General features: G+C 63.6%; 44 protein-coding genes and 3 pseudogenes (1 of these 47 running past the window's edge). 21 read left to right on the top strand and 26 right to left on the bottom strand.

Translation table 11 applies throughout. From position 1 onward, the window contains the following. Together C8J45_RS16810 and C8J45_RS16805 are read left to right on the top strand one after the other, a co-directional pair. A protein-coding gene (locus C8J45_RS16810) for a TonB-dependent receptor (RefSeq protein WP_107964268.1) crosses the window boundary here: on the top strand, positions 1-575 show its final stretch. It extends 2,419 nt beyond the left edge of the window; 575 of the gene's 2,994 nt are visible here — the last part of the coding sequence; its start codon lies beyond the left edge, outside the window; it ends in the stop codon at positions 573-575. Between the two features lie 76 nt (positions 576-651). After that, entirely contained in the window at positions 652-1,506 is an 855-nt protein-coding gene (locus C8J45_RS16805) for an NPP1 family protein (protein WP_107964267.1), read from the top strand. Between the two features lie 970 nt (positions 1,507-2,476). Here the strand turns inward: C8J45_RS16805 and C8J45_RS16795 are convergent. Continuing rightward, positions 2,477-4,765, bottom strand: coding sequence for a TonB-dependent receptor (locus tag C8J45_RS16795; RefSeq protein ID WP_181321255.1), 2,289 nt, complete (start codon positions 4,763-4,765; stop codon positions 2,477-2,479). A gap of 167 nt (positions 4,766-4,932) precedes the next feature. Between C8J45_RS16795 and C8J45_RS16790 the strand changes: the two genes are divergently transcribed. Together C8J45_RS16790 and C8J45_RS16785 are read left to right on the top strand one after the other, a co-directional pair. Beyond that, positions 4,933-6,456 (top strand): alkaline phosphatase, encoded by a 1,524-nt coding sequence (locus C8J45_RS16790; protein ID WP_181321254.1) that lies wholly within the window; start codon positions 4,933-4,935, stop codon positions 6,454-6,456. Positions 6,457-6,660: 204 nt separating this feature from the next. Beyond that, positions 6,661-8,358: a methyl-accepting chemotaxis protein gene (locus C8J45_RS16785; protein WP_181321253.1), complete on the top strand. Its 1,698-nt coding sequence runs from the start codon at positions 6,661-6,663 to the stop codon at positions 8,356-8,358. A gap of 924 nt (positions 8,359-9,282) precedes the next feature. Here C8J45_RS16785 and C8J45_RS16775 read toward each other — a convergent pair. Both C8J45_RS16775 and C8J45_RS16770 read right to left on the bottom strand, forming a co-directional pair. After that, entirely contained in the window at positions 9,283-10,215 is a 933-nt protein-coding gene (locus C8J45_RS16775) for an IS110 family transposase (RefSeq protein ID WP_258191510.1), read from the bottom strand. A 1,097-nt stretch (positions 10,216-11,312) separates the two neighbouring features. After that, positions 11,313-11,516: pseudogene (locus tag C8J45_RS16770) on the bottom strand (IS110 family transposase); the annotation flags it as partial. A 338-nt stretch (positions 11,517-11,854) separates the two neighbouring features. On the opposite strand from C8J45_RS16770, the gene C8J45_RS16765 reads away from it, so the two are divergent. Next, positions 11,855-12,685 carry a 23S rRNA (adenine(2030)-N(6))-methyltransferase RlmJ gene (locus C8J45_RS16765; RefSeq protein ID WP_107964261.1) on the top strand — a complete coding sequence of 277 codons (831 nt, stop codon included), beginning with the start codon at positions 11,855-11,857 and terminating at the stop codon, positions 12,683-12,685. A 272-nt stretch (positions 12,686-12,957) separates the two neighbouring features. Here the strand turns inward: C8J45_RS16765 and C8J45_RS16760 are convergent, their stop codons facing one another. The 4 genes from C8J45_RS16760 to C8J45_RS16745 all read right to left on the bottom strand — a co-directional run bounded on the left by C8J45_RS16760 (position 12,958) and on the right by C8J45_RS16745 (position 18,780). Further along, complete coding sequence (locus tag C8J45_RS16760; protein WP_107964260.1) at positions 12,958-15,630, bottom strand: TonB-dependent siderophore receptor; 2,673 nt, start codon at positions 15,628-15,630, stop codon at positions 12,958-12,960. A 410-nt stretch (positions 15,631-16,040) separates the two neighbouring features. Then, positions 16,041-17,192: an epoxide hydrolase family protein gene (locus C8J45_RS16755; protein ID WP_107964259.1), complete on the bottom strand. Its 1,152-nt coding sequence runs from the start codon at positions 17,190-17,192 to the stop codon at positions 16,041-16,043. Between the two features lie 207 nt (positions 17,193-17,399). After that, on the bottom strand, positions 17,400-18,182 hold the full coding sequence (locus C8J45_RS16750; RefSeq protein WP_107964258.1) for a ferredoxin reductase: 783 nt from the start codon (positions 18,180-18,182) through the stop codon (positions 17,400-17,402). Continuing rightward, complete coding sequence (locus tag C8J45_RS16745; protein ID WP_107964257.1) at positions 18,175-18,780, bottom strand: sulfite oxidase-like oxidoreductase; 606 nt, start codon at positions 18,778-18,780, stop codon at positions 18,175-18,177. Before C8J45_RS16745 ends, C8J45_RS16750 begins: the two co-directional genes overlap by 8 nt. 746 nt (positions 18,781-19,526) lie before the next feature. On the opposite strand from C8J45_RS16745, the gene C8J45_RS16740 reads away from it, so the two are divergent. The 3 genes from C8J45_RS16740 to C8J45_RS16730 are packed head-to-tail and all read left to right on the top strand — an operon-like array spanning position 19,527 to position 21,533. After that, positions 19,527-20,540, top strand: coding sequence for a zinc-binding alcohol dehydrogenase family protein (locus C8J45_RS16740; protein ID WP_107964256.1), 1,014 nt, complete (start codon positions 19,527-19,529; stop codon positions 20,538-20,540). A gap of 48 nt (positions 20,541-20,588) precedes the next feature. Beyond that, positions 20,589-21,020 (top strand): heme-binding protein, encoded by a 432-nt coding sequence (locus C8J45_RS16735; RefSeq protein WP_107964255.1) that lies wholly within the window; start codon positions 20,589-20,591, stop codon positions 21,018-21,020. Positions 21,021-21,062: 42 nt separating this feature from the next. After that, entirely contained in the window at positions 21,063-21,533 is a 471-nt protein-coding gene (locus C8J45_RS16730) for a peroxiredoxin (protein ID WP_107964254.1), read from the top strand. Positions 21,534-21,595: 62 nt separating this feature from the next. Here the strand turns inward: C8J45_RS16730 and C8J45_RS16725 are convergent, their stop codons facing one another. From C8J45_RS16725 to msrB, 8 genes are all read right to left on the bottom strand, one after another. Then, positions 21,596-21,886: a DUF2218 domain-containing protein gene (locus C8J45_RS16725; RefSeq protein ID WP_107964253.1), complete on the bottom strand. Its 291-nt coding sequence runs from the start codon at positions 21,884-21,886 to the stop codon at positions 21,596-21,598. A gap of 82 nt (positions 21,887-21,968) precedes the next feature. Beyond that, complete coding sequence (locus C8J45_RS16720; protein ID WP_107964252.1) at positions 21,969-22,370, bottom strand: RidA family protein; 402 nt, start codon at positions 22,368-22,370, stop codon at positions 21,969-21,971. Positions 22,371-22,431: 61 nt separating this feature from the next. After that, positions 22,432-22,881, bottom strand: coding sequence for a hypothetical protein (locus tag C8J45_RS16715; RefSeq protein WP_107964251.1), 450 nt, complete (start codon positions 22,879-22,881; stop codon positions 22,432-22,434). A gap of 61 nt (positions 22,882-22,942) precedes the next feature. Further along, positions 22,943-23,515 carry a hypothetical protein gene (locus C8J45_RS16710; protein WP_107964250.1) on the bottom strand — a complete coding sequence of 191 codons (573 nt, stop codon included), beginning with the start codon at positions 23,513-23,515 and terminating at the stop codon, positions 22,943-22,945. Further along, a complete protein-coding gene (locus tag C8J45_RS16705; protein ID WP_107964249.1) occupies positions 23,512-24,480 on the bottom strand; it encodes a magnesium and cobalt transport protein CorA in 969 nt (322 codons plus the stop codon). The genes C8J45_RS16710 and C8J45_RS16705 overlap by 4 nt, the downstream gene beginning before the upstream one ends. Then, positions 24,477-25,181, bottom strand: coding sequence for a glutathione S-transferase N-terminal domain-containing protein (locus tag C8J45_RS16700; protein ID WP_107964248.1), 705 nt, complete (start codon positions 25,179-25,181; stop codon positions 24,477-24,479). The genes C8J45_RS16705 and C8J45_RS16700 overlap by 4 nt, the downstream gene beginning before the upstream one ends. 23 nt (positions 25,182-25,204) lie before the next feature. Next, on the bottom strand, positions 25,205-25,786 hold the full coding sequence (gene msrA / locus C8J45_RS16695; RefSeq protein ID WP_258191509.1) for a peptide-methionine (S)-S-oxide reductase MsrA: 582 nt from the start codon (positions 25,784-25,786) through the stop codon (positions 25,205-25,207). Between the two features lies 1 nt (position 25,787). Further along, positions 25,788-26,231: a peptide-methionine (R)-S-oxide reductase MsrB gene (gene msrB, locus C8J45_RS16690; RefSeq protein WP_107964247.1), complete on the bottom strand. Its 444-nt coding sequence runs from the start codon at positions 26,229-26,231 to the stop codon at positions 25,788-25,790. Between the two features lie 256 nt (positions 26,232-26,487). Between msrB and C8J45_RS16685 the strand changes: the two genes are divergently transcribed. Then, a complete protein-coding gene (locus C8J45_RS16685) occupies positions 26,488-27,132 on the top strand; it encodes a peroxiredoxin-like family protein (RefSeq protein ID WP_181321252.1) in 645 nt (214 codons plus the stop codon). Between the two features lie 47 nt (positions 27,133-27,179). Here the strand turns inward: C8J45_RS16685 and C8J45_RS16680 are convergent, their stop codons facing one another. The 4 genes and pseudogenes from C8J45_RS16680 to C8J45_RS16665 all read right to left on the bottom strand — a co-directional run bounded on the left by C8J45_RS16680 (position 27,180) and on the right by C8J45_RS16665 (position 29,591). Continuing rightward, on the bottom strand, positions 27,180-28,061 hold the full coding sequence (locus tag C8J45_RS16680) for a LysR family transcriptional regulator (RefSeq protein ID WP_107964245.1): 882 nt from the start codon (positions 28,059-28,061) through the stop codon (positions 27,180-27,182). Between the two features lie 190 nt (positions 28,062-28,251). Then, positions 28,252-28,427: pseudogene (locus tag C8J45_RS19670) on the bottom strand (DUF417 family protein); the annotation flags it as partial. A gap of 51 nt (positions 28,428-28,478) precedes the next feature. After that, a pseudogene (locus C8J45_RS19665) lies at positions 28,479-28,550 on the bottom strand (hypothetical protein); the annotation flags it as partial. 828 nt (positions 28,551-29,378) lie between these two features. After that, complete coding sequence (locus tag C8J45_RS16665) at positions 29,379-29,591, bottom strand: hypothetical protein (RefSeq protein ID WP_107964244.1); 213 nt, start codon at positions 29,589-29,591, stop codon at positions 29,379-29,381. Between the two features lie 403 nt (positions 29,592-29,994). Between C8J45_RS16665 and C8J45_RS16660 the strand changes: the two genes are divergently transcribed. From C8J45_RS16660 to C8J45_RS19655, 3 genes are all read left to right on the top strand, one after another. Then, positions 29,995-31,617, top strand: coding sequence for a TonB-dependent receptor domain-containing protein (locus C8J45_RS16660; RefSeq protein WP_258191508.1), 1,623 nt, complete (start codon positions 29,995-29,997; stop codon positions 31,615-31,617). A 316-nt stretch (positions 31,618-31,933) separates the two neighbouring features. Then, entirely contained in the window at positions 31,934-32,641 is a 708-nt protein-coding gene (locus C8J45_RS16655) for an acetamidase/formamidase family protein (RefSeq protein WP_258191507.1), read from the top strand. A 57-nt stretch (positions 32,642-32,698) separates the two neighbouring features. Further along, entirely contained in the window at positions 32,699-32,821 is a 123-nt protein-coding gene (locus C8J45_RS19655; protein ID WP_258191506.1) for a hypothetical protein, read from the top strand. A 46-nt stretch (positions 32,822-32,867) separates the two neighbouring features. Here the strand turns inward: C8J45_RS19655 and C8J45_RS16650 are convergent, their stop codons facing one another. The 4 genes from C8J45_RS16650 to C8J45_RS16635 form a co-directional block, all read right to left on the bottom strand. After that, the gene (locus tag C8J45_RS16650) at positions 32,868-34,226 is read right to left on the bottom strand and encodes a serine hydrolase (protein ID WP_107964242.1); all 1,359 of its coding nucleotides are present in this window, start codon (positions 34,224-34,226) and stop codon (positions 32,868-32,870) included. A 160-nt stretch (positions 34,227-34,386) separates the two neighbouring features. Next, positions 34,387-35,220, bottom strand: a complete 834-nt coding sequence (locus tag C8J45_RS16645; RefSeq protein WP_107964241.1) for an SDR family NAD(P)-dependent oxidoreductase — start codon at positions 35,218-35,220, stop codon at positions 34,387-34,389. Next, positions 35,217-36,203, bottom strand: a complete 987-nt coding sequence (locus tag C8J45_RS16640) for an aldo/keto reductase (protein ID WP_107964240.1) — start codon at positions 36,201-36,203, stop codon at positions 35,217-35,219. The genes C8J45_RS16645 and C8J45_RS16640 overlap by 4 nt, the downstream gene beginning before the upstream one ends. Before the next feature lie 226 nt (positions 36,204-36,429). Then, a complete protein-coding gene (locus C8J45_RS16635; RefSeq protein WP_258191505.1) occupies positions 36,430-38,712 on the bottom strand; it encodes a TonB-dependent receptor in 2,283 nt (760 codons plus the stop codon). Between the two features lie 540 nt (positions 38,713-39,252). Between C8J45_RS16635 and C8J45_RS16630 the strand changes: the two genes are divergently transcribed. Beyond that, complete coding sequence (locus tag C8J45_RS16630) at positions 39,253-40,470, top strand: DUF5690 family protein (protein WP_107964239.1); 1,218 nt, start codon at positions 39,253-39,255, stop codon at positions 40,468-40,470. Positions 40,471-40,476: 6 nt separating this feature from the next. Here the strand turns inward: C8J45_RS16630 and C8J45_RS16625 are convergent, their stop codons facing one another. Next, positions 40,477-41,235, bottom strand: a complete 759-nt coding sequence (locus tag C8J45_RS16625; protein WP_258191504.1) for a DeoR/GlpR family DNA-binding transcription regulator — start codon at positions 41,233-41,235, stop codon at positions 40,477-40,479. A gap of 163 nt (positions 41,236-41,398) precedes the next feature. Here C8J45_RS16625 and C8J45_RS16620 point away from each other — a divergent pair, with 163 nt between their 5' ends. Together C8J45_RS16620 and C8J45_RS16615 are read left to right on the top strand one after the other, a co-directional pair. After that, positions 41,399-43,762: a TonB-dependent receptor domain-containing protein gene (locus tag C8J45_RS16620; RefSeq protein WP_107964279.1), complete on the top strand. Its 2,364-nt coding sequence runs from the start codon at positions 41,399-41,401 to the stop codon at positions 43,760-43,762. A 62-nt stretch (positions 43,763-43,824) separates the two neighbouring features. Further along, positions 43,825-45,921, top strand: a complete 2,097-nt coding sequence (locus tag C8J45_RS16615) for a phosphocholine-specific phospholipase C (protein ID WP_107964237.1) — start codon at positions 43,825-43,827, stop codon at positions 45,919-45,921. Between the two features lie 128 nt (positions 45,922-46,049). On the opposite strand, the gene C8J45_RS16610 is transcribed toward C8J45_RS16615, so the two are convergent. Both C8J45_RS16610 and C8J45_RS16605 read right to left on the bottom strand, forming a co-directional pair. Further along, a complete protein-coding gene (locus tag C8J45_RS16610; RefSeq protein WP_107964278.1) occupies positions 46,050-47,270 on the bottom strand; it encodes a multidrug effflux MFS transporter in 1,221 nt (406 codons plus the stop codon). Positions 47,271-47,473: 203 nt separating this feature from the next. After that, positions 47,474-49,921 carry a prolyl oligopeptidase family serine peptidase gene (locus C8J45_RS16605; RefSeq protein WP_107964236.1) on the bottom strand — a complete coding sequence of 816 codons (2,448 nt, stop codon included), beginning with the start codon at positions 49,919-49,921 and terminating at the stop codon, positions 47,474-47,476. Between the two features lie 270 nt (positions 49,922-50,191). Here C8J45_RS16605 and C8J45_RS16600 point away from each other — a divergent pair, with 270 nt between their 5' ends. The 6 genes from C8J45_RS16600 to C8J45_RS16575 all read left to right on the top strand — a co-directional run bounded on the left by C8J45_RS16600 (position 50,192) and on the right by C8J45_RS16575 (position 57,324). Next, complete coding sequence (locus tag C8J45_RS16600) at positions 50,192-50,521, top strand: multidrug efflux SMR transporter (RefSeq protein ID WP_107964235.1); 330 nt, start codon at positions 50,192-50,194, stop codon at positions 50,519-50,521. Positions 50,522-50,624: 103 nt separating this feature from the next. Next, complete coding sequence (locus C8J45_RS16595; RefSeq protein ID WP_107964234.1) at positions 50,625-52,085, top strand: CHAD domain-containing protein; 1,461 nt, start codon at positions 50,625-50,627, stop codon at positions 52,083-52,085. Between the two features lie 243 nt (positions 52,086-52,328). Further along, positions 52,329-52,859: an RNA polymerase sigma factor gene (locus C8J45_RS16590; protein WP_181321251.1), complete on the top strand. Its 531-nt coding sequence runs from the start codon at positions 52,329-52,331 to the stop codon at positions 52,857-52,859. After that, positions 52,817-53,764, top strand: a complete 948-nt coding sequence (locus C8J45_RS16585; protein WP_107964232.1) for a FecR domain-containing protein — start codon at positions 52,817-52,819, stop codon at positions 53,762-53,764. Before C8J45_RS16590 ends, C8J45_RS16585 begins: the two co-directional genes overlap by 43 nt. Before the next feature lie 79 nt (positions 53,765-53,843). After that, positions 53,844-56,339 carry a TonB-dependent receptor gene (locus C8J45_RS16580; RefSeq protein ID WP_107964231.1) on the top strand — a complete coding sequence of 832 codons (2,496 nt, stop codon included), beginning with the start codon at positions 53,844-53,846 and terminating at the stop codon, positions 56,337-56,339. Positions 56,340-56,391: 52 nt separating this feature from the next. After that, entirely contained in the window at positions 56,392-57,324 is a 933-nt protein-coding gene (locus C8J45_RS16575; RefSeq protein ID WP_107964230.1) for a metallophosphoesterase, read from the top strand. Positions 57,325-57,671 lie beyond the last annotated feature (347 nt).

Genomic DNA, 57,671 nt, shown 5'->3' with positions numbered 1-57,671 from the left:
CGCAGGTTCCCTATAGCGCGACGGGCTTCCCGGTCTCGCTGCTGTTGCCGGGTCAGGACGGTACGACGCCGTACAACTACACGCGCCCGATCAACGGGGACGGGGCCAGCATCAAGGGTATCGAGGCGGCATTCCAGCACGACTTCACCTTCCTGCCCGCGCCGTTCGACGGGTTCGGCATCGTCGCGAACGGCACCTGGATCGATGGTGACCAGACCGCGGTCTACAACGGTGTCGTCAAAAGCATCCCGCTCTACAATCTGTCGAAATGGGCGGCCAACGCGACGCTCTATTTCGAGACCGAACGCTTCGGCGCGCGTGTCTCGACCGCCTATCGCAGCCGGTATCTGACGGGCGCAGGCGGCAACGCGAATGTCGGTGACGGCATCCGCCCAACCAACAACGTCGATTTCCAGGTCCGCTACAGCCCGGTCAAGAACCTGCGCTTCGTCGTCGAGGGGATCAACGTCACCAACCGGCCAATCGAGCAGTTTACCGACCTCTCCACCGACCGGACGCTCGTCTACACCCGGAGCGGCCGCATCTTCACCTTCGGCGTGACGACCAGTTTTTGAACTCCACGTCCGCGGCGTTCCCGCCGCGGACGAGAGCGTACGGCGTACCTCACGACATCCTGCAACGGGAGTTTGTATGACAAGCCATGTCTCGACGAACCGGCTATCCTTGATGATCGGCACCGCCGCCGCCATGCTGGTGGCACAAGCGACGCCCGCATTTGCACAGGGTTGGCCCGCGCCGGTCGTGCCACTGCCCGAACGCGCCACGGCGCTCGACAAACGTTTCCAGCCTGCGATCGACTTCGACACCGACGTCTGCTTCAACGTGCCCGCCGTCGACGCGGCAGGCGCCATCAGCCCGGCGGCATCCACCTACGCCACCCGGCCCCCGGCGACGTGCCGCAGCGCCAGCTACCGGACGCAGAGCAACGTCTATGCACGCAGCCGCTGCAACAACGGCTATTGCGGTCGGGTCTACAGCTATTTCTGGCAGTCCGATTTCTCGCACGCCTATGACTGGGAATCGATCATCGTCTGGACGACCGACCAGGGCACCGGCAGCCGCGTCGTCGGCGTCACGCGCGGCGACCATGGCAAGTGGGATACCCGCGCCACGAGTGGCGGCCAGCTCCGCTTCGTCAGCGATTCGAGCGGCGAGCACGCGAAGCTCGTCTTCCATTACGAGACCTGGGGTTTTTCCCATCTGTGGCGCTTCTCCAAGACCGACGGCGGCGACGAGCCCGCCGAGAATGGCACCGGGCAGTGGCTCATCCAGCCGCTGGTAAGCTGGAACGGCTACCCGTCGGTGGCAGTCAGAAACGCGGTATCCAACTATGATTTCAAGGGTGCGAACTTCGACAACAAGGAGGCGCGGTTCGCAAGCACCCTCGCGGCGGCCAACGCGAGCGGCATAGCCCCCGGGTTCGACGCGAACGTCGATGCGGGGAGCGATTCACCGGGCTGTCCGTCGGGCTCCACCACCTGCTGATCGTTACCCTGCGTCGCCGCTATGTCGGCGGCGCAGGGTGCCCGCGTTACGGAGGTCGCATGCCAAGCGTTCGTTCCCGATCGATCCTCATCTCGCCTGGCAGCTTGACCTTGGTCGTCATGGCAATTGCCATCGTCATAGCGATGTTTGCCGGATGGACTCGACGCCCTCGACAAGCCTCGGCGGCAGGTATCACCGTGGTTCGTGGGTCAGCCGCTAGCCCAGCCAGGGCCGTACCGCTTACCCCCGTCGCCCCTGCACGCGTGGCCTCCACCGCCTCGCCCGTCGAGACGGTCGTTGCAGACATTCGAGGCGCATACCCGGTACCGTCCGACGTCGCGATGGTGTGCGAGGCTGGGCGGTGTTCGCTGACCGGAACGATCCGCCCTTTAGCGACGCAAGCCGATCTCGATCAGCGACAGGAGATGTTGCTCGGAGGCCTCGCAGCCGCTCTCGCCACGAACGGATACCGGATGGCGATTCCGTTCCAGTTTGACGAAGTGGCGGACAACACTTTCCAAATCCGCGCAAATGTGGCCCCTGACGCTCGCCCGTAGCGAACGCCTGCTGAGCTCTCTGCGTCTACTATGCTGCTCCCGCTTCGATTTGCGTTGCGCCGCGCATCACGTTCGCTGCCAGCACAAGTTTCGAGCGTGCCGTGTCCCTGTCGCGTCGGGAATCGGCTGAGGTATGCAGCACCGGGACCAGCACCATCTTGCCATATAATCCGTCTCTACCATGCTATTGGTCGCTTATCCGCGCAAAGCTGAGAATGGGGAAAATGGGCGTGAACGTCCAGGTTTGCGTCACCGCGACCGCGGGCTTGCGATACGATTACGATATCCGGCCCCCCATTACGTCCCTAGTCGGGCAGCGCCCTTGGCATACCGCGTACTGGCATTGTTCCTGAACGCCGATACCTTTGTAGTCGGTCGGGTTGCCCACCGTATCGCGGTAGTTGATCCCCTACTCAGAACCGCCGACGTATCGTTCCGAATACCTGACGTGGTGAACCCGCCTGCATCGTGTTGTTGAGCGATGTTGCGGTGTTGAAGAACTGTCCCGAACCGAGCGCGGCGATGTATTTCTCGTCCGTCAGGTTCACGCCGTTGACCTGGATCTCGACGCCGGCCAGCGCGCTGCTCGACGGAAAGCGATAGCCGACCGCGGCGTCGAACAGCGTGTAGCCTTTCACCGATACATCGCCGGTATAGGTGACGTTACGCCGCGAGGTGAAAGCGCCGGCGACGTTGCCGAAGAACATCCCGTCGTCGTAATTGATTTCGCCTTTGGCGAGATGCGCGGGCGTGTCGACAGTGCGGACGCCCCTGGTCGGCACGAAAGCGGTGCCGTTGACGGTGTCGTCGTCATAGGTGCTGTCGTTGTACGAATACGAAGCGATCAGCGAGAGCGGGCGGGCGACCTGATAGGTCGCGCCGATCTCCACGCCGCGGCTCGTCACGCTGCCGACATTCTGAAGGATGCTCGGGTTACCGAGGATGTTCGCGCCGCTGAACGCTGCGAGCAGGCGGTTCTTGAACTTGACGTCATAGCCCGCGATCACGCCGCGAAGCTTGCCCAGATCGAACCGCCAGCCAGCTTCGATCGTGCGCGAGGTCTCGGGCTTCAGCGTGTCGCGGATCGCCTCGAAACCGACCTGCGTTGTGCCGAAGGGCCCACGGAATGAACTGATATAGGCGCGCATGTTCTCGGCATAATTGGCGAAGAATTCCTGCCGCCCGAGCTTGTACGTCGCGCCGACCTGAGGCTGGAACCAGTCCTTCGCGGCGATCTTGCCGTTGATGAACGGCGTGCCGAACGTCGTCGTGATGCCGTTGGCCACGCGCGCGCCTTTGAAACCGCCGGCGATCGTCAGCGCGTCCAGGATCTTCCAGCTGTCGCTGACGAAATACTGGTTCGTGATCGTCGTGAGATCGGTCAGGAAGTCGCTGCGGAACGGGTTGGTCAGGAAATCGGTGACGTCTGGACGGTTGGTGAGGCTCGCCGCGTAGTAGTTGCGATCGGTACGGGCTTGGTTGTCCTCATGCCAATAGCCGATCTGGAACGTGTGATCGCCGAGGCGTGCGGTCGCGTTGGCTATGCCGCCGTCACGGTTGATGCCGTATTCGGTAGTGCGGACCGACAAGGGGAAGCCGTCGGGCGAGAAGACCGCAGGCGTGTAGATGCCGCCGCTGCCCTTGTCGTAATGATGATAATAGGTTGCGCTAGCGTCGAGCCAGTCGGCGATCGGCACGTTCAGCGTCATCGCACCGAGCCAGTCGCGCCGCACGCCGCCGCTGTCGTAATAGGTATCGTTGACGTTGGTGTACGGCGTCGGGAACACGACCCCCGCCGCGGGGAAGGGCAGTGCCCGATTGGCGGCGCGCGCGGTCTGGTTCGCACTCACTTGGGACAGCAGGATGGCGGTCGCATAGTCCGGCCGCAGGAAGTCGAGGCCATACCCGATCCGGGCCAGCGTCGCCGGCGACAGATCGGCGTAGTTGCGCTCCTTGTGGAGCGAATAGTTCAGCCACCCAGTCAGCGTCGCGTCGCCGAGCTTCTGGACGATCTTGCCGTTCACCTTCGTATCGGACTGGTTGCCGTAACCCTTCCATTTGCTGGCATCGTGGACCACGCCCGAGACCGATAACAGCGTACCTGTCGACAATTCACCGCTGTCGAGCCGGCCGTAGAGATGCACGGTATCGTACATACCATAGGTCAGCGCCACCTCGCCGCCCATCACCTGCGACGGCCCGCGCGAGACGAATTCAAGGTTGCCGCCGAGATTGCTGGTCGAGGCGATACCGAGCGAGCCGGCACCCTGCGACACGTCGACGCGCGCGATGTTCTCTGCGGCGATCCCGCGGCTGACGTGCAGACCGTTGTGGCCGTTGTAGAACATGTCGCCGAGCGGCACGCCGTCGAGCGTATAGCCCATCTGGCTCTGGTTGAAGCCGCGCACCGACAGCCGCGTACCGAGCTCGTAGCTGCCGAACGGGTCCGAGCTCTGCAGCGCGACGCCGGGCAGGCGGGCAACCGCCTTCAGCGGCGAACTGCCGGGCGGGAGGATTTCGATCGCCTTGCGCGACACCGTCTGTTCCTGGCGGACTTTGCCCGTGCCGTAGACAACGATTTCGCCGTTCGAGTCCGGTATATCCGGCGAGGGGACAGCGTTAGACGAGGTCTGGGCGAGGGCAGGGCTGGCGACGGCTAGCATCGCGCTCGCCGAGGCAAGCAGAAGCGTCTTCGAAATCACTGGAGGTTCCCGCCTGTCTAGACTGTGCAGCGTCGCCGCTAGGGCGGCGATCGTTGGAGACCAACTAAGCTTGGTTAGGGACGCTTTCATTACGACGGCGCTACGGAAATATGACGGTTGGCTCGCTTGTCACGATCCCGTCACGCGTCCTGATTAGGACCGGATCGATGGCCAACCCAGACACCCTCTGGCATCGTCGCGCGTTGCTCGGCGCGATGGCCTCGCTCGCCATGCTACCGTCGATCACGGTCGATGCGGGGGCACAGGCGGTCGTCGATCCGTTCGCGCTGGGCGTGGCCAGCGGCGATCCCGGTACCGATGGCTTCGTGCTCTGGACGCGACTTGTCGGCGTACGTGCCGAACCGCTGCAGGCCGCGGCCGTCGTCGTGCGGTACGAAATCGCAACCGACGCCGCGTTCCGCGTGATCGTGAAAACGGGGCGCGGGCTGGCGCATCCAGAGCGCGCGCATGCGGTGCACGTCGAGGTCGCCGGACTGCTCGCCGGGCGACCCTATTGGTATCGTTTCCACGCTCTCGGCGCGACGAGCCCGGTCGGTCGCGCGACGACGGTGCCGCACGTTGCGGACCGACTGCGGCTTGCGGTGACGTCGTGTCAGCATTGGGAGCAGGCGCGGTTCGGCGTCTACCGCGACATCGTCGCTGCCGAGCCCGACCTGATCCTGCAGCTCGGTGACTACATCTACGAGCAGAGCTATCCGGGCGTGCCGCATGTGCGCGATTTCGGGGCGCCGGAGCCACGCGACCTCGCCGGTTACCGGCAACGCCATGCGCTCTACAAGACCGACCCGGATCTTCAGGCTGCGCATCGTGCCTGCCCCTGGCTGGTTACGTGGGACGATCACGAGGTGCTCAACGACTATGCCGGGCTCGCCAATCGCGAAGGGTTGCCGCCTGCGCAATTCGCACTTCGCCGCGCGGCGGCGTACCAGGCGTATTTCGAGCATATGCCGATCCGCCCAAGTCTTTGGCGAGGACGGCTCGAACCGCGGCTGTATCGCGCTGTGGATTGGGCCAACCTTGCGTCACTGTCGGTGCTCGACACGCGCCAATATCGTAGCATGCCGCCGTGTGCCGCGCCGAACGTTGCGCGCAACGTGCGGCTCGACGCGTGCGCGCAGGCCGCCGCACCATCGCGGACGATTATGGGCGCGGCACAGGAACGGTGGCTGTCCGGGCGGCTTGCCGGAGAGCGGTGCCACTGGTCGCTCGTTGCGCAGCAAGTGTTCTTTGCGCCGCTTTGGCTCGACGGGACGCGACAATCGACCTTCAGCGATCAGTGGGACGGCTACACCGCCAATCGCGACCGGTTGCTGACCGAGTTAAGTCGTACGACGGTCCGCAATTCGGTGGTGCTGAGTGGCGACGTGCACTCGTTCTGGGTAAACGACCTGAACGGGCAGGGCGAGGCACCGATCGGCAGCGAGATCGTGACGTCGGCGTTGGGCGCTGCTTCGCCGCCAGTCGGTCGGTTCGGCGATGTCAGCCGGAACAATCCGCATGTGCGCTTCCACGATGTCGAGCATGCCGGTTGGGTGAGACTGGATATCGATCGCCGTGCCCTGCGGGCCGACATCCGCATGATCGCCGATCGTGAGGATGCGAGCAGCATCGTACGATCGGGTGGCGTATTCGTCATGCCGTCCGGCGCACGACGAATGCGCAAGGCTTAGAAATCGGTCCAATTCCGGAAGTCTTAGGCAAATGATCGCATCCGTAAGACGGCCGCCTCGAAGACAGATCGCTGTCCCAACGGCGCGGAGAGCGCGTAATCTGGCAGCCGCGTTTGTCACACAGGGTTAAGATGCGCGCCGTAGCGCCCGCCTATGAAAAACCGAACGTTAAGGCTGTGTTCCCAGAGCATGGTGGCGCGACTGATGGTACCCATCGCCATCATGTTGGGATTGGTGTGCCTTCTGGGCCTGATCGGATACGGTACAAGAGAACGTGTTCAGACTGCGCGCGACGCAGCGAATGCCGGCCAGATCGTTCGGATCAGCCTGATCGAGGTACGGTCAATCAGCCGCTCGTTGCAACGTGACGCGTTAAATCTGTTGCTTGAACGCAATCCAAGCGAACTCGCGATCATCCACGGGAAATTCACGAAACGGTCGATCCAGATGCGGACGCAGCTTAACCAACTGGTTCGGAGCCCCAGCGCGGGACTGAGTGCACGGAGCCCATATATAGGCAGTCAGATAATCGTATTACGGCAGTTGGCCATCATGGCCGACGACGCCACGAAGCATCGCCGGGATCGGGCGTGGACCGTCTTTCGCGATGACGTCCGTCCCAACGAGCGGATGGCATCCAAAATCGCCGATACCCTCATCGCTGGACAGGAAGCCGAGGTCGAGCGTCTGTTCCGCACCGCCCATGATCTGGAGAAGCAGGAAGTAGCGATCAGTATCGCGGCGGGCATCATCCTGTTTTCTCTGGCCGCATACGGCACGGTGCTGATCATTCAGAAGACCATCGTACACCCGCTGCTGGATATCGAGCATACGTTGGCGGTGATCGCCGGAGGCGATGCAGAAGGCCGCACGCCGCACGGGGAACGACAGGATGAGATCGGCCGGATGTCACGCGCGATCGAGGTCTTTCGTGCGTCGGTGGTGGAGCGCGGGCGGTTGGAAGCCGATATTGGCCGGCAGCGCTTCGCAGAGGTTCACCGCGAACGTCAGGTCGAAGATGCGCGACGTACAGCACAAACTGCCGAGGCTGAACGTGATCGTATCGTCCGGCAGGCCGCAACCACGTTGGAAGGAGAGATAGCGAACGTCCTTGCTGAACTTCGCGGAGCAGCCGGACAATTGTCCACGACATCCGGGGAACTCGAGGATCATTCGACCGATGCGACCCGCGAACTGAATAGCGTTGGCGTAGCCGTTAGGCGAGCGATCGACGGAGCGACGGATATTGCCGCGGCAACGAACCAGTTTATGGGCGCGATCCATCAGTCTAGCCAGAGCACACGCCTGTCTGCCGATCTCAGCGCAAAGGCTGCGGACTGTGCGGCCAGGCTCGCACAGGATATGACGGACGTCCAGGATGACGCCCGTGCGATTGGTGCGATCGTCGGAGTCATCACAAGTATTGCTGCACGAACCAAGCTCCTCGCGTTGAACGCCGCCATGGAGGCGGCCCGCGTCGGCGAAGCCGGAAAGGGGTTTGCAGTCGTTGCCGACGCGGTAAAATCGTTGGCCGCGCAGACCGCGGAAGCTACGGGTGAGATTGCCGAACAGATAGCCGGCATGCAACGCGGCACCGGGGCAGCTTATGCCGGACTGTTGCATATCCGCGCGATGGTCGAGGAGATGGCTAGCGGCACCGATGATCTCGCTTCGAGCATTGGCGAACAGGCGCAGAGCGGCCAGGTCATCAGCCGGAACGTCGATGGAACCGCTACAGACCTGGACCTGATCGGACGTCTGGTGACAGGTGTATCCGTCGCGACACAGAGTACTACGGGGATGGCAGCCAAGGTCCGCATGGACTCACGGTTGGTCGAAGACGGCGCCTCGTCAATCGACGCCGCCCTGTTGCGCTTTTTTGAAAAGCTGCACGTAACTTGAGCCTACGCGCCGTCGATCCGGAACACTGGATAGGTGCGGCCTAGCGTAGACTGCTGCCCTCCAATGCGAGGACCGCAGCCCGCATTGCTACGATGCGATCGGTAGCCGTGGGCGAAAGCTCGCCCCAGGAAAATGCGGAACGGTCACGCACTCCTTCGCGCCACATCCGCGCAGCGACATTGTCCAGGTCCACTGCGGTCGGGGACCGACCCGTCGACACGCAATCGATTATTTGCTGAGCAACGAGCGAGCTAGCGCGAGACATCTGGAATTACCTCTACTGCAAGCGCTGTCCTTAGTTGCGTTTGATGGCACCAGAATGACAGCGCCGTGCCTTCAAACACCCAACAGTATCGAAAGGACTTCCCGAGCTTCGCGGTCTGACGCAAAAATCACGTCCAGCCAAACGCCGTGCTGGTCCGAATATAGGCCCCGGCAATTCACCCGTCCGGGTGCGGCGCGACGCACGTATGGTCGCGTTTCATTCCGAGGCATTCGCGGCTCGCCGAAATTTGTAAGCAGTGCGAGGGGCCAATTACAGGCCCAGGTGTCGTGGTGAATGAGTGTCCGTGTGTGGACGCCCCGCTGGATACAAGGGGGTTTTTGAGAGATTTGTTCGCGCAGGCCCAGGTGCTTCCGTGTGTCCGGCCTGTTGATGCAGCCATCATCACGGCTGCTGGCCTGTATGGAGATCGCGGATCGGGTCCAGACCGAAGTTGCGCGCTCGAGGCGCTCGGACACATCCCTGGTTTTCCCAATCCCGTCTTCTGACCGTTGCGCCATACCTCTCTATTGACCTTCCTTGCGTCCCTGACGCCTCAAGCCTTGACGGTTACACCGCCGCGGCCGGAGCTCTGTAGGACCCGCCATGCGCCATCAGCGCCCAGACGGTCCTCGCCATCTTGTTGGCCAACGCCACCGTGATCAGCATGCGCGGCTTGCGAGCCAGCATGCCGGCCAGCCATGCGTCGGCTTTATCGTGGTAACGCGCCGCAACCTTCGTAACCGAACTTGCGCCGATAATAAGAAGCCTCCGCAAGCTACGCTCGCCCATCTTGTTGTGCGCCCCAGCCGCTCCTTGCCGCCGCTAGAGTGCTGTCGGGGTACGAGGCCAAGCCAGGCTGCAAAATCACGCCCGCGTCGGAACGTGCTGGCAGCAGGCGCTAGCGCCACAAGCGCAGTCGCGATCACCGGCCCCACCCCTGGAATGGTCATCAGCCGGTTCGCCACGGGGTCAGTCTTGGCCCGGTGCGCGATTTCGCGATCCAGAAGAGCGATCTGCGACTGAAGCGCTTGAAGGCTTTGAGTGATAACTGTCAGCACTGGCCGCGCCACAGGTGGTATATCGGATGCAGGATCGGCAACAAGCTCGACCAGCTTTCCGACATGCCCGACACCCTGCCGAACGATGTAGCCAAATTCGGTAAGGTGTCCTCGTAGGGCGTTGATCAGCTGCGTGCGCTGGCGCACGAGCAGATCGCGGGTACGGAAGATTACTCCGGAGGCCTGTGCTTCGGCGCTCTTACCCTGCACGAACCGCATCGTCGGGCGCTGCGCAGCCTCGCAAATCGCTTCGGTATCGGCCATATCGTTCTTCTGCCGCTTCACGAACGGCTTTACGTAGGCCGGTGGAATGAGCCGCGTGTCGTGACCTACTGCGGCGATCTCGCGAGCCCAGTAATGGGCGCTCGCACAGGCCTCCATTGCCACCACGCATCGTGGCAAGGTCCAGAAGAATGACAGAACCTGATCACGCCGAAGCTTTTTGCGGAAGATGACAGCACCGCTCGGATCCGAGCCGTGAACCTGGAAAACCGACTTGGCCAGATCGATGCCGACTGTGCTAACCTCACCCATGGACGCCTCCTCAGTGGTGTTTTCAACACCTCCACTATGGCACATCAATGCCGTCAGGCGGCGTCCACCCCAACGAAGCTGCAAGGTTTGAAATCATAGCGAGTGTTTGTTTGTTGGGCTGGCCGGTAGCCGTAGGGCAGGAGCGCGACTGCCTGATTTATCCGTTTCATCGATCAAGCCGTTCATGATCTCGGACGAACGTTCAGATGTAACATCAACTAGCTATATAAGATAAAGCCCGTTGAGCTTTGCACAAGGCTTGATTGATTCTTATTCCGTTACTGCTAATATCTGGCTAGTTACCTGAAGTGATCATATGCAGATCGATCAAATGACAAGCGATTTATAACAATTTATCGGACAAAGATTGGCTCTGTGCGGCGAAATTGACAGTAATAATTCGGTAGTTTGTTTCGATACGATACAGCGTATTCTCGGGCGAGTAGGTTTCAGGCTCGGTGGGTACGAGGTGGCAGGGCGCGATCGGTGCGTAACTGGGTATCTTGTCCGCGACGATGGCGAGAAGCCACCAGTACGGAATAAGCCAAGGGAGTTCCTGTTTTCAGATTCCGCCGTTCAACCTAATTACGTGTTCGTTGCCAGCAATCCGTGATTGTCGACGCGCGTGTCGTCGATGTTATGCCCAGCAATGAAAGCCGACGTTCCGCTCTCCTCTCCCTTTCAAGTCGTCCAGGCAACGGATCGGCTGCTTGTCGCTACCGTCCATCCTGATGAACGAATGGCTGAAGTTGGGAGGCGGGGAAGGGCATCGGAACGTCCGTTTCTCTATCGCGGCCTGAGTCAACAGGCGCAGGCCACTCTCCGCCGCCGCGAGTGCGCCGGTCTGAGGAATTGGTAGGCTACGAAATACAAATACTGTTTTTTCTGCCAGGCTTGAGATTGCCGCACGGGGTTCGTGCTTCTCTCCGGGGTCGGCACGTAGCCGCCCCATGATGGGGTAAGAGAAAGCGGTGTGGATCTTGGACGCCCTTGTCGCTGCGACAGGCTGCGGACGCTACGATCTCACACCACCTTCGTCCCCGTGAGGACCTCTTCCTGCCGAGGCAGAACCGTGAAAGCTCCTTTCTGAGATCGTATCAGGAGACCGCGACCGCGGTGCCGGGTCCGCTTCCCCAGCGGAAGTCGGTGCCGTCCGTCCACATGCGGTGGAGAACGACGGCCAGGCGGCGCGCGACGGCGACAATCGCGCGCCGCATACCCCGGCGCTGGGCGACCTTCATCCCCCAGGCCTTAAGCCACGACCAATGCCGGCTCTGAGTCATCAGGATCTGCGCCGCTTCATTTGCCACCGTTCCGAACTACGGGCTGAGTTAAATCGCGAGCATATCTTGCCGAACTGGCATTTACGGGAGTTTGGTCTTCACCGGGTATCCGTAACGCTGCCGAACCGCGAATTGCACGGCCACGTTAGCGAAGTGGGTTGGCGCCGCTCCCGGAGCCTTGCGCCTCGGCCTCTGGTGACGATCGCTGACCCTGGCTTGAGGCCCCGCGGAGAAGTGCGTTGAACGTTTCCGTCCGCCTTTATAATAGCACCGGACCAGTTACTTCGGTCGCCTCGTGCTCGGCAACCGCGCCCGGCAGCACGCATAAACGTAGATCGTCAGGATTTTGAGAAGCAATGAATTATCGCCATTCCTTCCATGCTGGCAATAGTGCCGATGTCGTGAAGCACAGCTTGCTGATCGCGCTCGTGCGGGCCTTGCAGCAAAAACAGGCCGCCTTGACCCTGATCGACACTCATGCCGGCTGCGGGCTGTACGACCTCGACGGCGACGATGCTCAACGTACCGGCGAGTCTGCGCAGGGCGTGCTGCGGGCCCTTGCCGACCCGAACCCGTTGCTGGACGACTACCGCGCCGCCATACGGGCGGTGAACGTAGGCGCCGAGCCGCATTTATACCCCGGATCGCCGCGGATACTGGCGCAGCTTCTGCGCCCGCAGGATTTCCTGATCCTGAACGAAAAACATCCCGATGACGCCTACACCCTGCGCGGCGTGATGCGCGGCACATCCGCTGCCGTGCATGAGCGCGACGCCTACGAGCTTTGGCTGGCGATGCTGCCGACCCGAACCGCGCGGGGCGTGGTGGTTGTCGATCCGCCGTACGAGCAGCCCGACGAGCGCGAACGTATCACAGCCACGCTCGCTGCCGCTCACCGCAAATGGGCGCATGGCGTGACGGTGATCTGGTATCCGCTCAAAGACCGCACCACGCATTCGCGGTGGACGGAGCAGTTACACAAGCTCGGCATCCCAAAACTGCTGCAGGTTGACCATTGGTTGTACGATGACGATCAGCCCGGCATCTATAATGGCGCAGGCCTTTACATCGTCAACCCGCCCTACGCCTTCACGCAGGCGCTGCCACCTCTGCTGGAAGCCCTGCGCTCCGTGCTGGCGCCGGAGGGACATCGGGGCGAGATCACGACCGATTGGTTGGCCAGTTAATAGAGTGCCCGATGGTAAGGGCGACGACGATCGAAAGCCGCTACTGCTCCGGCTCCAGCCATTTGAACTTCCCGATCCCTGCCAAGGCATCGAAAACACCGTTCGACGCGGCGAAAAGCTGAAGTGCTTTCGATCGGCACGAGTTGAGTGCCTTTGCGGCTGAAGAAGCTTCGGCCCGATCATTCTTCGAATTGGGATAGGGGGCAGCCTTGGCCTAAAGTCGTGCAAAGACGGTGAAATTAGCGGGGGCGCCGGAGCGCCCCCGCTACCTCTCAAATTTTCACGCGAAGACGGGTGTAGTAAAAACCTCCGTTGAAGCCGAACGGACCGCCGTTACGCGGATAGACCTGACCATCCGACGTGCCACCGGTGAGCGGATAGATCTGCACCGTCGAATTGGGAGCCAACCGATCAGGATGCTCGTCGGTGAAATTCTGAGCGCCGACGGACAGGGTGAAGTATTTGAAGGTGTAGCTCAGTTCAAGATCGGTGGTGAACTTGCCGCCGAACGTCTGGTTCGCAACGCCGTTGGTCTGGCCATAATCCTGGGCACTGGTGAATGAGCTGTAATAGTTCTCGCGAACGTTGAAGCTCAGATTGTCCAGGGACCAGTTCGCATTGAACACGACGCGGTGCTTCGGCGCGAGGTTTTCGGCGTCGATAAGCTGTGCGACGCTGATGATCCGGGCGTCGTAATCGGTGACCTTGGTGTCGTTGTAGTTGTACGCCAGCGAGAAGTTGAGCAGCGCATCGCTCAGCTTCGTCCGGTACGTCCCGACGACGTCGATGCCCTGCGTACGGGTCCTGAAGCCGTTGGTGAAGTACTGAACCTGACCGCCGATGCCGACCGGCAGCAGCGCCGGTTGCGCCGCGAGGTCCGCTGCCGTGACGATGAACGGCGACGTCAGGCCGATGCGGTTGCGCAGATTGATGCGGTACCCGTCGACCGTGATGGTCATGCCGCGAACCGGTTCGAGGATGACGCCCAGACCGTAGTTGGTCGACTTCTCCGGCGACAGGTTGGTCGCCCCGTAATATTGCGCGACCGCGGTATTCGTCGGGTACGTTCCGGCCTGAAAAGCGACACCGTTGTTGAACGACGTGGTAACGATCGAGACGTTCGACTGACCCGGCGACGGTGCGTGGAACCCGGTGCCGAAGCTGCCGCGAACCGAGAAGCCCTCCACGAACTTGTAGAGTGCGTTGACCTTGCCGACCCAGGCATCGCCGAACGTGTTGTAATGCTCGTATCGGCCCGCCGCACCGACGGTCAGCGCCTCGGTGAGATCGGTCTCCAGGCCGACATAGGCGGCATAGGCCTTTTGACTGAACTTGCCTGCGGTCGCCGGGCTCGTGCCGGCATAGCCACTGGCGCCCACGCCCTGTGGTGCAGTCGCGCCCGATAGCGTGTAAACGCCCGGTGCAGTCAAGGTGTAGAGCTGCTGGGCTACGGCATAGGGACCTGCGCTATAGGATTGCAGGTCGCCTGCGGTCTGCTCGTAGGTTTCCTTGCGGAATTCGCCACCAGCCGAGATGGTTAGCGGAGCAGCGAGGCCGAGGTCGGCGGCATAGGTGAAGTCGGCGTTGAAGTTGACTTCCTTCTGGATCAGATCGCCGAAGTCGAAGCTCGTCTCCGTCGCTGGGCCGTAGGAAAAGTTGGCCGAATTATACATCGACAGCGACAGCTTGTTCCGGGCGAGCGTGCCGGAAAGATCGTAGGTAAAGTCGCCAGCCGTGCCCTTGTAGCCAAGCACGCCGTAGAGCTCCTGCGTCTTGCCGACGAAGCGGGGGGTAAAACCCGCGGGGTAGAGCTGGCTGTACCGGAACGTGTTGCCATCGCGTACGAAGCCTCCGGTCGGACAGGTCGCGTTGCCAGCCGGGCAGGGGGTCAGGAAGAACGTGTTGTTGAATGCGCCGTTGGCGCCCTGATTGCGCACCACGCCGTTCGTGTCGACCGCAGTGCTGGAGACGGACGGACGGTAGTTGAAGCTCTGGTTGCCCTTGCTCTGCGCGAAGTTGCCGAAGAAGTAGAGCTTGCTGTCCGCGGTCACGTTGAGTGCGGCGTTCAGCACCGATTTGAAGCCATGCGAGGGCGAGTTGCCCCAGATCTGCACGGGAAGGGGGTAGTTGGGCAGCTGCGAGGCGAGCGCGGGAAAGTTCTGCGCGAAGTTCGCTGCCGATGGGCGTTGGCGACCGCGACTGGTCTGTCCTTCGTCGACATATTCGCCGGTGGCGTTGATGAAGCCCCAATCGCCCTTGAGGCCGGCATTCCCGGCGATCTGATAGCTTTCGCCGTCGCCGGCATAATATTGACCGGCGCGGCCGACCAGCTCGATTCCCTGATCCTCGCGAAGACCGTAGTTGAGCACGCCCGCGATGGCGTCGGAGCCGTATTGCGCAGTCGCGCCTTCGCGCAGCACCTGGAGGTTGCCGATCGCGAGCGACGGGATCGCAGAGATGTCGGGGCCCTGCGCGCCGCGGCCGAGACCGGTGTCGCTGCCGCCATAGACCTGTACCAGCGCCGACCGGTTGTACCGCTTGCCGTTCAGCATCACGAGGACCTGATCGCCCGACAGGCCGCGAAGCGAGGGCGAGCGCACGAAGGTCGACGCGTCCGAAATCGAGTTCTGCCCGGCATAGAAGGACGGAACGATGTTCTTCAGCGCATCGATCATGTTGGCGGCAGGCTGCGTCGTCAGATCGGCCGAACTGATGATGTCGACGGGCGAGGGCGAGTTGGCGAGCGTACGGTCGGTACGGCGCGTACCGAGTACGAGGATGTCGCTCGGTGCTTCGGCCTCGGCCGGCGCTACGGCTTGGGGCGTCGAATCTTGGGCAGAGGCTATGGCGACGTCCTGACCACTACCGGATCCGGCCGCAAAAGCGGCAGAGCAGGATAGCAGTGCGACCGCCAATGCAACGGTCGAAGTCGTGTATCTGATCATCTGAAACCCCTTAAGAAACCCGGCCCTTCAAGAGCCTTCTCCAGATGTTCCTGCCCTCGATCGTCGATTGTTCTCGGCGTATCGAAAACGCTTTTTGATCAGCCCTGCGAATGTCGTGACGATGTCATTTCATGCACCGTCATCGTGGAACAAACGGCCACAACGGGTTCGGTCTGGCAATCGGAAACTTCGCTGCAGATTACGCATCTGTAACAATGTTGCAATTTTATCGCACTTCGGTGAGAGCGGGTCGGAACTGCTGAGTGAACCGTAGAGTGTGTCCAATCGCATGAACGACTGGCAGAAGTCGGAGGCGGAAAACCATCCGCAAATGTCGGTTCTGGGTCAGCTCGTTAATTTCAGACGAGACGGTTCGGCCAGACCATTGAAGGCGTCCAGCGCTCCGCTGATCATCGAAACGGTCGAAAGAACGCCTGTATCTCAGCCGCGAGCAGGTCCGGTTTCTCCAGCGCGGCGAAATGCCCGCCAGCTGGCATTTCGGTCCAGCGGTGTACGTCGAAGACCCGCTCCACCCAGGAACGCGGCGGCATGGCGATCTCGCGGGGAAACACCGATACGCCAAGCGGTGGTTTGACGCGCTCACCTTCCTCGAACACGAGAGGGCGCAGCCGGTTTTCCTTGTAGAGCCTGAGCGATCCGGTGAGGGAATCACCGAACCAATACAGTGAAATATCCGTCAGCAGGTCGTCGAGCGGGATCGCGCTTTCGAGATCCCCGTGACAGTCGGTCCAGGACCTGAACTTCTCCGTCATCCAGGCCGCGAGCCCGATGGGAGAATCCGTCAGCGAGAACGACAGGGTCTGTGGTTTGGTGCCTTGGAAGGCGGCATAGGCTCCCTCCCGCGCGGACCATTGCGCGACGTGATCGAGATACGCCCGTTCCTGGAGTGTGACGGGCGCGGTGTCGGCAGATGTCGGGGGGCGGTAACTGCCTGGGATGAAGTTCAGATGGATGCCGCGGACGACGTCCGGAAACAGCCGTGCCAGCCAGACGGATACCCCTGCACCGATGTCGCCGCCCTGCGCGGCGAACTTGTGATAGCCGAGCTCGGTCATGAGCTTGCGCCACAGCAAAGCGATTTCCCGCGAGCTGATGCCCCCTCTCGCCGGCGCGGGTGAGAAGCCGTAGCCGGGCAGCGATGGCACGACGACGTGGAAGGCATCGGCAGGATCGCCGCCATGTGCGCCCGGATCGGCGAGCAGCGGGATCAGCTGTTCCATCTCGACGAACGATCCCGGCCAGCCATGCGTGATGACGATGGGGACCGGGCTGGGGCCAACGCCGCGCCGGTGTACGAAATGGATGTCCTGATCGTCGATCGTGGCCATGAACTGCGGCAGCCGGTTTAGCCGTCGTTCCTGTAGCCTCCAGTCGAACCGGTTCTGCCAATGGTCTGCGAGGCCGCGCATGAACGCGAGGCTTGCGCCATCGTCCCAGCTTTCGTCGTCGATCGAGCCAGGCCAGCGCGTCGCGGACAGTCGGTTCTGTAGGTCTTCGAGCGCAGTGTCCGGCACGTCTATCGTGAAGGGAACGGGCGGCATGACTGTCTCCAAGCTTCGATCGCCTTCATCCTGACCGCGCTTTAGACGCGACGGCCGCTCGCTTGCGGTTTCTTCCGGCTTAGCAGACGGATCGGGCCATTGCTTGTTCTCCGCCTCTCCAAGGATCGAGCGCGCGGACCTAGCGGCTGACTTCGACGAAGAACCACGCACGTCCGCGATCGAGGCAACGCGAGATCGCTTGCGCCGCTAGCCACCGTAGCGTTCCGTCTTGATAACGGAGGCGTCCAGGCCAGCCAGCAGCGCGCCCTCGGTCGCGATGTTGACGAAGCCGTTGGACCCGCAAACGAAGACGTGGCTGGGCTTTCGGTGGAGCTGGGCCACGATGTCCTGGACCATCGCGCCGTCAATCCGTCGCCCGAAGTCCGATGCGCGGATCGGGTCTTCGCGCGTGATCGCCAATGCCAGGACGAATGCCGCGTCGCTGATCTCGGTGGCATGCAGCTCTTCCGAAAAGAGAACGTCTTTGGCGGTCCGGGCGGACAGGAGCAGCGCCGTTGGCACTGCCGGGGACTGTGTGCGGCGTTGTCGGATCATGGCCATCAATGGCACGAGGCCGGAGCCTGCCCCGATCAACAGCACCGCGTCCACGGCAGGGGCACGGGCAGAGGCAGAGGCAGAGGCAGAGGCAGAGGCGGGCCACAGGAAATGACCGCCAAGCGGACCACGAAGCTCGATTTCGTCGCCAACCGCCGCGACATCGTGAAAGAACGACGAGACTTCGCCATCCGGCAGCCGCTCGATCGCGAGTTCGATGATCGGGGACGAAATTGTCGCCGACGCGATCGAGTAGCTGCGCATCGCGCTGTAGCCATCGGGCGCGGTCAGCCGGACATCGACGTGCTGCCCCGCGATGTGCGCGAACGGTTCGCGCAACCGCAGGAAGACGCTCTTGATGCTCGGTGTCTGCTGGACGATGTCCTCGATCGTGCATGACTGCCACGGCACGGCTTGCGCGCCGCCCTCAGTCATTGGTGTAGCGCTGCTCGCGCCACGGATCGCCGTAGATATGGTAGCCGTGACCTTCCCAGAATCCGGGTTCGTCGCGCGTCGTGAACTGCAGCGCATTCACCCATTTGGCGGACTTCCAGAAGTAGAGGTGCGGGACCAGAAGGCGGGCGGGCCCGCCGTGATCGCGCGGAAGTGGCTTGCCCGCATAGGTGAGGGCAACCATCGCCTTGCCCGACAGAAGGTCCGCCAAGGGCACGTTCGTCGAATATTTATCGTAGCAGTGCGCCAGGACGAAATCGGTAGGCGGATCGAGCCCGGCATCGGCGAGGATGTCTTCGACGAGTACGCCCTCCCAGGCGGTATCCAGCTTGGACCAGGAGGTGACACAGTGAATGTCCTTGGTCACCTTCGTCTTCGGCAGCGCGTTGAACTCGCTCCAGTTCCAGACTTTGACGGGCTTTGGGCCGATCTTGACCGTGAATTTCCAATCGGAAGGCTCCACGTGCGGCGTGGGGCCGGCGGACAGGACGGGGAAATCCTCCACGAGATGCTGACCTGGTGGAATCCGGTTCGACTGATCCCCGCCCGAGCCGCGGCCCGGAAATCCTCTTGTGACCATTGCGAATCCCCTTGCTTGTCACGACGGGTTGAAACTGGCTTCGATTTGAGATCTCTTGAAGGCTCTCAGCATCCGCAACCGGTCAATCGATCGTCTGCCAAATATATGCCGAGTTCTGTATCAGAATAGCGATGATATCGTCCGCTACGAAGCGTGATGATTGCATGCGGACTATAGCGCCAGGCCAGCCTGATTTTCTAATACCCTGTTGCTATAGTTTCCATAGCATCGCAACACCGCGCCCGCATACCGGTCTCGATCCCGCTCGACGAGCCGGCTGCCTCGATTTCGCCCTCCTCGACATACGCGGAGCGGTCGGCGGGTTTTCCGGTACGGGCGACGACCGTACCGGCGGTGTACCGTGGCGACGGCGTACAACGCCGCGACATGCGGTGTCGAAAGGCGACACGCTGCATCTCGCGCGGATCGCGCCCAATGTTTTCATACGTCGCATCCCCTGTTGCTGTCGGAGAGATAGTTGCCCAAGTGGCTAGCCTTTGGAAGTGTACTCAAACGTATTGTCGGCCGTGTGGCGTAGATTTGTGGATCATTTTCGTAGCTAATATGCCAGGATCGGCGATGTAAAATAGCGGTAGGTATGGAAACTATGCTTCCTCGCTATTGGGAATACTATGCCGACCCCGCCATAGTTCGGGTTGTAGCAGCGTCTCAATGCCAGTCCAATTCGGAAGACCTTTCGATCTGATCGATCAGGGCATCGGGGCGCGGCAATCTGGAGATACCTGATGAAAGCAGTTGGTTACAAGGTTCCTGGACCCATCGCCGAGGATGCCGCGCTGGTCGACATCGGTCTGCTCAGGCCCGTCGCTACAGGATACGATATCCTGGTCGAGGTGAAGGCCGTCTCGGTCAATCCGGTCGACTACAAGATTCGCGGCAGCACGGCGCCTGCCGATGGCGACTGGAAGGTGCTGGGATGGGATGCCGCCGGGATCGTGCGTGAGGTCGGCCCCGATGTGACGCAATTCGCGACAGGCGACGAGGTCTATTACGCCGGATCGCTTCTGAGGTCGGGCACCAATGCCGAGTTCCATCTCGTCGATGCCCGGATCGTCGGTTGCAAACCCGCGTCGCTCGACTGGGCGGAAGCGGCGGCGCTGCCGCTGACGGCGTTGGCGGCGTGGGAAGCGATGTTCGATCGCCTGGACGTGGGGAGGCCCGTTCCCGGCGCGGCGCCAGCGATCCTCATCGTCGGTGGCGCGGGCGGGGTCGGCTCGATCGCCATCCAGATCGCGCGACAGTGTACGGACCTCATCGTTATTGCCACGGCTTCTCGACCGGAAACCGAGGAATGGGTGAGGGGGCTCGGCGCGCACCACGTCATCGACCATTCCCGGCCGCTCGCCGCACAGGTGGCCGCGCTCGGCATCGGCGCGCCCGCGTTCGTCTTTTCGATCACCCATACCGAGCAGCATGTCGCCGACATCGCCGAACTGATCGCCCCGCAAGGACGGTTCGCGCTGATCGACGATCCTGTCGCCCTCGATATCATGCTGTTCAAGCGCAAGGCGGTGTCGATCCATCATGAGTTGATGTTCACACGGTCGATCTATGGCACGCCCGACATGCATGAGCAGGGCGAGATCCTCGATGCGCTGGCCGTTCTGGTCGACGACGGCAAGATCCGCACGACGCTGACCCGGACCCTGTCGCCGATCAATGCCGCCAATCTGAAGACGGCGCATGCGCTGATCGAAAGCGGCGCGACGAGAGGCAATATCGCGCTCGAAGGCTTCTGACGGCAACCGCCGCCAACATCGTTTCCAACCTCAGGATCGGAAAAATCCATGGCCAAATCTATCGCCACTGCATCGATCAACCGCGAAACCGCGGTCGCCCTCATCGACGCGGCGATCGCCGCAGCCCGCGTGATCGGCATCCCGGCTGCCGTCGCCGTTGTCGACGCCGCCGGGTATCTGCGCGCGTTCGAGCGCACCGACGATGCGCCGTTCCTTACCGTCGACGTTGCCATCGACAAGGCCTGGAGTTCCGCCTCGTTCGGGTTCCCGACGCACGTCTGGAACGACTATGTGACCAACGATCCGAAAGTGGCGCCGCTGGCCTATCGGCCGCGGATGGTCGCGGTCGGCGGCGGCTATCCGATCCTGGAGGACGGCAAGCTGATCGGCGGGATCGGCATCTCCGGCGGCAACTATCAGCAGGACCAGGATGCCTGCGTCGCGGCACTCAAGCAAATCGGGTTCGAGCTACCGGCCTGACGACCGCCCAGCCGACGATCCGCATTGTAATTGGAGTAGCAAATGAGCATCGACCAAACGCAGGCCCCCGAGCTACGGGTGCAGAAATGGATCGGCGGCGACGGAGGAGTGATCGCGCCCCTTACGCTATCGGATGTCGGGCCTGGCCCGAAGGTCCTGTTCGCCTTCCAGCATTGGTGCCCCGGTTGCCACCTTCACGGGTTTCCGACGCTACAAAAATTACATCGCGCATTAAGCCGCCAGGGCGTGGGGTTTGCGGTGATCCAGACCGTCTTCGAAGGCGCGGACGAGAACACATTCGAGACGTTGCGCGTGAACCAGCGCAAATATGACCTTCCCCTCGCTTTCGGTCACGATGAGCCACCGACCGGGCAGACGCTGCCGACCTTCATGGAAGACTACCGCACGCGAGGAACACCTTGGTTCACCGTCATCGATGCAGGCGGCCGTATCGTCTTCTCGGATTTCCATCTCGATGCGGACACACTCATCGCCGACTTGGGTCAGGTATAGCTTAGGCAGCGAGGGCTCATCCTGACTGCTAGATTTGGGCGGTTCGACCGTGCCGCTTGCGATCAGGAAACCTCATGCCAGACGCAGCGCACGCCGGTATCGTGTTCAGCCACGCGATCCACATGCTTGGCTACGGCCTCCTTTGCGGCGTCGAAGCGTCCATGGTCCGTACCCACAAGGCGGAGCGACAAGCTGTCACCATCGGCTGTCATGATAAGCTGGCCGCCGGGAAGCTCGATCTCCGCAGTCAGCGCATCGTAGCGAACCGGATAGGTGTGCACCCACGCCTTGGCGATCTCGGTCAGATATCGGCTGCTATCGATCGTGGCGATGCGTGCTTCGGCTTCGAACATGAAGGGCTCCCGTAGACAGTGTGCTTCGATTAAAATCGTGAAATTTCGTGAGATGTTCGCCGCGTCACAGATCCAAGGCGGATCACGCTATGATCGCCGTCACGCGAATTTCGATGCGCATGGTGGGAAGCCCCAGCGCCTCTACCCCCAATTGCGTCCAGATCGGCGCGCGGTCGGGCATGTAGTGGCGGTATAGCCTGGCGATCGTCTCGTTGATGACGGCAGGGAAGCCGCCGACGTGATAGGAATTGACGTGGACGACGTGCCGCCAGTTTGCCCCGGCTGTCGCAAGCGTCCGTTCCACGTTCTCGAACGCCTGCGCGATCTCGTCCTCTATCGACTCCGGAATAACGAGATCGTCGTTCCAGCCGCCTTGTCCGGAAATCTCCACGCGGTCGCCGATGCGCATCGCCTGGGAGTAATGCAGCGCGTCGTGCAGGCGCGTCCCGTAGCCGGGGGTGATGAAGAACGACGGTGTCGTCATGAGCTTGCCCTTGATGAGATGAACGGCGTTCGGGACTGGCGCGATGGCTGGTGGCCGGACCCTATTCCACGTCTTCGACGATGAAGTCGCGGCCGTTGAACTGCACGGTCTCCCCGGCTCGGGCGCCTTCGATCGCTTCGAAGATCGGTGCCATCGTGGAAATGCCCATCACGTCTCGCCCCTGACAGGTGAACCTGCTGGTCGATACGGCGATCGCGAAGTAGCGGCCGGACAGCTTGACGACGGCACCTTCCTCGACGGTCGACTTGGGGCCGAAATCGATCATCCTGAGCTTGTCGATCTTGTCGGCGTGGTCGTGCAGCGTGTCGTCGAGAGCTTCGGCGAGGTCGCTGGCAATCTCGGCCTGCGCCAGTTCATCGTTCTCGACCGGTTCGCTTTGATCGACCTTAGCGGTGAAGACATAGTCGAGGTAGTTTCCCCGAGCGCTCTGCAGCGCTGCGGTCTCCAGCGAGAGCATCGTGTCTCGGATGTGGGCCTTATTCCAGTCCATGATGACGTCCTTGCGTTACGGTGCTTCAATAGTTCGGCGGACTCGTACTTAAGCGACGTCGCTATCCGTCGCTGATGACGTCTTCGCCCTGGTAGGGAACGCGGATCAGCCGGGAATCTCGAATGATGCTCGTGACGAGCCAGACATAGTCTTGCTCGGCGGTGTCGAAACCGAGGATGCTGAAACCGCCGCCGAACGGGCATGACGGGAAGTCGGGAAAGCCCTCCCGCAGAACGTAGCGTTCGGGATCGCGGTGGAACTCGTCCTTGAAGACCTTGCGCAGTCCGTGCTTGGTCGGCGCGTCCCGGTCGCTTGCCGCCACCGTTTCCCGATCCGCGACGAGCCGCTCGGACAGGTCGCGGGGACAGATTTCGTGGAACACGTCGAACGCGTCGATCAACAGGCCACGGTGCCCGGTTGCCGGATCGGTGATCGCGTAGATATTGGAGGCGTCTTCGCCATCGTCGTCGCTTTCGAGGCGCAACGCCGCGTCGACGCGAATGGTGCACGCTTCGATGGTCGATCCGAGTTCGAGATCGACGAGAGTGCTGTCCTTGACGCGATATTCGTGGTCGTAGCCCTTGGCGACGAACGCCTGCACCGCTTCGAGGATGTCGGTAAGTTGGGTCGTCATAACCACTTGGCCTTCTTGAAGCGCACGAACAGCAGCAGACAGAACACTGCGATTACGCCGAGCACGATGAAGTATCCGTAGGTCGCGTCCAGCTCCGGCATGTTCTTGAAATTCATGCCGTATATCCCCGCGATCGCCGTCGGGACCGCGAGTATCGCCGCCCATGCCGCCAGTTGCCGGGTGATCACGCCCATCCGCTGCGCCTCCAAAAGGCTGCTCGCCTCGAAGACCGTGGACAGGACGTGAAGAAGGCCGTCGACCATCGACTGGACGCGGTGGAGATGGTCGGCGACGTCGCTGAAATAGGGTGTCACGTCGGCGCTGATGCAGGGGAAATAGCCGCGGACGAGCTTTCCCACCAGCTCCCCCATGGCGCCGAGCGTGCGCTGGAACCGCGTGAGTTCGGATCTCAGTTCGAAGATGCGGACGACGTCCTCTCGCTCGAGAAAGTCGTCGAGCGACCGTCTCTCCATCGCCAGGACGTCGTCCTCGATCATCTCGAAGATCGGCAGATACTGGTCGACGATGCGGTGCAGGACGGCGTGCAGGACGTAGTCGACACCCTTTCGGGACAAGGTGGTCGATCCCTCGAGTTGCGCGCGAAGGTTGCCTAGCGCGCCCGCGGTGCCGTGCCGTACGGTGATGAGATGATTGTGACCGGTGAAAATCGCCATCTTGCCGTAAATGATCCGGTCGCCCACCAGCGCCGCGGTCTGCGCGACGATGTAGAGTTCATCATTATAGACTTCGAGCTTGGGCGGACACAGCGGGTGCATCGCGTTGTCGATCGCCAACGGATGAAGGTTGTACGTCGCCTGGAGCTTGCTGAGTTCGTCGTCGCTAGGCTCGCCGAGCGCGCTCCAGCAGAAGCCCGTGCGATCCTCGCCCAGTTCGATGCTTTCATCGAGCGCTATCGCCCGCACTCGCTTGCCTTCGTGGTAATAATAGGCGGCGATTACGCTCATGCCGGCTTCGCGGGGATATGAAGTCCGCGCTGCACCGCCGGTCGCGCCAGCGCGCGTGCGAGCCACGCCTGGACGTTCGCATACTCGTCCAGGCCGAGAATGGCCTCGGCAGCGTAGAACGCGCTCAGCGCATTCACCCAGCCGATCGTCGCGATGTCCGCGATCGAATAGTCGTCGACGATCCAGTCGCGGCCTTCCAACTGGCGATCCAGGACCCCGAGGAGACGCTTGGTCTCGTCGACGAAGCGCTGTCGCGGCCGTTTGTCCTCGAAATCCTTACCGCCAAATCGCAGGAAGAAGCCAAGCTGACCGAACATCGGTCCAATCGCCGACATCTGGAAGAAGACCCAGGCAAGCGTCTCGTACCGTCGGGCAGGGTCGACGGGCATGAACTGGCCCGTCTTCTCGGCGAGGTAGAGAAGGATCGCCCCGGATTCCCATAGCGCCAGGGGCTTACCGTCGGGCCCCGCCGGATCGATGATCGCGGGGATGCGGCCGTTCGGATTGAGCGCCACGAACGCCGGGTCCTTCGACTCGTTGTTCGAGATATCTACGAAATGCGGCTCGTACGCCGCGCCGGTTTCCTCCAGCATGATCGAGACCTTGACGCCGTTGGGGGTCGGCGTGGCGTAGAGCTGGATGCGATCGGGATGCGATGCCGGCCAGCGTTGCGTGATCGGGAAGGACGAAAGGTCGGTCATAATCTGCGATCCTGGTGCTGCGGTCATGGAGGATTGCGGACCAGACCGCGCTGCGCGGTGGTTGCGTCTATTCTGCTGATCCCAGCCACAGGCTGCGCATCGGCAGCCGACTGGCGCTTCGGAAGCACCCAGCCCGGACGCACGAAGTGGCAGGTGTAGCCGTTCGGCCGCGTCTCCAGATAATCCTGGTGATCCGGCTCGGCTTCCCAAAACTCTCCGACCGGCACGACCTCGGTGACCACCTTGCCGTTCCACAGCCCGGAGGCATCCACATCGGCGATCGTGTCCTCGGCAACGCGCTTCTGCGCGTCGTCGACGTAATAGATGCCCGACCGGTAGGAGAGCCCCATGTCGTTGCCCTGGCGGTTCTTGGTGGTCGGATCGTGGATCTGGAAGAAGAATTCGAGGATGGCCCGGTAGCTCGTCACCGCTGGGTCGAAGACGATCTCGATCCCCTCGGCGTGCGTGCCGTGGTTGCGATAGGTGGCGTTCGGAATGTCGCCGCCGGTGTAACCGACGCGAGTCGAGACGATGCCGGGCCGCTTGCGAATCAGATCCTGCATGCCCCAGAAGCACCCGCCCGCGAGAATGGCGCGCTCGTGCATATTAAGCCTCCTCTGCCTGATCGAGATATTCGCCGTAGCCTCCGCTCTCCATCTCATCGCGCGGGATGAAGCGAAGCGACGCCGAGTTGATGCAGTAGCGCAGGCCACCGCGGTCGGCGGGACCGTCCGGGAACACGTGGCCGAGATGGCTGTCGGCGTGTACCGACCTGACCTCGGTCCGAACCGTTCCGTGTGTGGTGTCGCGCACCTCGTTCACGTTTGTGGGCACGATCGGCTTGGTGAAGCTGGGCCAGCCGGAGCCCGACTCGTATTTGTCGGTCGAGGCGAACAGCGGTTCGCCCGATACGACGTCGACGTAGATGCCGGGCTCCTTGTTGCCGTCATACTCTCCGGTGAAGGGCCGTTCGGTACCCGAATCCTGCGTAACCCTGCGTTGCTCCGGGGTCAGCCGATCGACCGCATCCTGCGACTTTTCAAAATTCATGATAGTCTCCGATACTTATCTTGTAGGACCAGGCGTGCTTCAGCATATTTATCGTTCACCGCGTAAGATATTGCAGCGCTATTTTGATTTGGCCAATACGTTGTGCGTATAGTTTCAATAGCGTTGCAGTCTTTCGCGTTGTGGTCGAGTCCCACGCGTGTATTACTGACAGTTGCGCGATCACGATTTTTCAACTCAGATGATAAAGCGATTTGGCGCTGTCACACTCGCGCGTTTCGACGCTATCCTGCACGGCATGAACACCACCCGGCTGCAGCCTAATCCTGAAGCCAAAGCCGTCGTCGCGGCTCTAGGTTTCGCGTCCGTCTACGATGACTTCGTCGCCCGATTGCAAAGCCTGAACGTGGGAAAACTGGCGCCCCGCGTCGACGAGGCGTTCCCGGACTTCTCGCTGCCCGACGCGTCGGGACGCTACCGTTCGCTCGAGAAGTTGCGGGACGAAGGGCCGCTCGTCATCAGCTTCAATCGCGGACTTTGGTGCCCGTTCTGCGTGCATGAGCTGCAATCCTGGGCGGCTGCCTCGCCCGCCCTTGAACATGCGGGCGGGAGGCTGATCGTCGTGGCGGGCGAGACCGGCGAAGGCGCGTCCGCCATACAGGACATGATCGGACCGGGCGCGACGCTGCTCTGCGACGTCGATCACGGGGCGGCGCTGGCCTCCGGATTGGCGTTCCCCGTAGGCGAGGAGATGAAGCGGCGGTATCTGGCGATCGGGCTTGATCTTGCCGCAATATATGGCAGTGATGGAGGCTTTCTGCCGATCCCGGCAACGTTCGTCGTCGGCGAGGACGGCATCATCCGCTACGCCCATGTCGACGCCGACTTTCGCTTGCGCCCCGATCCACTGGACGTCGTCGCGTTTCTGACGGCGATGCACTGAGCGCGCCAACGGCGTGGTGAGCTTAGTACACGTCCCTACGCCTGGGCTCAGGTGGCAGCTGCCGCCCAGCTTCGCGCGCGTGAGGCGCGCACGAAGGCATCGGCGGCGATGCTGCGCTTACGACCCGCCACCGCACCTAGTACGACGTCACGCCTGACCTCGACATCGGCAAATGTGAAGGCGCACAAGCGCTCGTCATCCCGAGGCCGCGGAATGAAGGCACTTCCCAGCCCGGAGACCACCAACTGCTTCACCTGGGCCATACCGATCGCGCGGTGCCGTACGATCGGCACGAAGCCATGCGAGGCAGCGAGGGTCTTGAGCCGCGCGCATCCGTTGCCCTTGTGATCGATCCACGACTCCTCGCGCACCGAAAGCAGCGGCGGCATCCCGCCTCCGGCGAGCGGATGATCCGCACGCGTGACCATATGAGAGCTGTGGTCGAACAGCGGCCAGACATCGAGGCGATCAGGCGTGTCGTCTGGCAGTTCGACGACAACCAGGTCCAGCGCACCGTTCATGGCGGCTTCGATCAAATCGTCCGGCGGCCCGCTCGACAGTGACAGTTCGAAACCGGGCAAGCAGTCGGCAAGCTCCTCCAGGATGCGGTCGAGCGTGTCCGATTCGATCGCGGCATCTACGCCAAGCGCAAGCGGCGCCACGCCCGCCCTCTCGATGGCCTTGGCGAATTGTATCGCGGCTTGCGCCGCCTCGAACGTGCGGTCGAGATGAGGCAGCATCTGACGTCCGAGATCGGTGAGGTGGGTGTGGCTGCGCTCGCGGCGGAAGAGTTGTCCGCCAAATTCACTTTCGAGCTTCTGGATCGCGCGGGTCAGCGACGGTTGCGTCACGTCGCATTCTTCGGCCGCCCGCGTGAAGTTGAGCACCCGCGCCATTGCGAGGAAATACCTGATATGCTGCATCTCCATGAAGCAATACTAGCACTTGAGCCGGCAGGTGGCGACTCGAAGGTCATCGATCAGCGTACGGGCTATTGCCGCAAAGAAGAACGCCACCTTATCATGTAGTTGATTGCTTCAGGCCATTTAACCGCACACCGATTGATGCCGTACGAATATTGTACAGGGCTTGCCCACCGGCCCTGACGAAGGATCATGATCATGTCGGCGCCAGGGTGTTCCTGCAGCGGATCGAAGCGAGCAACAGCACGAGGGACGCGGCCAGCAGAACCGCATCCTTGAGGAGAAACTGTCCCGGTACGGCCGAAATGGCAGGAAACCGCCCGCGGTCGGCTCTGCGATACCGGGATTAGTGAAGAGAAAAGTCAGCGTGATCAGATCCTCGAAACGCAGCCAGCCGCTGATCCGCTTGAAGTAGCGATCGATGACGCGGGCGATCTCGCCGGAATAGAACGCGTCACGCCCGCCCGCTGCGATCGCGCGATAGGGGCGGGCGAGATCGGATTGCGAAGCATCTGCCCCATCGCCGGGCCTTTGCCGTTGGGCAGACCATAGGTCCTGTGGGCGTTAGCGGTTTCCTCGATGCCGTTACCCCGCTGGCGGAATGCCGCCATGCTGCGGCGAATGTAGTAGGCGATGATGTCCGGCACCCGCGCGTTTGCCTCGGCATGCGCGATCGCCGGCTCGAACAACTGCGCTCAGGGCAGCCGGTCATAGCGCTGGTGCATCGTCCACGAGGCATCCACCGCACCCTGCACCGATACCGACACCGCGATCAGCGGCGGCAGCGGGGCGTCGCCGCCGATGCCGGCTCGAGGAAACCCAGGCAGGCATTGATCGCGATCGCGGCGTCGACCGCCGATCCGCCTAGGCGCAGTATGTCGATCCCGGCCTGCGTCGCTAGCGGATGGGCGGTCCCGGCAGCGCCGTAGAGGCCATAGGCCGCGGTGCGCGAGGCGAAACTCGCGCCGACCGGGCGATCCCCTGCGGCTACGTCGGGACGCAGGAAGCGGTCCTCACCGGCGATCTAGCGCGGCGGGAGGGGCGCGTTCGCGGGCAGAGGCGCGCTACCCTGTCCGGGCTCCGGCGCCCCCTGCTTTCCTGGAGCCCCGGGTCCGGCCTGACTGCGCTGCGCCATGCTTATGCCGGGTAGCAAGGCGCCCCGTGCAAGGCGGAAATGAAAGTTCGACGACGCATAGAGGGCGCTCTCGGTGCCGATGCCCGATCGTCGCGGGCTCCGTGAGCGAGTACAAGGGGTTGATAGGGCCTGCGTTGCCGCAGCGCCCGATTACCCTAGGCAGCGTTCGTGATAGCGGAGCCGGTCGCCTATCCGTCGCGCGGAGCGCGGGCGATCACGGCTTGGGCCGAACGAAGGCGAGCCTTCCAGATCTTGACCGAGGGATGCCCGGCAGCCAGGCCAACCAGCCGCCCCTCGATCTGCACGACCTCTCGCTTGGCGGCATCGAGCTCGGCGGCTGTCGGTGCAGGCTGGATATTGGCGCGTGCGTGCGCGCCGGTACGTCCCTTGCTCTTGGTCATGGGCAACGCGATGGTCTCAGATGCGGGATGCCGTCAATACGGGATGCTGTCGAAGACCCCACGTTTCGCCACACGACCCGCCTTCAGACACTCAGGCGCCCTTTTTCGTCTCCCAGATTTCGACGTTTCCTCAGCTCTGCGATATGACCATTTCAACTTCCGTCTACCTGCTCGCGAACGTCGTCGAACTCATCTTATTCGACGAGATCCGTATCGATGCGTTCGCGCGCTCGTGCGAGTAATCGCACCAGTTGGCGTGGCAGGCCGCAACCGATGTCGTCACGCGATCATTGATCACGCGCTAATTTTGCCGCTTGGCCTTTACACCGGGCTGCCCCCCGACGCTCAATCGGAAGCTGCCGAGTGCGGCGCGCTTTATGATTACTTTGTCGTTCGCCCTCAGGTGTACCGTAACGAGTTCTCGGTTTCGCGTACCACCTGCGCACTCGACGCCATTACCGATACGCGTCCGGGGTCGGCGACGAACGGCCAGGCGGTCTGCCGTTCGGTCGTCGACGGTACCGATCCGAACTGCGTCCCGCTGAACAACTTCGGTTCGGCCGGCATCACCCCTGCGGCACTGAACTATGTCCAGACGCCGGGCTTCCAGTCGGGTGAGAACAAGGAAACGGTCCTCAACGGGTCCTTTACCTTCAAGGGAGCCGAATACGGCGTCCAGTCGCCGTTCGCGAGCGAAGGCATCGCACTGAACATCGGCGGTGAGTATCGCAAGGAATCGCTGAGCCTCGAAGTCGACAACGCATTCCTGAGCTGCGATCTCGCCGGCCAGGGCGGTGCGACGTTGCCCATCCGCGGCAGCTACAACGTCAAGGAAGCATTCGGCGAAATCCAGGTGCCGCTCGTCAGCGATCGTCCGTTCTTCAACGAACTGACCGTCAACGGCGGCTACCGTTACTCGAGCTACAGCACGGCTGGTTCGGCTCACTCGTACAAGGGCGAGATCGTCTGGGCACCGATCTCGGACATCCGCTTCCGTGGCGGCTACAACCGTGCGGTTCGCGCCCCGAACACGCAGGAATTGTTCGCGCAGCAGTCGGTCCAGCTGGACGGTGCGACGGATCCCTGCGCAGGCGCCGCAGTCAACGGCCTGGTCAATGGCAACACCGCGGCACAGTGCGCGCTCACCGGCGTTCCCGCGAACCGCTTCGGTCTGATCGCTGCCAATCCCTCGGAGCAGTATAACGGCCTGTTGGGTGGCAACCCGAACCTGCGTCCTGAAAAGGCCGACACGTTCACCGCCGGCGTGATCCTGCGTCCGTCGTTCCTGCCGGGCTTCAACCTGTCGGTCGACGGCTTCCGGATCAAGCTGAAGGACCGGATCGGCGTCATCGGCGCGGACACGATCATCGCGCAGTGCCTCCAGACCGCCGACCAGCAATTCTGCGGTTCGATCAACCGCGATGCCAGCGGCACGTTGTGGCAGGGCAATGCCGGCTTCATCGTCGACACCAACGTCAACGCGGGTACGCTGACGACGCAGGGCATCGAAACGTCGGCGGGTTATACCTATCGGTCGGACAGCATCGGCACGATCGGCCTTTCGTTCAACGGCACCTATGTCGACAAGTTCACATCGGACAAGGTCGGCGCGAAGTTCGATTGCGCAGGCCTGTACGGCGCGCAGTGTGGCTATCCAATGTCCAAGTGGCGTCATCAGGCTCGTCTGTCGCTGACCACGCCGAACGGTATCGGTCTGTCGGGTAACTGGCGCTACCTGTCGGCGACGAAGTTCGAGCGCACCAGCAGCGACAGCGATCTGGCCGGTCCGTTCTTCGTCAACGATGCCCGCGTGAAGGCGCAGAACTACTTCGATCTCGCCGCAACGGTACGGGTCGCGGACAAGTTCACCTACCGCATGGGCGTGAACAACATCCTCGACAAGACGCCGCCGATCCTGAGCGCAACGGCATCGCCGATCGGCTCGTTCGGCAACGGCAACACCTATCCGGGCATCTACGAGGCCATCGGCCGCTACCTGTTCGTCGGCCTGACCATCGACATGTAACCGATCCTTCTGGATCAAAATTCGGGGCGGCGGGTCATCGACCCACCCCCCTTTTTTGTGTTCAATGCTCTTCGGTTGCTTTCGACTTCCCACAAGCGGCCATAGATCGGCTTCGCGTCGGCTTCGCGTGAGCAGGACTGCTGCGGCCTCGTAAAGCAACCCGCGCAGATGGCTGTCGCCGCGCCTGGACGACCGCAGCTACCCGCCGACACCGCTAGCGCCCGCCCCTCCGGCTATCGAAACTATACGCCAGCGGCATTTCCCCCGCAAACGACGCCACGGTAGCTTCGGGGTAGAAGACAACGGAGTTCACGCCATGCTGCTCCACCCGATCGAAACGATGGAAGGCGAGGTGCTTCCATCCGGCGCGATGATTTTCACGCCGATGGAACTGACCGTCGTCGCGCTGGCGCAGGTCGAACCGGCGCTGCGTGCGGTTTGTGACGGCGTCCCGGCCCGCGCGCGCGGCCCCGGCGGTCATATCCTGACCGGGCCGATCGCGATCACCGGTGCGGAACCCGGCGACATGCTGGAAGTGCGCATTCGGAAAGTCGATCTGGCGATCCCCTATGCCTATAACGCGTTCCGGTACGGGGCGGGGTTCCTGACCGACGACTTTTCCTATGCGCGGATGAAGATCGTCCCGCTTGATGCCAAGCGCATGGTCGGCCTGTTCGCGCCCGGCGTCGAAGTGCCGCTGGCGCCGTTCTTCGGTAGCATGGGCGTCGCGCCGCCGGCCGCGTTCGGCCGCTACGACAGTGCACCGCCGACGATCAACGACGGCAACATGGACGACAACGCGCTCGTCGCCGGGACGACCTTGTTCTTGCCCGTCTATGCCCCCGACGCACTGTTCCAGGTCGGCGACGGCCATGCCGCGCAGGGCAATGGCGAGGTCGATATCACGGCGCTGGAGATTTCGCTGACCGGCACCTTTCGTGCTGCACAAGAAGGCGGCGATCCCCTATCCGCGCGCCGAGACGCCCATGGCCAATATCGCGATGGGCTTCGACGGCGATCTTAGTCATGCGACCCGCAAGGCGTTGCGCAACAGGATCGATTTCCTCTTCGCGGAGAAGGCATGACGCGCGACGATGCCTTTATGCTGATCAGCGTCGCAGGCGATGTCGAGATCTCCGAGCTCGTCGACCGCAACAAGTGCGTCCACGTCATCTTGCCCACGGCGGTGTTCACGAAGCGCTAAGCGTCGGGGCTTACGGCCGTTCTTCACCTCGCCGCGTATGTCGATATTATCTCAACGCGGCGGCGACGTCCGCAGCGAAGCGAGCGATGTCGAACCGCGCGCTGCCGGGATCCTCGCCGCGCCTGACTATCACGAGCTGCCGGGACGGGATCACCATGACATACTGTCCCCGGTTGCCTTGCGCGGCGTAGCTGCCCTCGGGCAAGCCCTGCTTAGGGCCGAACAGCCACATGGTCGCGCCATAGCCGGGGCCGCTCGCGGGCTGCGGTCCGCTAGGCGCCGTCATGGTGTGCATCCAGCCTGTCGGTAACAATCGTTTGCCCTGCCAGACGCCGTCCTGCGACCAGAACAATCCCAGCCTCGCCAGGTCGCGGGCGGTCGACCAGACCTGGCTGGAGAGGATGTAGTTGCCGTGCCAGTCCGTCTCGGCAACGGTGTGCGCCATGCCGAGCGGGCCGAACAGGCTGCCCGGCAACGCGCGGTACCGGGCCTCGCCGATCGCGGTTCGGGTGGCATAGACCGCGAGCAGGATATCAGTGTTGGCATAGCGGAAGCGCGTGCCGGGCAGCGCCTCCAACGGCCATGACACTGCCTGTTCGTCGACAGTGGTGCCGCCGAAATAGATGGCATCGGTGCGATTGCCGGCGGTGTCACTGTGCAGGCCGGACGCCATGCGCAGGAGATTATCGAGCGTGATGGCCTGACGCGGATCGCCGGTCGTCTTCCATCGCGGGACGGCGGCGGGGGCCTCCAATGCGGCTGCATTGTTGAGGCCGATGAGCGTGCCGGCAATCGACTTGCCGACCGACCAGGTCCGGTTGGATACGAACGGCCCGAAACCGCGGCCATATCGCTCGGCAAGAACCTGGCCGTCTTTCACGACGATCACGCCGACCGTCTTGGTGTCGACGCCATAGGTGGTCCCGAATGCCTTGCCGACCGCGCCGGTCAGTGAGGCCGATGGGCGCGGTGCGATGCCGGCGTCACCCTGCGGCCAGCGCCGAGGATCCGCCGGTGCAATCGACGGTGCCGCCGTCGTCTTGCGGCCAGCCGGCGCCGTGCCGCCGATCGGCAGGGTCACGCAACCATGCCCGCTGGTCCACGTCGCGCGCCTCGGAGGAAGCTTTGGATCGAATGCTACGGAAACGGACTGGAGGCTGCGGTCGACGTTCGCCGTGAGCGTCGGCACGATCTTCTCATAGTCGGGGTAGATGCCGGCCAGCTCATCGGCATCGATCTGTTCCGGCGTGCGCCCCGCATTGAAGATGCCGGAGCAATAGAGCGCCGCCTTGTACCCGGCCGCTACAGCGCGCTGATAGGTCCCTGCCGATGGCTGGGCAACGATCTGGGCATGGGCGGGCACCGACGCGAGAAGGGCAAGACCGGCCGCTTTGAGTATCTGCATGCCGACATCCTCCCATTACGCAACCGGCTCGGCAATTCGTTTTCCCGAACTTTCGAAATCTGGGAGCGTCCCGCGCAGGCGAACCAGGATCGAGCTCAAATCTTATTCGGGGGGACCGGCACGGCAGCGATGGTTCGCCGTACAGGTCCCCAGCAAGCGATCAGTTTTGCATGAACCGCGCAAAGGCATCGCGCCAATCGGCATGCCAGCGGGACAGGGCAGGGCGGTTTTCGATCAGGTCTCCCGCCGCCCATGCTATCCGCTTCGCATCCTGTTCGGAGGTCGTCTCGTTGTCCGGGCACAGGATGTAGAAATCGCCCGCTGCCACCCGGTCCATCATCAGCGCGACGACCTGTTCAGGGGGCCATGCACCGGGTGGTTTCTCCGCCAATCGACCAGCGGTCATCCCGGTCCAGGTGAAGCCGGGCACGAGCAAGTGGGCGCTGACCCGACGTCCGGTCCGTTCGCGCAAGCTGTGGGCGAGGCCTTCGGTCAGCGACTTCACCCCGGCCTTGCTGACGTTGTAGGCGGTGTTGCCGGGCGGCTGCGTGATACCCTGTTTGGAGCCGGTGTTGATGACGAGGGCAGGGGCCTCGCCTTCGACCATAGCCGGGACGAAGGCCTGGACGCCGTGGACCACGCCCATTAGGTTGACGCCGAGTACCTCGTCCCATTTGGCCGGGTCGGCGAACACGTCACCGCCCCCGCCGATGCCGGCGTTGTTCATCAGCACCGACACGGGACCGTGGCGGTCGACCACCTCGTGCGCCAGCGCAGTCATCGCGGCACGATCCGCGACGTCGGCGGACAGCGCAACCGCGCCGTCCATGCTGGCCGCGGCGTGCTCAAGCGCCTCGCCGGGGCGGTCGACGAGAACGACCCGCATGCCGGCGTCGGCGAAGGCGCGGGCAGCGGCCAGCCCGATGCCGCTAGCCGCACCCGTGACGACGGCCAGCCTGTTTGGCGATATCGCCGCGAAGGACGGCACGCTCACGCGTCGATGCTCGCCATCGAGGCGTCTGGATAGCGTGTCCCCTGCGCTGCGCCGGGGGGCAGGATCTCATCGATCCGGGCAAGATCGGCGGCGCTCAGGTCGACATCGAGCGCGCCTAGATTGTCCTCGAGATAGGTGCGCCGCTTGGTGCCCGGGATCGGCACGATATCCTCGCCCTGGCGCAACACCCATGCGAGCGCCAGCTGTGCCGGCGTGTAGCCCTTCTCCTCCGCCATCGTGCCGATCGCGGCGACCAGGTCGAGGTTCTTCTGGAACGCTTCGCCTTGGAAGCGGGGATGGTTGCGACGCGTGTCGCCAGCGTCGAGATCGTTGGGCGTCTTGAACTGCCCTGTGAGGAAGCCGCGTCCCAGCGGGCTGTACGGTACGAAGCCGATCCCCAATTCGCGCACCGTCGGCAGGATCTGGTCTTCGACGTCACGGCTCCACAGCGAATATTCGGTCTGCAGCGCGGTGATCGGGTGCACGGCATGAGCACGGCGGATGGTTGCGGGGGCAGCCTCGGACAGCCCCAGATACTTGACCTTTCCCGCACGCACCAGATCGGCCATCGCCCCGACGGTCTCCTCGATCGGCACGTCGGGGTCGACGCGGTGTTGGTAGTAGAGATCGATGACATCGAGCCCGGTCCGCTGCAAGCTCGCGTCGCAGGCCGATCGCACATAGTCGGGGCGACCGTTGACCCCCTTGAAGCTGCCATCCGCCCCGCGCACGTTGCCGAACTTGGTCGCGACGACGACCCACTCGCGCCGCTCGCGGACGACGCGGCCGACCAGTTGTTCGTTGGCCCCAACGCCGTACATGTCGGCGGTGTCGAGGAACGTCACGCCGAGATCGAGCGCGCGATTGATCGTCGCAACCGATTCCGCCTCGTCACGGCTACCGTAGAAGTCGGACATCCCCATGCAGCCGAGGCCGAGCGCGGAGACTTCGAGACCTTGTCGGCCAAGTTTGCGGGTTTTCATCGGATCGGTCCTCGATAGCTGGCGACAACATACGCGGTCGATCGGCTGCACGCCGCGGTATCCCGACCGGGAACTTGACCATACCGAGATCGGCGTGGCCGAGGAACAGGACGTCATTCCTCGGCCAGCCACTCATACTTGCCTCGCCCGAAGCGAACGCTCGCAGACGCGACCCCTCGGCCCGCGTCGTTCGCGCCGGGCCAGGCGCTCAGTTCGGCGTCCAGTCTTAAAAGGCGATCTTGAACTGGCCGCCAATGATGCGTGGTTCGTTGATCATGCCCGTCAGGTTGTTGAAGTCGATCGCGCTGATGCTGCGATACTGGTTGGTGATGTTGCGGACGAACGCGCCGACCTCATACCCCTGCGGCGACTTGTAGCCGACCTTGAGGCCGCCTTCGAGCGACGACTTGCCGGTGAACTCGACCGCTTCGTACAGGAAGAAGTTGATGCGGCTGCGATAGACCCAGTCGGTATAGGCATAGACTTCGCCGCCGTTCGCGAGCGGGATGCCGTAGCGTGCGGTCCAATTGGCGATCCAGCGTGGCGCCTGGGGAAGGTCGTTGCCGTCGATCACCGCGAACCCGTTGACGATCGGATCGAGCACGGTGCAGGTCGCGCATACCCCTACGCCAATGTTGCGGTCGCGGATCTCGGTGAAGTTGTAGCTGCCGCTCGCGGTCAACGTCAGCTCGGGAAGCGGACGCGCCTCGAACTCGCCCTCGACGCCGTAGCCGATCGCCTTGTTTGCGCTTATCAGGCGTGCCGAATTGCTGCTGCCGCCGACCGCGGTGATCTGCAGGTCCTTGGTGCTGTACCAATAGGCGTCGAGCGAGAAGTTCACTTTCCGATTGAGCAGTGTGCCCTTAAAGCCGCTCTCGCCCGAGAACGTCGTCTGCTTGGGTGCGGTGCTCTGGACGCTGCCGAAGGTCACGCGGTCCTGGATGGCTGGTCCCTGATAGCCGGTCGCTAGCCGCGTATAGACGTTGATCGCGGGCGTCAGTTCATAGGTCGCGCTCGCGTCCCAGGTCACGTTCGAGCCACGAACGATCGCGCGCGCCGGCAGCGTGTCGCTGATCCCGGTGCCGGGGATCGGTGCGGTGACGAGGTCGTTGCGGTAGTCGTGCGAATAGCGGACGCCGGCGCGCAACGTCAGCAGTTCGGTCGGCTTGGCCTCGATCGACGCGAACGCGCCGTAATTCTCGTTGCGGTTGTCGTGGAAGATATCCTGGTCGAGGTCGGTCGCGCGCGATCCGGTACCTCCGAACGCATAGTCGTACTGGTGATAGCGCAGCGTCTGGTGGAAGTAATACAGCCCGCCCTGCAGGCGAATGCCGTTCAGGTCCTCGCTCGCGTAGCGCAGTTCCTGGCTGAACTCCTTGGGCTTGGTCAGGCCACCGGTGTTCGACGGGAACAGGCCGACGCCGATCGCGCCGATCGTGCCGCCGAGGAACGTGTAGTTGTTGCCGCCGTCGACATCGCCGGTGCTCTCCACCTTGGCCTGCTCGTAGCCCGTGACCGAGTAGAAGGTGCCGATGCCGTCGAGATGATAGTCGAGCCGCAGGTTGGTCCCCCACTGCGTCAGGCTCTGGCTGGTATAGCCGTCGAGTGCGACATGCTTCGGGTCGAACCCGGTGTTGAAGTCGTTGGTGCCCGGCTTGAACAAACCGGCGCGGAAGATGCGCGGCGAGCCTGCAAGGTCACGGACGTGGACGTTCAGCAACGCGTTGAAATCGCTGCTGGTATAGCCGAGCTGGAAGCGACCGGCGACGTCACGATAGCCTTCGAGCTTGCGGTCGGCGTTGCCCGTCGCGGAATCGTTGGTCACCCAATCGTCACGCGACTGGATCAAGCCCGATGCGCGGAACGCGAAGCCGTTGCCGATCGGCAGGTTGAGCGCGGCCTCGCCGTTGATCGTGTTGTAGGTCGCCCAGGATCCGGTAGCATAACCCGAGACCTTGTCCGGGTTCGGCTTGGCGGAGTCGATCTTCACGACGCCCGCGGGCGTGTTGCGGCCGAACAACGTCCCCTGGGGCCCGCGCAGCACTTCGACGCTTTGCAGATCGAAGACCGGGAACGACTTCAGCATCGGGTTCTCGAGCGCGACGTCGTCATAAACCACGGACACCGGCTGTGCGGCGTTTGGATCGAAATCGGTGTTGCCGAGACCGCGGATATAGAAACGCGGGAAGGTGCGGCCGAACGACGATTCGACCTGGAGGCTTGGCGTACGACCGGCGAGGAAGCGGATGTCGAGGCCGCTCGAATTGAGCACGTCGAGCTTTTCGCCACTGATCGCGGTAACCGCGAGCGGCACGTCCTTCGATGATTCCCGACGGCGGGTCGCGGTGACGACGATGTCGCCGACGCCCTGTTCGTCAGCCGGACCGGCGACGGCTTGCCCGGTTGGCGCCTGGTCCTGCGCGACGGCGGGTGTGGCAAAGACGAGTAACGGCGCGCTGGCAGCCAGCAGCTGGGCGATGGCAGACGTACGAACGGGCAAGCGAATCATGGATGGTCCCCCCTTGGGCTTCGAACATCCTCCCGCGTCGATCCGTGTGACCCGGATCCGTCACCGACCGGTAACATCACTGCAACGCGCGGCAATAGACACGATCAGGCGCGATGCATTTTTGCCGGGCACCGCGACATCTTTGCCCCAGTCGGCGCCGCCGCCACGGTGACGTTCAGCGCTTGAGAGATCGCGGGTAGGGCGCGCGCATCGCGATCGCACTGTCTGACGAAGGACGACGGTCTGCGCGCGTAATGAGGGTGCGATTGACCGCAAGAGTATGCCCAGGCCGCGCCTGCTCAATCTTACGAGGGGGCGGCGCCAAATCGCCAGCTTCTCACTGCGTCGGCTATTTGGAATAGGTTTGGATTACGACACTGGGCGACCATCGTACGTGTTGCGTGAGCCCGCGAATTTCGCGGATCACCACGATTGTGTCACCCCGCTGAAACGTACTTGGCATAGCGACTGCCGGTGAACCCGTGGTCCCCATCGTCCCCGTCGTCGACAAATTTGCTTCCGGCCAGGCTATCGGCGGTCATGCCGGGCGTCGCTGCGTTCTGCGTGTATTTCGCAATGTACGGGTTTCGCAAGCCGATCGCCGCGGCGGGGTTCGACGGCGTGCCGGCGGTGTTTGCCGGGATCGACTACAAGACGACGCTGATCCTGTCGCAGGCGGTCGGGTATGCGGTGTCGAAGATGATCGGGGTGCATGTCGTCTCGGTCCATCGGCCCGAGCATCGCACCCGCCTGATCCTGTCGTTGATCGGTGCGGCGTGGGTGGCGCTGTTGCTGCTCGCGCTGTTACCCGCCCGGTTCGGCCCGCTGGCGATGCTGTTGAACGGTTTGCCGCTCGGGATGATCTGGGGGCTGGTGTTCAGTTATCTGGAGGGACGGCGCAATTCGGAGGTGCTCGCGTCGATCCTGACCGCGAGCTTCATCCTGTCGTCGGGCGTGACGCGATCGGTCGGCAGCCTGTTGCTCGAGCACGGCGTCAGCGCGTTCTGGATGCCGGCGCTCACCGGGCTGATCTTCACGCCGCTGCTGCTCGCGGGCATGGCGGCGCTTGCGCGGTCCCCGCCGCCGGACGTCGCGGACTGCGAGGCGAGAGGCGTGCGCGGTCCGATGGATGCCGCAGCGCGGCGTGCCTATCTGCGGCGCCATTGGGTCCCGATGACGGCGCTGGTCGCGGGCTACACGATGCTCGCGGCACTGCGTGACTTGCGCGACAATTTCGCACCCGAACTATGGATCGCGCTCGACCATCCGGCAACGCCCGCGCTCTATGTCGCGACCGAGGTGCCGGTCACGGTGATCGTATTGCTTGGCCTGGCCATGCTGGGGCTGGTGCGCGACAACCGGTATGCGGTGGTCACGATCCACGTCGTCATCATGGCGGGTGCCGCGATCCTGGCCGGCTCGATGCTGGCGTTGCGCGCAGGGGCGATCGGCCCGGTGACCGGCATGATCCTGACCGGCATCGGTATCTACCTCGCTTATGCCCCGTTCAGCGCGATCCTGTTCGACCGTATCATGGCCGCCAGCCCGTCGCCCGGCACCGCCGGCTTCCTGATCTATCTAGCGGATGCGTTCGGCTATTCGGGCAGCATCGGGCTATTGCTCATGCGCAGTGCGACTACGCCAGGGCGCGACTGGCTTGGGTTGTTCCTCGATGCGGGGGTGCTGACCGGCACGGCGTTGCTAGTGCTGACCTTCGTCTCGGCGTTGTGGTTTGTCCGCCACCCCCCGACGCGGTGAGCACGCTCAGGCGGTGTGGAGCCGGACGTCGGCGTGCCTCGCTGCCTCCGCGATCGCTGGTGGCACGGGCAAGTCGGTGACCAGATCGTGCACCTGCGCGAAGTCGGCGACGTGGACGGTGCCGGCGCGGTCGAACTTCTCAACGTCGGCGACGACGATAACGCGGCGCGCGCCGTCGAGCAGTGCGCGCTTGTAGGCCGCTTCGTCGGGTTCGAAATCCATGAAGCCGCGCTTCGCTTCGATCGCACCCATCGACAGGATCGTCGCATCGGGCGAGAAACAGCGCGAGTAGCGGATCGCCTCGGCATCGAACGTCGCGCGGTAGTCCACGTTGACCGCGCCACCGGCCAGGAAGACGCGGATTCCGTCGCGGCCGAGCATGTCGCTCGCAACCTCCAGGTTGTTCGTGACGATCGTCAGCCGTCGCCGATCGGCGAGCGCTCGCGCGACCCAGCACGAGGTGGTGCCCGAATCGATCAGCACGGTCATCCCGTCCTCGATCAACGACGCGGCACGGCGCGCGATCGCCTGCTTCGCATCCGCCTGCGCCTGCATCCGCAACCGGTATGGCGCTTCGAGCCGATTGTCGGGAAGCTTGACCCCGCCATGCACCTTATACGCGCGACCGCTCGCCTCGAGTTGCCGCACGTCGCGCCGGATGGTCTCGTCCGACACCGCGAAGTGATCGGCGAGCATCGTGATCGAACACGACCCTCGCGCCTCGAGCAACGCGACAAGACTGGCGATACGATCCGACTGCGTCACACGACTTCTCCCGTTCGGCCTGTTTCTCCGCATCTCCCGTTGGGCACAAGCCACAAAATACCAACAATATCCACACGATGTCACAGCCATGTCACATGGCGCTTGCAAGGGCTGCGTCACAGGATGCCCGGCAATGCTCGGACCGTGGCAAGGGGAAGACGACATGACCAAGTGGATGATGGGGGCTGCGATCCTGGCGATCGCGGCGACGACGAATGCGCGCGCGCAGACGACCGTAACGCCGTCCGCGACGCCAGCTGGCGATGCGGAACAGCCGCGCAGCGACGAGATCGTCGTGACCGGACAGTCGACCGCATTCGCCAACACGCGCGTGACCGCGGCGATGATCGACCGCCAGTCCGCGCTCGCCAGTGTCAACGACGTCATCAACGAACTGCCCGGCGTGTTCGTCGCAGAGGGTGACGCGTTCGGCTCGTCCGACTGGGCGACCTCGATCAGCATCCGCGGCTTCAACAGCGGCGGCGGCGGTGGCCAGCAGATCGGCTCGACGATCGACGGCATGCCGAACGGCGGCTCGGGCTATGGCGGCGGATCGCGCGCCAACCGGTATATCGACGTGCTCGACCTCAAGACCGTCAACGTGTCGCAAGGGACCGCCGACATCTCGTCGCGTTCGAACGAAGCGCTCGGTGCGACGCTGGATTACGTGACCTCCGATCCGACCACGGACAGCCGGTTGCGCTTTACTGCCGCCGGGGGTGATTTCGGTGCGCGCAAATTCTACGTGCGCGGCGATACCGGCACCATCGCGCCGAACACGACTGCCTATGTCAGCGCGTCGACCTCACGCGTGCGCGACTGGATCGGCGGATCAGGCAAGACCAGCCGCGACCATATCGACGCCAAGGTGTTGAGCCCTGTCGGTACGGTCGACCTGACAGGGTTCGTTTCGTACGACGATGCGGATGAATCCGAGTTCGGATCGGTATCGCCCGCGCAGTTCGCGAACGATCCGAACCACGACGCGTATACCGACAGCTGGACCGGGCTGCCGTACGTCGACCAGGCCTATCGCCCGACGTCGCGCGCGCTGCGGAAGAACCTGTTCGGGTATCTGAAGGCCCGTACAGAACTCGGCGAAGTGAAGCTGCAGGCGGCGGGCTATTATCACCGGATGCGCGGCCGCGGCGATTTCGCGCCGCCGTATCTGGTCGATGCGCGCAACGATGGCGTCGGCAATCCGGAGAGCGAATTTGTCGGTGGTCCGACCGTGCGGGGAAGCGATGCGCTCGGCAAAATCTACTTCGTCACGCCGACCGGCGCGGCCGCGACGATGACCGCCGGGTGCGTCGGCACCAGCGGCGTGCCCGCCGAATACTCGCCGACCTGTTATGCGTCCAACGCGACCCCGGTCATGTCGTACCGCCACACCCACTACAAGAACGACCGCATGGGCTTCACCAGCGACGTCGACTGGCAGCATGACTTCGGCGTGGTCCAGAACCAGTTCCGCGCGGGTTTCTGGTTCGAGCACAGCCGTGCCAACCAGCTTCGCGACTGGCACAAGATCACCAACGCGCGGGTCGGGCCGGCCTTTGACGGCACGCCGTACTACGTGCAGTTCAGCACCGACTACGGGCTCGACGAAGTGATGTATTATGCCGAAGACGCGGTGACCTATGGCCCGGTCACCGCAAGGCTCGGCGTCAAGCAGTTCTTCCTCGACCAGAGCCGCACCGAGCTGCTCGGCAATCTGAGCGCGACGTCGATCCAGTCGCATTCCGATCCGCTGATCAACGCCGGCCTGACCTATGCGACGCCGTTGCAGGGCATGGAGCTGTTCGCCGGTTATTCGCAGAACTTCGCAGCGATCGGCAACGGCCCCCTCGGACAGCCGCCCGAGACGATCCGCAACCTGCGACCGGAAACCGCGAACAACATCGAGATCGGCACACGCTACAACACCGGGCGGATCCAGGCGTCGCTGACCGGCTACGACATCAAGTTCAAGAACCAGATCGTCTCGATCTCGTCGAACCTCGTCACCGGGATCGATTATCTCGAGCAGCAGGACAGCGTTTATCTCAACGTCGGCGGGGTGAAGAGCCGCGGAATCGAAGCGGCGCTGGCCTACCGAGTGCTGCCACCGCTGACGCTGTCGGGCAGCTTCACCTACAACCACGCGACCTATATCGGCACTGGCAACGCCGCGCAGGATGCCGATGTCGGCGTGACGCCCGGCCAGCAGGTGATCAATTCGCCGCGCACGATGTGGGTGGTCTCGGCGGACTATAAAAAGTCGATCTTCAAGGCTGGCATCGCCACCAAGTTCGTTGGCGACCGCAACATCGACACGCGTGGCGTCGCCAAGGCCGGCAGCTTCACGCTGGTGAGCGGCTATGTCGGCGCCGACCTGGAGGCGGTGAGCGAGCAGCTGAAGGGCGTGTCGTTCACGGTGCAGGCGACCAACCTGACCGACGAACGCTATCTGTCGAGTGCCGATGGCGGCTCGGCGTTCCTGGGCACGCCGCGGACCGTGACCGCGTCGCTGTCGCTCGACTTCTGATCTGAAACGGGCATGGTCCGCCGACGTTTGCGGATCATGCTCTTCTCCTGTGGATTGCCCCGATGACCGATGTCTCTCGCCGTACGCTGCTCGGGGCCAGCCTTGCTGGTGCGGCATTGTCCGCGTTTCCCGCAGCGATCGCGCGGGCGGCGGCGATCGCGCCGGACGTGAAGACGGGCTCGATCATGGATGTTGAACACGTCGTGATCCTGATGCAGGAAAACCGCGGCTTTGATCATTACTTCGGGTCGCTGCGCGGCGTCCGCGGCTTTGCAGACCGGTTGCCGATCCCGGTCCCGTCGGGGTCGGATGCGACGAAGCCTAACCCGGTCTGGTATCAGCGCGACCGGACCGCACCCGGCGGTGCGCGCACCGTTCTGCCGTTCCACCTCGCCACGCGCACCAATTTCGACCTGATGCGGATGGAGGGTACGCCGCATAGCTGGCCCGATGCGCAGCGCGGATGGGACGAGGGGCGGATGGCGCACTGGCCCGAGGCGAAGAGCCAGCGCGCGTTGGGGCATTACCGGCGCGAGGACATCCCGTTCCAATTCGCGCTCGCCGAGGCATTCACGGTCTGCGACGCGTATCATTGCTCGGTCCAGACGGGCACGAACACAAACCGCCTGTTCCTGTGGAGCGGCACCAACGATCCCGGCGGCACGCTGGGCGGTCCGGCGATCGGCAATTCGCACGATAGTTTCCCCGCGGACGGCGGCGCTGCCGAGCCGTATCGCTGGACGACGGTGGTCGAGCGGTTGCAGGCGAAGGGCGTCGACTGGCGCATCTACCAGGACATGGCGGACAATTTCACCGACAACCCGCTGGTCGGTTTCGCTACGTTTCGCGACGCGCACCAAGGTGGCGGCGACGCCGTATTAAGAGATCGCGCGCTCACGACGCGCGGACTGGACGTCTTGCGCGCCGACGTGCTCGCCGGACGACTGCCGCAAGTGTCCTACGTCATCGCCACCGCGAAGGGCTCCGAGCATCCCGGCCCGTCGAGCCCGGCGCAAGGCGCCGCTTACACCGCCGAAGTGCTCGACGCGCTGACCGCCGACCCCAAGGTCTGGGCGCGGACGGGGTTGCTCGTCATGTTCGACGAGAATGACGGCTTCTTCGATCACGTCCCGCCGCCGGCGCCACCCTCGCATGCCGACGACGGCACGGTCCTCGGCGGATCGACGGTCGATCTCGAGGGCAGCTATCACCGCCACCCGAGCAAGGGCGATGCAGCGCTCGATCTCCCCGCCTATCGCGGCCGGGCTTATGGGCTAGGCCCGCGCGTGCCGATGTACGTCGTCTCGCCGTGGAGCCGGGGCGGGTGGGTCAATTCGCAGGTGTTCGATCACACCTCGGTGATCCGCTTCCTCGAACGCCGGTTCGACTTCCACGAGCCCAATATCGCACCGTGGCGCCGAGCGGTATGCGGCGACCTGACCTCGGCGTTCGACTTCACCGCTGCGGATCCCGCCCCGTTTGCCGCCATGCCCGATCCGCGCGTCGATGCGGTGCGCGCGGCGGCGATCCCCAGGCAGATAAGCCCCCAAGCGCCGCTCGGGGTAGCATTGCCCTGGCAGGAACCCGGCATTCGCCGCGCTCGCCCGCTGCCCTATGCCTTGACCGTCGACGAGGCGATCGTCGATGGCGCGATCCAGCTTCGGTTCGCTGTCGATGGTGCCCAAGCTGCGGTCTTCCACGTCTACGACCGGACCGACCTGACCCAGGCGCCGCGCCGTTTCACGGTCGAACCCGGACGTGTACTGGACGGGCGCTGGGCGTTCGACGGCGAGGGGCGCTACGACCTCTGGGTGCTCGGCCCGAACGGCTTCCACCGTCATTTCACGGGGCATCGTGACGACCCGGCGCCCTTATCCGGCCTCGTCTGGCGCGTGACCGACACCGCGATGACGTTGCACCTTCCCAACGGGCACCGCACCCATAAGCTGGTCGCGCATGTTGAACGCGTGGGCGCGAAGACCGCGGTGACGCTGGCCGAAGCGCAGAGTAGCTGGTCGCTGAGCAACAGCTATGGCTGGTACGACATCACGGTCGTTGCCGGGACGGTCCCGAACTATCTACGCCGGGTATCGGGGCGGATCGACGCACCCGGTCGGATGACGTGCAGCGATCCGTTCGTCACCGCTCGGCCGGTCTGACTTCCTTTCCGTTAGTCTCGGCGAGACCATGCACCGCGTCGCCGTACCCCCGCTGACAATGGTGGGACGGTACCGACCTGGTGTTCTGGCGAGATGGCGCTCCACTCGATGCGAATGTCAGGTTTGGGTCAGCCGTCCCCTGGCTCGTGCGTGTCACTAGCATGTCGAGCCTGGAACAGCCTTCGCCCTTCCGTGAAGTACACGACGCCCAGAACCGCGACGCCGATCGCCAGGTATCCGATCGCTAGCGGATAGGTCGTGCCGTCATAGGCCTGCCCGATGATGGAGCCGACGATCACCGCCCCGACGCTGGTGATGAAGCCCTGTATCGAGGATGCGGTACCGGCGATGTGTCCGACCGGCTCCATCGCCATGGCACCGAAGTTCGACCCGCACAGTCCTATGCACGTCATGCTGAGTGCCTGGAACAGCATGTACGTCCCCAGCGATTCCCGTCCGACGCCGATCACCACCAGGTGGAGCAGCGACAAGGCGATCAGGGCGAGCAATGCGGACTGCGAGATGAGGCGGGTGCCAAGCCGCTCGACGAGGCGGCTGTTGGCAAACGATGCACAGGCCATCGAGAAGGCGCAGATGGCGAACAGGATCGTGAAGCGTTCGCCCGCATGGAACTCGTCGACGAATATCTGCTGGGCGGAGGACACGAAGGCGATGATGCCGCCAAACGTCATCGACGCCGCCACGGCATAGCCCGCGGAGAACCGGTTCGTCAGCGTCAATCGGTAGGCGCGGCCAAGAGCGGCTCGCGACAAGGGGGAACGGCGTTCCACCGGCAGCGATTCACGCAGGCGGAGCGTGGACCAGGCGAGGACGACCGCCGCAAAGGTCGCCAGCGCATAGAAGATGAAGCGCCAAGGCCCGAACGCGAGCAGGACCTGGCCGAGGCTCGGCGCCATGATCGGCACCAGGAAGAAGATCATCTGGGCGACGGAGAGCGTGCGCGCCATCTGGCGGCCCGAATACCGGTCCCGCACGATCGCGACCGCGAGTACCCGCGTCGAGGCCGACATGAGGCCCTGGAGCACGCGCGCGCCGAGAAGCGCGGAGAACGTCTGCGAACCCGCGGCGAAGATGCTGGCCGCCACGAAGCCGGCTAGGGTGATGAGGAGGATAGGTCTGCGGCCATATCTGTCGGCAAGCGGGCCGTAGACGAGCTGTCCGGCACCGAAGCCCAGCATGTAGACCGTGATGATCCACTGCCGGTGGTTCGCCGTCGTGATGGCAAGTTGATGGCCGATGTCGGCGAGCGCAGGCAGCATCAGGTCCACGCCCAAAGCGTTGACCGCCATCAGCGCGGCGACGAACGCGACGAATTCGCCAGCGCGCATGGAGGTGGAAGTCTGCTTATCGATCATGGGGCCGTCATCTAGGACAGCAATTCACCAGTGACCATGCCTGCCGGCACGCTCGAAGCAACCTCTGTGACTGGCATCGCCGATACCAGTCACAGAGGCTACATACGATGGCCCAAGGAACGGGCTTCGCCGATCACGACGCTCACCCTATTTCCGGACCGCCACCGGTACATCGATCACTTTTCCGCGGCGGCCGCCGCCACCGTCGATCCGGTCTGCTTCGGCTTGACGTAGCTGTCGAGCCAGTCGGTCATCTGCCACAACGTCTCCTCGGTCGATTCCAGCGCGCGATAACCGTGCGGCTCGTTGGGCAGGACGACGTAGCGTACCGTCGCGCCGTTGCCCTTCAGCGCCGCGTACATCCGCTCGGACTGGATCGGGAAGGTGCCGCTGTTGTCGTCCGCGCCGCCATGGATCAGCAGGATCGGCGCCTTGATCCTGTCGGCGTAGGTGAACGGGCTCATTCCCGTATAGGTCGGCGTCGCCTGCCAATAAGTGCGCTGCTCGGCCTGGAAGCCGAACGGCGTCAGCGTGCGGTTGTAGGCGCCCGATCGTGCGATGCCGGCGCGGAACAGATCGGTATGCGCGAGCAGATTGGCGGTCATGAACGCGCCGTAGCTGTGCCCGCCGACCGCCATGCGGCTGCGGTCGCCGACACCGAGTTTGACCACCGCGTCGACCGCGGCCTGCGCATCCTGCTGTAGCTGTTTGACGTAGGTGTCGTTGGCCTCCACGCCGCCCTCGCCGATGATCGGCATCGAGGGATTGTCGAGGATCGCATAGCCCTGCGTGAGCAGGAACAGATGACTGATACCGCGCGGGCGGACGAACCGGTTGCCCTGATCGACCGTCTGGCCGGCGACCTTCGCGTCGGTGAACTCCGCCGGATACGCCCACAGCAACGTCGGCAGCGGCCCGTCGCGTTTCGCGTCATAGCCGGCGGGCAGATACAGCGAACCCGACAGCGGCAGTCCGTCGGCGCGCGGATAGGTGATCGTGCGCTGCGTGACGCCGGCAAAGACCGGGGCAGGATCGGCGAAGGCGGTAACGGCCTTGGCGCCGCCGCCCTTCACGCCGCGGATCATGTAGTTAGGCGCTAGCTTCGCGCTTTCGCGCCGTGTCAGGATTCGCTGGCCGCGCTCGTCGAGCAAGGCGACGACCGTTTCGTAATAAGGCGCCTTGGCGGTCCACAGTCGCGTGTGTTCGCCCCCGGCCAGCGGCATCGTCGCGAGGAAGGGGAACGCACCCGCTTTGGTCGCGCCGTCGCCGGTGACGTACACGCCGTCATGCGCGGGCGTGAAGCGCATCACCGGTTTGCCGGCGGCATTGTCTTCGACCATCGGTTCGCCGGGATCACCGTATCGGTCCTGATAGTTGAGCGTCGATATCGTCCGCGTCTGGCCCGGTCGCGATGGCGCGACGGCCAGGCGATGCTCGGTGCGCGTACGCCACTCGCGGTCGACGACCACCGCGAAACCGTCGTCGCCCCATAGTGTCTCCGCATAACGGGCCGGGGTCTGCGCGAGTTCGACCGGTGCCGCATCGAACGGCGCGGGCTGCATCATCACCTTGTCGTGGAACGCGATCTTGGCGCGCGGATTGCCGCCGTCGAGTGCCTCCGCCCAGACCAGCGTCGCCGGTGCGTCGGACCGCCACATCGCCTCGCGCGGGCCCTTGACGGTGGCGTCGAAATCGACCGGCAGATCGTCGGCGAGCGGGCGATCGACCAGTGTCTTCACCGGTTGGCCGCCGATCGTCGACACTGCGATCTCGGTCGGGAAGAACCTGGCGGGCAGCAGATAGGAATACGGCCGCTTGAGCCGCTCGGTCAGCAGGTAGCGACCGTCCGGGGAGACGCTGAACTCGGTGATCAGACCCGGCGTTCCGATCGACTGCGCAGCGCCCGCGAGATCGATCCGGACCAGCTGGCCGGTGAAGTAATGATCGAACAGCGCCTCGTCATGCGCATCGCCGAGCAGATCCTCGTAGGTTCGCGCCGCCGAGGTGCGGCCGGCGCTTTCCTGAATCACCGGGCCGGTGGGAGTGCTGCTTGCGACGGGCGCGGCGCCGCGACCGGCGGGCACGGTATTGGCGACCAGCGTCTTGCTGTCCGGCATCCAGGCGAAGGGCGTGCCGAACGTGCCGTTCAGCCCTTTGGCAACGGCGCGGGCGTTGCCGTCGCGCTCGGCGATCCATAGCGACAGGCCGTCGGCCTCTTGCGCGTAGAAGGCGACGCGGGTGCCGTCGGGCGACCAATCGGGTGCGGCGAAGCGCAAGCCGGCGGGCAGCTTGACCGCGACGGTCCGGCCCGAGCCGACGTTCTTGAAGCTGAGCGCGTTCAGCCATTGCACGCGGACCTCGGCCTGGCCGTTGGTGGCGGGATCGATGCGGTAGCCGCCCAGCCGCAGGATCGGCTTAGACAGATTGGCGATCGACGGCAGGTTCTCACGCCCCAGGATCGCGAGCGTCCGGTGATCGGGACTGACGGTGACGAAGGGGGTGGGCGGCGTCTCCAGCGCCTTGGCGATAGCATCGGGCGCGCGATGATAGGCGCTGCCGCCGGGCGTCTGAGCGGCGGCGGCGGTGGTGAGGAGCAGGGCGATCAGACAGGCACCGACGCGCATTCGAATTCCTTTGTCTCTGTCGCCAAGCCGTTTGGCGCCCGGGGTCTGCAGGGGCCAACGACGATGCGAAAGGCCAGAGCTTACGAGAGTTTCGTCGTGGAGCAAGGTGTTGGACCGACCTTGGGGTCTCCACGAACCCGAATGAACGAGTGGCTGCCGGCGTGGCGTCGCTAAGGGTTGGTGAGAGGCTGCGGCGGAGCTGTGCCAGCCCCGCCCCAAAGGCAGTAAGCGTCACAAATCTGACCGCATTGAGTGTGCTAGCAGGCGTGCATGAACTATCTCATGCTAGCAATCGCGATTGTCTCCGAGGTTTGTGCCACGACCGCCATGAAGCAGTCGAATGGTTTCACCCGCCTGCCTTGGACGGTCGTGACCGTCATCGGGTACGGCATTGCCTTCTACTTCCTGTCGCTGACCCTGCGTACGATCCCGACAGGCATTGCATACGCGATTTGGTCAGGCGTCGGCATTGTCCTGATTTCGGCCGCTGCATGGGCGTTCCAGGGTCAGAAGCTCGATGCCGCTGCTGTGACCGGAATGGGCCTGATCGTCGCCGGTGTCATCGTCATGAACGTGTTCTCCAACGTTTCGAGCCACTGAGAGTGGCTGCGACTTTCCGAGCTTGCGACTATCCGGGAACCAGCGAAACCTATCGCAGGTTGCTCCGTGTACGAGGCGTTGCGATTTTGCGGGAAGGTATCCGGTGGCACAGGAAGTCGAACTGAAGCTGGTATTGGATGCCGCGTCGGCCAACGCCTTTACGGGGTCCGACTTGGTCGATCGCCCGGCGAGTACGCGACAAATGCACGCCGTCTATTTCGACACGCCCGATCTGGCGCTTTCGCAAGGTGGCGTCTCGTTGCGCATCCGCCGGTCCGGCGACACGCTGACACAGACGATCAAGGTCGCGGATGCGAAGGCGGCGGGCCTCTTCGCGCGGTCCGAATGGGAAATGGAGGTGTCCGGCATGACACCGGTCGTCGACGATCGGACCCCCATTCCGGCGCTGCTGGGCGACGAGGCCGGCACCGTCGCTCCGATCTTCACGGTCGCTGTCGAGCGCCTGACGTGGATGGTCGACTACGGCGAGGCGTCGATCGAACTGGTGTTGGATCGTGGGTACGCCGCCGCGGGTGATCGTCAGTCGCCGGTCTGCGAGCTCGAGTTGGAGTTGAAGCGGGGAGAGCCCGCCGCCTTGTTTGCGCTGGCCAAGACGATAGCGGCACATTTTCCGGTCCGCCTGGGCATCGTGACCAAGTCGGAGCGCGGCTACGCCCTGCTTCGTCCCATATCCAAGGCATGCAAGACGGAGCGGGTCGCGCTCAGCCGGACCGCATCCGCGGCGGATGCTTTCGAGGCAGTCGCCGGCTCGTGCATACGCCAATACCGCCTGAACGAGACTATCCTGCTAGACCAGGCCGACGCCGAGGCACTGCACCAAGCGCGCGTGGCGTTGCGTCGGCTGCGATCCGCCTTCTCGATCTTCAAGCCCTTGCTCGACGGCGACGAGGTACCGCATTTCCGCAGCGAGTTGCGCTGGCTGGGCTCGGTGTTGGGCGAAGCGCGCGACCTGGACGTGTTGCTGGCGAAGGCGAAGCCTGGCGCCTCACTGTTCCAGGATCTCATCCGGGCGCGCGATGCCGCCTATGCCGCGGTCGACACCGCGCTGAGCTCAGACCGGGTTCGCGCCCTGTTGCTCGATTTGACGGAGTGGCTGGTATGCGGGGCATGGCACACCGCCCCGTCGATGCGCGATGCTCTGGACGCGCCGGCAAGGCAGTTCGCGGCGGAGACGCTGCACAAGCTGCGTCGGCGCGTCGGCAAGCGTGGTCGATCGCTTCCCACTCAGGCGGACGAGGAACGGCATGAAGTCCGCAAGGCCGCCAAACGGCTCCGCTACGGGGCGGAGTTTTTCGGCTCCCTGTTCCCGGGCAAGAAGCGTGCGCGGCGCTACGGAAAGTTCTTGAAGTCGCTGGAAAAGCTGCAGGATCAGCTCGGCGCGCTTAACGATATGGCGACGGCGCCGACGGTTCTGGACCGGCTGGGCCTGCGGGACGAACCCGGTGCCAGGAGCCTGTTGGCACACCGCAAGAAATCGAAGATCATCGACGCCGCAGCCGAGGCGTACGACGACCTCCAGGATCGCAAGACGTTCTGGGGTTAGCGCCGGACGATTGGCGCCCGGTCGGACGATCGCGTCGGACGCGGCCGAGCCTAGGCCGGCCTACTTCACCTTTGCAGCCGACACGAAGAATGGCGGAAGTTGTTAAACGCCGCACAGATTTGTCGAATTGCCCCAAGGACGCTGTCCCCGTCGTGTAAGAATACGGCTCTAAGCGGCCCAGCATAGCGTCTGGAGCATGTGTTGAGCTAGCTGCGTGACATCGATCGGTGGTTTCTCGCAGAGGTGCTACCGCATGCGCCGGCCTATCGCGCGAAAGCGGCGTATCTGTGCGGCCGCGACAATGCCGAGGATCTGGTTCAGGATGCCTATGCGCGGGTCCTCAAGACGCCGGATTACCGCGCGATCGTCACGCCGCGCGGCTTCGTCCTGACGATCGTGCACAATCTTGCGCTCGAACGACTGCGTCGCGCGAACGTGGTGCGGATCGACATGCTCGCGTCGCTCGACATGCTGGGTGTCGCGGACCCGGCGCCCGACGCCTTTGCAATCGCGTCGGGGCGATCCGAACTGCAACGCCTGCTCGACCTGATCGACACGCTGCCCGCGCAATGCTCGCGCGTCCTGCGCATGCGGAAGGTCGAGGGGATGACGCCGGGCGCCATCGCCGAAGCGCTTTGCATATCGGTCTCGACCGTGGAAAAGCACATCGCTAAGGGGCTGGCGCTCATCACGAGAGCCCGGCGCGATAACGAAGCGCAGGCGGAGGAAGCGTGCCAGGCCGTTCCGACATTCCGCAGCGTCATGCCGACCTGACCGACGAGGCTGCCGGCTGGCTGGCCGCGCTCGACGCGGGATCGGCGGATGTCGCGGCATTCGAAGCGTGGCGCGACGCCGACATTCGCCATGCCGTGGCTTTTGCGGAGGTCGCCGGGACGTGGCGCGATCTCGATGGCCTGCGCGGCACACGGGGCGAGACGAGGGCTTCGCCTGAAGCCCAGCCCGCGGCGAAAACCGTCGCGCGGCCGAACCGGCGCCAGCTCCTACGTGCTGCCGGCTCGATCGTCGGTGTCGCGGTGGTCGGCGGGGGAATCGCCTACCGCGCTGCGGCGCGCGATATGGCGGAGACGCGGGTCGGTCAGCGGATGGCGGTCGCGGTGACGACTGGCATCTCGCTCGATCTGAACACCGATAGTCGCGTCTACTGGCGGACGGGTGCGCCTGCACGTCTCTGGCTCGATCGCGGCGAGATTGCGCTGCGGTTGGCAGCCGACAACCGCCTGCAGTTGTTGACGCCGGGGGGGCAGTTCCAGCTCGACCCCGGTGCGTACAACGTCCGGCTGCGCGGTGCGGGGTGCGAGCTGGCGGTGCTGACGGGCGGTATCGCCGATGGATCGACGGTGCGCATCGGTGCGGGCGAAGTCGCGCTCGTCACGGCAGGGCAGGTCAGTGTCCAGGCGCGCGACGATCTCGGCGGGGTCACGGCGTGGCAGCACGACACGTTGGTGCTCAACGGCGAAAGCCTCGACTATGCGGTCGCGGAGATGAACCGGTATCTGCCTAACAAGATCGTGATCGGCGATCCCGCGCTGTCGCGGCTCCGTGTGGGCGGCAGTTTCGCGACCACCAGGCCGGCGGAATTCCTTCGCGCGCTGCGCAGTACGTTCGGCATCCGCGCGACCGCGGGCCCGTCTGGCGGGATAGTCCTGACCCGCGCATAAAGTTTATTTTCGCGGTCGATGGCGGTTTGTCCGCGCTCATCCATCCCTGGTCCGTCACACGGTGCGATGCGGGGATTTCATGTTCAGGTTTTTGACGACGACGGCCATCGTGGCGGTGGCGATACCCGTTGCCGCCAACGCGCAGGCGCAGGCGACCAGCGTCGCGTTCGACATCAAGGCGTCCGACACGGCGACCGCTATCAACGCGTTCGCCCGGCAAGCCGGCGTGCATGTCAGCTTTCCCTACGACGCGATCGCCAATCGTCGTTCGGCAGCGTTGCGCGGTCGGTTCACGCGCGGCGAGGCGCTGCGCCGTCTGATCGCGGGGCAGGGGCTGATGATCGCCGAGGAAACCCCCTCGATGATATCGCTGAAGGTCACCTCGGTCGAAACGCCGCAGGACTCCACCGATGCTGCGACCGCCAGTACGCCCGGGCAGGATATTGTCGTGCTCGGCCAAGGCCAGTCCCGCCAGGTGCAGACGGTGTCGGCCAAGGCGATGGCGAAGCTGACCGGCGGCTCGTCGCCGTTGCGCTCGCTCGGCAGGTTGCCCGGCGTGAACTTCGACTCCTCCGACGCACACGGCACGTACGAGGCGGCGACTCAGCTCTCGATCCGCGGCTTCCTCACCGACCAGATGGGCTTCACGCTCGACGGCGTGCCGCTCGGCAATATGCAGTACCGCAACAACAACGGCCTTTCGATCAACCGTGGGCTGCTCAGCGAGAACAATGGCGCCGCGACGCTCGCGCAAGGCAGCGGCGCGCTCGGCACAGCCTCGACCAGCAACATCGGCGGCACCGTCGATTTCACCTCGATCGACCCCACCGACAAACTCGGTATCGATCTCGAGCAAAGCTACGGCAGCGCCAATTCGTGGCGCTCGTTTGCCCGCGTCAACAGCGGCGAGCTGCCGTGGGGCGGGCGACTGGCGGTGTCCTACGCGCATGACCGTCAGGGCAAATGGCGTGGCTGGGGCAAGCAGGTGCAGGACCAGTTCAACGCGAAATATGTCCAGCCGCTTGGCGACGCGGTCAAGTCGACCACGTTCCTCAACCTGATCGACCGGCGCGAGGACGATTACAACGACGTCTCGCTCGCCCGCCTCAAGACCTATGGCTACAGGTTCGACAACATCCGCGATTTTGCGCTGGCCGAGCAACTCGCGACGATCGTCCAGAACGGCGGCACCCCGCCGGCACCGTTCGCAGCCGCGGACGATACGATCTATCAGGGCGGCGGCGTACGGCGCGATCTGCTGGCGTACGAGAAGCTCGACTATGCGCTCGGGGCCCGGCTGAGCGGTTTCACGACCGGCTACATCCATCTCGACAAGGGTATCGGCACCTATGCGAGCCCCTACGACGCGACGCCCGCCGCGTTTGGTGGATCGCCCGTCTCGGTGTCCGCGCTCCGCTACGCGATCAACCGGAAGGGCGTGATCTCGGGGCTCAAGTTCGCCGCCGGCGATCACAAGATCGAAGGGGGCATCTGGTACGAACGCAATGCCTTCGATCAGGGTTCGTATCTCTACGGCCTGCAGAAGGGCGTCGCACCGAGCGAGTTCCAGCAATTCTACACCAATCCATTCAAGACCAATTTCTACAACGAATACGTCACGAACACCGTCCAGCTCGATGTCAGCGACACGTGGCAGGCGACCGACGCGCTGCGGCTGAACGCGGGCGTGAAGGGTGTGGTCTCGACCAACCGCGCGCACAGCGTCGTTAGCACCAAGCCGATCGACGGTTCGATCCAGGCCAAGAACTGGTTCCTGCCGACCGTCGGCGCGCTCTACACGCTGGACGAGAACAACGAGGTGTTCGCGGACTATACCCGCAACATGGCGGCGTTCGTCGCGTCGACCTCCAGCGGCCCGTTCTCGAGCAGCTCGCAGGCCGGGTTCGATTTCATCCGCAGCGACCTTAAGCCCGAGATGACCAACACGTTCGAGGCGGGCTATCGCTTCCACGATCGTAATCTTCAGCTCTCACTGACCGGCTATTACGTGAAGTTCTCCAACCGCCTGCTCGCCTCGTCGATCAGCGCGACCATCGTCGGCAACCAGAACGTGCTCCAGAACGTCGGCGGCGTCTCGTCTAGGGGCGCTGAAGCGGCCGCCAACTGGAAGTTTGCGCGCGGCTGGTCGCTCTACGGCAGCTATGCCTATAACGACGCGACCTATGACGACGATGTCCAGCCGCTCGGCGGCGCGCTCGTCGCCACCAAGGGCAAGCAGGTCGTCGCGTCGCCCAGGAACGTCGGCACTGCCGAGCTCATCTACGACGACGGCACGATCTGGGGCGGGGTCAACGCGCATTACCGCAGCGCCCGCTATTACAGCTATCTCAACGACGCAAAGCTGCTCGGCGCGGTCAACGTTAACCTGTCGGCAGGCTATCGGTTCAGCCGGATGTTCGACGTCCAGTTCAACCTGACGAACGTGTTCGACAAGAAATACATCGCGTCGACCGGGACCGCCGGTTTCGTCACGTCCGATCCGAACGGCACGTACACGGCGCTCCAAACCGCCGCCCCGCGCCAGGTGTTCGGCACCGTCCGCGTCCAATTTTGACCGTTGCCGCGTGTCGGGAATTCCCCCTCTTCCTCCTGTCGACAGGTGCCCCATGGAACGCCGCAATCTCCTGAAGCTCGCTCTTGGCGCGCCGCTCGTTCCCCTGGGAGCCCGGGCCGCGGCGACCGAGCCGGTACGTGGCGGCGACAGCTTCAGCTTCGCGTTCGTGGGCGATTGTCACATCCGGCCGGAACTGGGCGCGGATCGCGCTTGCGCGCAGTGCTTCGAGCAGATCTCCGCATCGCCCGTCGATTTCGTGATCCTGGGCGGCGACCATGTCGAGGATGCGCTCGAGACGGGGCGGGAGCGTGCGACGCTGCTGATGGATCTCTATCAGCGCACCGAACGCGCACACCTGCGCAAGCCGATCCACCACGTCATCGGCAATCACGACTGCCTGGGCGTCTTCCCCAAGAGCGGCATCGATCCGTCGGCGCCCGATTACGGCAAGCAGTTCTACATCGATCGGCTCGGGCCGCGCTATTACGCGTTCGACCACAAGGGCGTGCATTTCGTCGTGCTGGACTCGATCGGTCTGACCGCCGACCGCAATTACGAAGGCCGCGTCGACGCCGTCCAACGAGCATGGTTGCGTGCGGATCTCGCGGCGCAACCCAAGGGTACGCGGATCGTCGTGGTGACGCACATCCCGCTCGTCACCGCGATGCAGTGCTACGAACCCGAATCCTGGCTCGACACCCCGCACAACTGGACGTTCGTCGTCAACGGGCGGGAAGTGCTGCGCATCCTTCGCGACTATGATGTGCTCGCCGTGCTCCAGGCGCACAGCCACGTCTATGAGCGGATCGAGCTCAATGGGATATCCTTCATCACGACCGGTGCCGTCGCCGGCGCGGACTGGCGCGGATCGTTCCTCGGCACGCCGGAGGGGTATACCGACATCACGATCTCCGGTCGCAAGGTGGAAAGCCGGTACAGGACCTATGGCTTCACTAGTGTCGATCGACAGGACGTGCCGATCTGAGCCCAGCGGATGAGAGGCCATACGGGCTTTCCAAATTCAACTTCGCCGCTCGGAACCCAGCTTGGAATTTCTGTGAGCCGCGCGATTGCCGCGATCTACCGCGATTTTCGCAATTGCTCGAAGAAGCGACTGAGGCTGACGATCAGGCGCACGGGTTTTGTCAGGTCGTTTGCCCGCCCACGTCGTCCGCCGTTTAAGACGAATGGACGTCCCGTTTCGGTAAGCGTCCGGTAGCTGCTGAGAGTCCGGTTGTGTGAAGGAAATCGGGCATCGGTAGATGTACGATATCCTCCAAAGCATGAAGCCGCGGGCCGCAAATGCTGGTCTATGGGTTTTTCGGTTTTCGC

This window comes from Sphingomonas sp. PP-CE-3G-477 (genome assembly GCF_003050745.1).
Lineage (GTDB): Bacteria > Pseudomonadota > Alphaproteobacteria > Sphingomonadales > Sphingomonadaceae > Sphingomonas.
The sequence above is the reverse complement of the archived record's forward strand: the minus strand, read 5'-3'. Positions and strand labels throughout refer to the sequence as shown.

Excerpts from the sequence above, each read along its gene's own strand:
- C8J45_RS16620 (WP_107964279.1), top strand. The coding sequence starts at position 41,399 with ATGACCAAGTGGATGATGGGGGCTGCGATCCTGGCGATCGCGGCGACG.
- C8J45_RS16640 (WP_107964240.1), bottom strand. The coding sequence starts at position 36,203 with ATGAAAACCCGCAAACTTGGCCGACAAGGTCTCGAAGTCTCCGCGCTC.
- C8J45_RS16685 (WP_181321252.1), top strand. The coding sequence starts at position 26,488 with ATGAACACCACCCGGCTGCAGCCTAATCCTGAAGCCAAAGCCGTCGTC.
- C8J45_RS16775 (WP_258191510.1), bottom strand. The coding sequence starts at position 10,215 with ATGGGTGAGGTTAGCACAGTCGGCATCGATCTGGCCAAGTCGGTTTTC.
- C8J45_RS16615 (WP_107964237.1), top strand. The coding sequence starts at position 43,825 with ATGACCGATGTCTCTCGCCGTACGCTGCTCGGGGCCAGCCTTGCTGGT.
- C8J45_RS16600 (WP_107964235.1), top strand. The coding sequence starts at position 50,192 with ATGAACTATCTCATGCTAGCAATCGCGATTGTCTCCGAGGTTTGTGCC.
- C8J45_RS16710 (WP_107964250.1), bottom strand. The coding sequence starts at position 23,515 with ATGACGACCCAACTTACCGACATCCTCGAAGCGGTGCAGGCGTTCGTC.
- C8J45_RS16705 (WP_107964249.1), bottom strand. The coding sequence starts at position 24,480 with ATGAGCGTAATCGCCGCCTATTATTACCACGAAGGCAAGCGAGTGCGG.
- C8J45_RS16720 (WP_107964252.1), bottom strand. The coding sequence starts at position 22,370 with ATGACGACACCGTCGTTCTTCATCACCCCCGGCTACGGGACGCGCCTG.
- C8J45_RS16630 (WP_107964239.1), top strand. The coding sequence starts at position 39,253 with ATGCCGGGCGTCGCTGCGTTCTGCGTGTATTTCGCAATGTACGGGTTT.
- msrA (WP_258191509.1), bottom strand. The coding sequence starts at position 25,786 with ATGCACGAGCGCGCCATTCTCGCGGGCGGGTGCTTCTGGGGCATGCAG.
- C8J45_RS16725 (WP_107964253.1), bottom strand. The coding sequence starts at position 21,886 with ATGTTCGAAGCCGAAGCACGCATCGCCACGATCGATAGCAGCCGATAT.
- C8J45_RS16745 (WP_107964257.1), bottom strand. The coding sequence starts at position 18,780 with ATGGTCACAAGAGGATTTCCGGGCCGCGGCTCGGGCGGGGATCAGTCG.
- C8J45_RS16700 (WP_107964248.1), bottom strand. The coding sequence starts at position 25,181 with ATGACCGACCTTTCGTCCTTCCCGATCACGCAACGCTGGCCGGCATCG.
- C8J45_RS16655 (WP_258191507.1), top strand. The coding sequence starts at position 31,934 with ATGCTGCTCCACCCGATCGAAACGATGGAAGGCGAGGTGCTTCCATCC.
- C8J45_RS16740 (WP_107964256.1), top strand. The coding sequence starts at position 19,527 with ATGAAAGCAGTTGGTTACAAGGTTCCTGGACCCATCGCCGAGGATGCC.
- C8J45_RS16805 (WP_107964267.1), top strand. The coding sequence starts at position 652 with ATGACAAGCCATGTCTCGACGAACCGGCTATCCTTGATGATCGGCACC.
- C8J45_RS16760 (WP_107964260.1), bottom strand. The coding sequence starts at position 15,630 with ATGATCAGATACACGACTTCGACCGTTGCATTGGCGGTCGCACTGCTA.
- C8J45_RS16580 (WP_107964231.1), top strand. The coding sequence starts at position 53,844 with ATGTTCAGGTTTTTGACGACGACGGCCATCGTGGCGGTGGCGATACCC.
- C8J45_RS16730 (WP_107964254.1), top strand. The coding sequence starts at position 21,063 with ATGAGCATCGACCAAACGCAGGCCCCCGAGCTACGGGTGCAGAAATGG.
- C8J45_RS16610 (WP_107964278.1), bottom strand. The coding sequence starts at position 47,270 with ATGCGCGCTGGCGAATTCGTCGCGTTCGTCGCCGCGCTGATGGCGGTC.
- C8J45_RS16635 (WP_258191505.1), bottom strand. The coding sequence starts at position 38,712 with ATGATTCGCTTGCCCGTTCGTACGTCTGCCATCGCCCAGCTGCTGGCT.
- C8J45_RS16755 (WP_107964259.1), bottom strand. The coding sequence starts at position 17,192 with ATGCCGCCCGTTCCCTTCACGATAGACGTGCCGGACACTGCGCTCGAA.
- C8J45_RS16575 (WP_107964230.1), top strand. The coding sequence starts at position 56,392 with ATGGAACGCCGCAATCTCCTGAAGCTCGCTCTTGGCGCGCCGCTCGTT.
- C8J45_RS16680 (WP_107964245.1), bottom strand. The coding sequence starts at position 28,061 with ATGGAGATGCAGCATATCAGGTATTTCCTCGCAATGGCGCGGGTGCTC.
- C8J45_RS16650 (WP_107964242.1), bottom strand. The coding sequence starts at position 34,226 with ATGCAGATACTCAAAGCGGCCGGTCTTGCCCTTCTCGCGTCGGTGCCC.
- C8J45_RS16735 (WP_107964255.1), top strand. The coding sequence starts at position 20,589 with ATGGCCAAATCTATCGCCACTGCATCGATCAACCGCGAAACCGCGGTC.
- msrB (WP_107964247.1), bottom strand. The coding sequence starts at position 26,231 with ATGAATTTTGAAAAGTCGCAGGATGCGGTCGATCGGCTGACCCCGGAG.
- C8J45_RS16765 (WP_107964261.1), top strand. The coding sequence starts at position 11,855 with ATGAATTATCGCCATTCCTTCCATGCTGGCAATAGTGCCGATGTCGTG.
- C8J45_RS16785 (WP_181321253.1), top strand. The coding sequence starts at position 6,661 with ATGGTACCCATCGCCATCATGTTGGGATTGGTGTGCCTTCTGGGCCTG.
- C8J45_RS19655 (WP_258191506.1), top strand. The coding sequence starts at position 32,699 with ATGACGCGCGACGATGCCTTTATGCTGATCAGCGTCGCAGGCGATGTC.
- C8J45_RS16750 (WP_107964258.1), bottom strand. The coding sequence starts at position 18,182 with ATGACTGAGGGCGGCGCGCAAGCCGTGCCGTGGCAGTCATGCACGATC.
- C8J45_RS16715 (WP_107964251.1), bottom strand. The coding sequence starts at position 22,881 with ATGGACTGGAATAAGGCCCACATCCGAGACACGATGCTCTCGCTGGAG.
- C8J45_RS16605 (WP_107964236.1), bottom strand. The coding sequence starts at position 49,921 with ATGCGCGTCGGTGCCTGTCTGATCGCCCTGCTCCTCACCACCGCCGCC.
- C8J45_RS16665 (WP_107964244.1), bottom strand. The coding sequence starts at position 29,591 with ATGACCAAGAGCAAGGGACGTACCGGCGCGCACGCACGCGCCAATATC.
- C8J45_RS16790 (WP_181321254.1), top strand. The coding sequence starts at position 4,933 with ATGGCCAACCCAGACACCCTCTGGCATCGTCGCGCGTTGCTCGGCGCG.